Origin of the sequence: Streptomyces sp. NPDC093097 (genome assembly GCF_044754325.1) — a bacterium.
GTDB lineage: Bacteria > Actinomycetota > Actinomycetes > Streptomycetales > Streptomycetaceae > Streptomyces.
On record NZ_JBIVOW010000016.1, the window covers coordinates 1 to 56,800 of the forward strand.

Sequence of the window (56,800 nt, forward strand, 5' to 3'; positions counted from 1 at the left end):
GCGAGTACTTTCTGGGGGCGGCCATGGTCAAAGGTCCTCTCATGAGTCCCATCTGACCCTCTGTCAACATCCTCCGCATCTCGGGGGAACCTCAGCTTACCAGGCCGGAATCGCGTTGCCTGGACTCCATCGGGGTTGTCACGTTCCGCATGAGAGAGGTGCAACCGGGTTGGGTGCCCCCTGTGTCCCGGGGACGGTGGTGCACTCCCGACCGGTCAAATCTCTCCGGTCGGCGCCTGCCGCTTTCCAACGGCGAGTCCCCATCACCCGCTGAAACGACCCATCTGCGGGAGTGCTCATGACGAGACATCATCGAGGGTTCACTTGCGTTCACCCGTCCGGCTTTTCCCAGCCTGTAACCCTCGGATGGAACGAGGGTCCTTGGGCACTTCCTCAGGCTTCGCACCCCGCGATTACTCGCAACGCACGCTGAGGCGGGAACGAGCCCTGTGCACTGGCTCGGGTCTTACACCTTCGACATAAGTCGATCCTCCTTCGGTGATTCCCGCTCTCTCAAGCGGCTTTCGTGTCGCACGACCTGGTTGATCCAGGAGAAGCCGGTCGGGGTGAAGTGCAGCTGGAACCGGGGGTGTTTGGCCAGCCACGCTCTCACAGCACTGCCGCAGCCCTTCGCCTGTGGCTTCGCGTACGACCCGCAAGACGGAACCAGAACCCGGCCAGGATCTCCACCGAATGCAGGTGGCTGCTGTCAGGGGGTGATCCGTAGGGAGGACTTCACTCGGTCGTAGACCTTGCGGTTGCGCTCATCGGCGCCGGGGTTGCGGGCGCCCATTCCCAGCAGGATCGTGGCATCGGGCGTGATCACCGCGAGCGACCGTCTTTGGAAGGACTGGTCCTCGGCAGTCGGCGGATTGACTGTGTAGCTCATCTCCGCGGCGGGGTACCCCGCGATCGTCAACCGGCTCTCGTACTGGTCGTGGTAGTACTCGCCGTAGTTGCTCATGCCGTAGCCATCGTAGTCAAGGAGAGCCTTGCTCGGATCGGCGCTCGCTTTGCCCTTGTCGTAGACCTTGACCCAAAGACCCATCTGCGTCTTCCCAGCGCCCCACTCAAGATCGCAGGAGGCGTACCGGGTCGACCGCTCCGGGTCGACTACGTTCCCGTCCTCCGACTTCCTCCACTGCGTCGGAATCTCGAAGGTCACCGGCAATTCGCACGCCGAACGTGCACCGCCTACTGACGCGACGCGCTCTCCCTCGTTCCGAGAACAACCCAGGGCTGCCCCGACCAACAACACGGCACCCAACACCCCCACGGACCACCGTCGTATGCGGCTCGACACCAGGATCCCCCTCCTTTTGAATCGACGGCGGACACCATACTGGGCTCCTAAGAAGCCGTATCTCAACCGATCATGGAACGTGCGAGTCGAACAGGTTTCTCGCTGGGGTGATCTTCTGGCGGTCGGCGCATGGGGGCAGGGCCCCTTGGTGGCTCGGAGGTGCGAACCGAACCGAGCAGTACCAGGAGGCCCTGTTGTCGCAGTTGTAGGCGCTCACGCCCGCTGTCCTCAACTCGGGCTCTCGATCGTGTGATTGCCTCGCGCACGTGTACGGGAACGCGGCCGATCATGCCGATCGGGTGCGGCGGTATCCGTCGGACATGACGGACGCGGAGTGGGCGGCCATCCGGCCGTTGCTGCCGGTGCCGGCCTGGCTCCATGGGCGGGGCGGGCAGCCGGAGGGCTACTGCCACCGCCAGATGCTGGACGCGATCCGGTATCTGGTCGCGGGCGGGATCTCCTGGCGGGCGATGCCCGCGGACTTCCCCGACTGGGGCCGGGTCTACGCTTTCTTCCGCCGCTGGCGCGAGCACGGGCTGATCACAGAGTTCCACGACCGGCTGCGCGGGCGAGTGAGGGAGCGCGAGGGCCGTGAGGCCGAGCCCACGGCGGGGATCATCGACGCGCAGTCGGTGCGGGCCGCGGCGTCGGTGCCGGCCGCCTCACGCGGCTACGACGGCGGGAAGAAGGTGCCTGGCCGCAAGCGGCACATCGTGACCGACACGCTCGGCCTGCTGCTGGTCGTTGCGGTCACCGCCGCGAACATCGGCGACCGGGACGCCGCCGTGGGCCTACTGCAGCGGCTGCGCCGCCTGCACCGCGACATCACCCTCGTCCGGGCCGACGGCGGCTACACCGGCGACCTGGTCGACCGGTGCCGCAACAAACCCGCCCTCACCCTGCAGACGTCAAGCGCACCGACGACATGACAGGGTTCGTGGTGCTCCCCAGACGCTGGGTGGCCGAGCGCACATTCGCATGGCTGATGAACTCCCGCCGTCTGGCGAGGGATTACGAAACCCTGCCCGCCACCAGCGAGGCGATGATCCGGTGGTCGATGATCACGCGGACGAGCCGGCGTCTGGCACGGCCACGGGCCCCCGGCCGGCGCCGAACGTCCCCGCCGACTCCTGCACCAGCCAGCCGCGCTCCGCCAGGCGCCTGGCCTTCGAACGCAGCCCCTCGACCTTCGCCGGCGTCCTCTCCAACCCCAGTTCCACCGCGATCTCCCTGGCCTTCAGCGGCCCCCTGCCCGCTGCTCGCCCCTCCTCCAGCACACCCAGGATCCGCTGGTAGTCCGGCGCCGGCGCGGTCACCGGCAACCCGTCCCGCCACGGCGGCACCGTCGAGCCCGGCACCGGCACGGGTGGGGCGCAGTTTCCTGCTCCGCCTCGGCCTCGGTCACCGCAGTGGACTCGGCCGCGGAGACGGCCAGGGCCTCGACCAGCTCCTCCCTCGCGATCACCCGCCGGTCCAGCTCGATCTCCGCGGCCTCCAACACCCCGGCCAGCCGCGCGACTTCCTCCCGCAGACCCTCCACCCGCACCCGGGCAGCCCACTCGCGCTCCTCCAGCATTCCCAGCACCGACGCCACCGCGCACCCCTCAACCATCAAGCGGACACAAGACGCCGCATTCCTCCCTCACCCCGAGCGACACCATGCCTGACCAGCAGGAATCACACGATCAAGTTCGGTTGAAATACGGCTTCTTAAGCTTTTGAACCGGTCGCGGTGGCGGGCGATGCATTCGGCTGCTCGAAAACCTCAGCGACAATGCGAACCCGAACCCGGTTCCGGCCCACCGTGGCCGTGAGGTGGGCGCACCCGGGTGGCGTCCGGCCGGCGGATAGCCCGGGCCGATCAGCAAAGATCGCGGAAGGGCGGAGCGCATGGCAGACATCGTGGAGACGGCGGCGCGGAAGGTCTTCGAGCGCTCCGACGTCGACGGGGACGGCCAGGTCACCGCGGAGGAATACCGGCAGGTCGTTGCGGAGTTGGAAGGCGCGGAGATCACCGGGTCGCAGGCTCAGGAGCTGATCGATTCCCTCGACACCGACGGCGACCGCAAGATGTCCTTCGAGGAATTCTGGGCGGCCATGAATCGCTGACACGGCCGGGTCCGTCACGTGAACGTGCGAGGCCCGGTTCGCTGTCCCGCCGGGCCTTCCTCCGTTGGATTGCCCCACGCGTCGTGCTCGGCGAGCAGGCGACGTTGCATGTCCAGCGGGTGCCAGTGGACCCGGGGTTGGCCTTGGGGCGCGCACGCAGGCATCTACGTCCGGGCCGAGACGTACACCGACGTACACCGGGGCCCGGAGCAGCCCCTCGGGCAGCCGGGCTCCTCTCTCCCCCCGCTCGGGCAGTCGTGACGGGGCGCGGGACCGTCGGCGGGCCGACGACAGGCCGACGACGGGCCGACGACGGGCGGACGGGTCGTCACCTCCCTCTCGCGCCGAGCGCGGCCTCGTTGATCGGTCCGGGCGCCGATCCGGGTCCTGGTCATGCCACGTGACGAGAAACGCTCCAACTCTGCAACGGATGGCGGGAAGTGAAACCGCCACCCCAACTCGCCCATCCGGCCGCGGCTTTCAACCGTCGGAAACCGTACTGACCTGGAAATACGGTGGTTTCGGGCGGGCCGGACGGGCCGTGGGGGGCCTCGGGTCCGCTCAAGGTGGTCGTTCGGTCGCTGTTGTCACCGTTCCGCAACAGGCGTGAACCGCCGCGGCGGGCGCCCCGTACAGCCCGGTGTGCGCAGCTCTGAAGCGGCTGCGCGAAACGCATCGAGAGAAGGAAGCGACATGGCCGGCGGCAACATCAAGATCAGCCCGGACGAGATGCGGGAGGCGTCGACCTGGCTGCAGAACCAGAAGGAACTGATGCAGCAGAGCCTCCACGAGGCCAACACCAAGATGGAGGAGATGGTCGAGGCCGCCTACGCCACCCCCGGCTCCGAGAGCAAGTTCCGGCCGTACTGGGAGGAGTACAAGAACGGCACGGAGAAGGCGATCGAGGGCCTTCAGGGCGTCAGCGAGTTCATCAAGCAGGTCGCCGACGCGTTCGTCGACACCGACGACCAGACGGCCGGCTCCATCGGCTGACGTGCCCCGCACCGTCCGGCCCCGCCCTCCCCGTGAGGGCGGGGCCGGACGGCTGGAGCAGGAGGGGAGACATCCATGGGTCGCATCAGCGTTCCCGTGCAGGACCTGAAGGACACGGTCACGGAGCTCCAGAACATCGCTGATCTGCTCGGGGACTCGGCGACGCTCTACCACGCCGCGGGCGACCGGAAGGACTTCAAGAGCATCGCCGGCGACCGCAAACTCGCGCACGCCCTCGACGAGTTCGACAAGGCGTGGCAGGCGGGGCACGAGCGGGTTCACGACAACGTGAAGACGTTCTCCAAGAACGTGGACACGATCGCCGAGAACTTCACGCAGACGGACGAGGACAGCGAAAAAGCGCTGGAGAAGAAGGACGCGTGACAGAGAAACGTCACGCGGAAGGGAAAGGCGTCATGACACAACCGGTCACGGAGCGACCCGAGGCCGCGCCCGCGGGCTACACGCTGCGGTTCCCCGACTCCTGGTGGCAGCTCGACCTCGACCCCAACACTCGGGACGCGGCGATCCGCCGCCGCGTCGAGGACCAGGTGAAGAAGGCCCCGCAGCTCTCCCGCGAGCAGGTGGACGAGCTGATCCGCAGCGCCCGGCACACCGCGCGCGAGGCGCACGCGCAGGGCGCGCTGCGGGCGTCGGGAATGCTCAGGATCCTCCGCGCGGGCAGCGGCCCCCTGGTGCTCAGCGCCACGACGGTCGTGCTCCGGATCTCCGTTCCCGAGGACCAGTCGGAGGACCTGGCGGACCTCGTCGTCGCGGCCGCCATGCAGCTCGGCAGCGAGGCAGAAGGCAGCGGACTCCCGCCCGGCGAGGTGGAGTTGGTGGAACTGCCCGAGGTCGGCGGGGCCGGGCGGATCACCAGGATCGAAGAGGTGGACTACCAGGGGACGCGGGTGCCCACCGCGATGCGGCACACCCTGATCCCGGTGCCGAACACCCGGGACTACCTGGTGCTCGCCAGCTCCACCCCCAACGTGGATCTGGCGGACCAGTTCTACGAGGTCTTCGACGCGATCGCGGAGTCGCTCCGCTTCGAGGACCCGGCCGGCACGTCCGGCGCAGCGGATCCGGCGGCGGAAGCGGCCGGCGGACGCCCCATGGGCGAAGCAGACAAGGGAAAGTGAGGTCACGGCCATGGCGCGTCCAGCGGTGTCCGAGTGGGAATCGGTCTTCGGGTTCGAGGACGACCCGACTCCGGGTGATGCGGAGGTGCTCGCAGAACTCGCGCGCAGCTATCGTGCGGTAGCCGACAACGCGGGCGACGCCCTGCCCCTCGTCTCCGGACTGGAGAACAAGCAGGTGGGCGAGGGCAAGTCCATGGACAAGCTCCGGGACAAGCTGGGCGACCTGGCCAAGCAGGTGCGCAAGCTGCACAGTTCCTACGACCAGGCGGCCGGCGCCCTGGACACGTATGTGCATACGCTGCGTGATCAGCAGCGGAACGCCGACAACGCCCTGGAGAAGGGGCGCGAGGCCAAGGACCGGCTGGCGTCGGCCACCGAGGTGGTGCGTGCGGCCGGTGCGGACATCGGCCGGCTGGACTCGGTCACCCACCCTCCGGATGACGACGAGGCGCGGGCGAGCACCCGGCGCGCGCTGGACGAGGCGCGCAGCAAACAGTCCACGGCGCAGACGCAGGCCGATGATGCGCAGGCGGATCTCGATGCGGCCCGCCTGCTGGCGGAGGACGCCCGGCAGGTGCGTGAGGAGGACGCCGCCGTCGCGGCGCAGAAGCTGGATGACGCGCGGGAGGAGTCGGTAGCGGGCTACAGCCTCTGGGACAAGATCAAGAAGGCGCTGAGTACGGCCTTCGGCATCATCAGCGCGGTGCTGGGCGTGCTGGCGATGTTCGTACCCGGCCTCCAGGGCCTGGGAATCGCCCTGACGATCGGCAGCATCGTGGCCAGCGCGGTGTCGTTGGGGATCAACCTGGCGACGATGGCGGAGTCGGGCGAGTGGAACGTGTTAGACATTGTGCTCGGCGTCGTGGGCCTGGTGGGGGGCGGGGCCGCGGCCCTCAAGGGCCTCGGGGGGATCGGCTCGGTCCTCAAGGGGGTCAAGGGGGTCAAGCCCACCTCGATCAAGCCGGTCAACGTCCGCGTCAACAGCCGGGATCTGAACAGCCGCACCTGCAAGACCGACCCGGTCGATGTCGCCAGCGGTGAAATGCTGCTGACGCAGACCGATCTGTCGCTGCCGGGTGTGCTGCCGCTGGATCTGACGCGTACGCATCTGTCGACGTACCGGTACGGGCAGTTCTTCGGCCCCTCCTGGGCCTCCACCCTGGACGAGCGACTCGAAGTGGACGACCGGGGACGGGTGTTGTGGGCCCGCGAGGACGGCTCGATCCTCACCTACCCGGGCCTTCCCGCCGCCGACTCCGACCAGACGGCGTGGCCCGAGGAAGGCCCTCGCCTCCCGCTGGCCTGCGCGGGAACCGGCACCACGGGCGAGGTCACCTACCACATATCCGACCCGCACACGGGCCTCGTCCGCACCTTCGCGGACCACCCCGACGACGACAACGGCCTGTACTGGCTGGCCCGTTGGCACGACCGCAACGGCAATGAGGTCAGCGTCTCCCGTCTGGAGGACGGCACCCCGACCACGCTGGTCCACTCCGGCGGCTACCACGTCGACGTCGACTGCATCGCCGGCCTGCTGACCGGCCTGTCGGTCGCCACGCCGCAGGGCCCGGTCGAGGCCATGTCCTACCAACATGACGCGGACGGGAACCTCACGCACGTGGTGAACTCGTCGGGCCAGGCGCTGGTGTTCGGCTACGACGACCGCTCCCGCATCACCTCCTGGACGGACCGCAACGACTCCACCTACCGCTACGTCTACGACGACGCCAACCGCGTCACGGAGACCATCGGCCCCGACGGCTGCCTCTCCTCCCGCTGGACCTACGACCCCGACCAGCGGCAGACCCACTACACCGACGCCTGCGGCGCCACGACCGCCTACCAGCTCAACGCGCTGTACCAAGTCATCGGCGAGACCGACCCGTTGGGCCACACGACCACCTCCGAGTGGGACCGCTACGACCACCTTCTGGCGGAGACGGACGCCCTCGGCCACACGATCCGGTACGAGTACGACACAGCCCACAACCCCACCGTCATCCAGCTCCCGGACGGCAGCCGCTCCACGGCGACGTACAACGCGCTGAACCTCCCCACCACGTTGACGGGCCATAACGGGGCGGCTTGGTGGCAGGAGTTCGACGAGCGAGGCAACCTGACGACCGTCACCGCACCGGACGGCAGCACAAACCGATTCACCCATCACCCCAACGGCGCGGTCGCCTCGGCCACGGACCCGACCGGCGCGGAAGCCGCGTACGAGGTCGACGGCGCGGGCCTCCCCCTGGCCATCGGCAACCCGGCCGGGCACCGGGCGACGATCGAACGCGACGCGTTCGGCCGGCCCACCACCGTCACCGATCCGGCGGGCGCGATCACCCGCGCGGTATGGACCATCGAGGGCCGCCTGTTGGAGCGCATCGCGCCCGACGGCCGGAGCGAGCGACTGACCTGGGACGGCGAGGGCAACTGCCTCACCAGTACCGATGCCACAGGCGCCACCAGCACCTTCGAGTACACCCACTTCGATCAGTTGGCGGCTCAGACCACGCCCGACGGTGCCCGCTACACCTTCGCCTATGACGCCGAGCTCCGCCGCACCCAGGTCGTTAACCCGCAGGGTCTGACCTGGGACTACACCTATGACAGCGCAGGAAACGTCATAGCGGAGACCGACTTCGACGAGCGCGAGGTCGCCTATCAGCTGGACGCGTTGGGCCGGATCGTCTCCCACACCACTCCGCTGGGCCAAGAGATCACCTTCCGGTACAACTCCGTTGGCGAACTGGTGGAGAAGAACGCGGCCGGGGCGATCACGTCGTACACCTACGACTCGGGCGGAGCACTCGTCCGGGCCGCCTCCCCCACCTCGACGGTGGAGTTCGAACGGGACGTCCTCGGCCAGATCGTGGCCGAGACCGTCGATGGACGCACCACCCGCTTCACCTACGACGTGCTCGGCCGCCGCACCTCCCGCACCACCCCGACCGGCGCCGTCACCGAGCTGAGCTACGACGGGAGCGGGAACCGCGACGCCCTCACCTCCGACGGACACCGGCTGGACTTCACCCATGACGTCCTCGGGCAAGAGCTGGCCCGCGTATGGGGCACGGCGACCTCCCGGGTGAGCGCGACGACTGCTTGGGACCTGGCCGGGCGTTCGGTCTCGCACGCCCTCGTCACGCCGGTGCGCACCCTGCGCGAACGGTCCTACACCTACCGGGCCGACAACCACCTGGTCGGCATCGTGGACCGTACGACGGGCAGGCGCCGGGACATCGAACTCGACCCGGTCGGCCGCCCGTTGTCGGTCACCGGCGACGGCTGGACCGAGTCCTACGCCTACGACCGGGCCGGCAACCAGACCGAGGCCAACTGGCCCGAGAAGGCACCCCGGGCCGAGGCCCGCGGCTCCCGCACCTACACCGGCACCCGCATCCAGGGAGCGGGAGCGGTGCGCTACGCGTACGACGACGCGGGCCGCATGGTGCTTCGCCAGAAGCGCCGGCTGTCGAAGAAGCCCGACACCTGGCGCTACGAATGGGACGTGGAGGACCGCCTCACCGCCTGCACGACCCCCGACGGCACCCGCTGGCACTACGCGTACGACCCGATGGGGCGTCGCACAGCGAAGTACCGCATGGCAGAGGACGGCCGGACCGCCGTCGAGGGCGTCCACTTCACCTGGGACGACTCCACCCTCGCCGAACAGACCGACACCGCCTCCGGCGTCACCCTCACCTGGGAGCACGACGGCCACCGCCCCCTCACCCAGCTCGAACGCAAGCCGCGGGGCCAAGGCACGTACGACTCCCGCTTCTTCGCCATCGTCACCGACCTGGTCGGCACCCCCACCGAACTCGTCGACGAGCACGGCGACATCGCCTGGCGCTCCCGCACCACGATGTGGGGCGCCACCGCCCATCATCGCGACGCCACCGCCCTGACACCCTTCCGTTTCCCAGGGCAGTACGAGGACCGCGAAACCGGCCTCTACTACAACTACTTCCGTCATTACGACCCGGAGAGCGGCCGGTACACGGCACCGGACCCCCTGGGGCTGGCGCCCGCCCCCAACCCGGTGGCGTACGTCGACAATCCGCAGGCTTTCAGCGACCCGCTGGGGCTGGCCCCCTGCAATGAAAGCGACATCAGTTGGAACGGGAAGGTCAGCTACAAGGCGCTCGACCGGCAGAAGCGCCCGCGGGGAGTATCCGCCAAACTCGACCAATCCATGACGGGCGGCAAGACCAAGCCCCGCCCCCCGTCCGAGCCACCGGGCTGGCAGTCGGGAAAGAATCTCAATCGTGGCCATCTGCTCGGCGCCCAGATCGGCGGCTCGAACAAGAGCGTGCTGAACTTCGTCACCTTGCACCGCAATGCGAACGCGCCGGTCCATGTGCACTATGAAAACGCGATTCGCAAGGCTGTTGACGCCGGAGAAAAGATCGAATACAAGGTGACACCCATCTACAAGGGGAACAACCCTGTCCCGTCGAATATGAAGCTGGACGTCCGCGGGAACAACGGCTTCCAGTTCACCCATCACAAGACCGGGGCTTTCGTGAACAGTGTGATTTTCCCCAACAAACCCTAATAGCCCAAAAGGCAAGAGGACTCCTGCCCCGGCCGTGGCCGGGGCAGGAGTCCTCTGTCGTGAAACCGGTGAAACTCGCGAGCCTCAGCTCTCGGCTGCCGGTAGTACCGTCTCCGGGACCTGGACCGTGCGCAGCACGCCGTCGCCCAGGTGCAGGATCGCCCGGCCCGGGCGGGTCGCGCCCAGGCGGCTGCGGGGGACCTTGACGCCGATCAGTTCGCCGTCGCTCATGTTCTGCGGCTTGAGCAGCAGTCCGCAGCGGTTGCGGCGGGCCTCGGTGTGCCAGCCGGAGAAGCCGGAGGAGAGCCGGTCGGTCTGTCCGGCGATCACCAGGCCCCGGCCGGTCTCGGCACCGGACTTGGCGATCGGCGTGAGGACGGACTCGGCCTTCGACTTCAGCAGCAGATCGGCGTCGTCCAGGATCACCACGGCCCCCTTCGGCGCGGACGCCAGCGCCTGCTCCAGCGCCGCGGGCTCGATGTCGGAGTCGTCGAACACCGCGAGGACCCCGGGCCGTCCGCTGAGTCGACGCAAGGGCGACCTGGCGGGCGCGCCGACGACGACGGGCATCCCGACCGACAGCAGCGACAGAGCCAGCGTCGCCAGGACGGTGCTGCGTCCCGAGCGGGCCGGGCCCGCGACGAGGAAGGTCGGCGTGACGGCGAAGTCCGGCCCGTACGCGGCGAGTTCGTCACCCCCGACGCCGGACAGGGCCCAGTGCGCGGACGGCAGCGGCCGCGGCACGTACCGGGCCGCCTCCTCAAAGGTGAGCCGGTCCGGCAGGGTGTCGACGCGGAACGGCCGGGTGGCGGCCGGCAGATGGGCCGCCCGCTCACGGCAGTACTCGGCGATCTGCTGGAGCGCCACGGCCTGCGCCTGGCCTTCCGGGTTGTCCGTGAGGAGCGCGATCTGCACCTCCGCCTTGTCGGCGGCACGGAACGCGCGGCCCGGCGGGATCTGGTCGGGCACGTTGCGCTGGGTGATGCCGATCATCCCGTACTCGGACTTCTCGTTCAGCTTCAGCACGAGCTTGTCCTCGGTGGAGCCGTTGACCCGGCTGGAGAACAGCGCCCGGTCACCGGTCATCACCAGGTGGATGCCGACGCTGGCGCCGTCCCGGAGCAGGGTCAGCACGGAGCTGAGCAGGTTCCCGGCGTCGTACTCGCCCAGTTGCTTGTCGAAGACCTCCCACCGGTCGATGAACAGCACGAGGTGCGGCGGCCGTTCGGCCTCCGGCAGGGCGCGGCGCAGCTCCGGCAGATCGGCGCTGCCGCGGGCGGCGAGCATCTCCTGGCGGCGGCCCAGCTCTTCGGTCAACCGGGCGAGCAGCCGGGCCACCCGGTCGGGTTGGGTGCGCTGGGTGATGGCCCCGCAGTGCGGCAACCCCTCGATGGGCAGCAGCGCGCCGTTGCCGCAGTCGATGCCGTACATGTGCAGCTGGGCCGGGGAGTGGGCGAAGCCCATGGTGCCGGCGATGGTGCGCAGCGTCTGCGACCTGCCCTGCCGGGGCGAGCCGATGATGTGCAGGTGTCCGAGCGTCGCCGGGTCGATCACCAGGGGCCTGCGGGCCTGTTGCGCGGGCAGGTCCACCACGCCGTACGCGACGGGCTTGAGGTCGTAGTCCGAGGGCGGGGGCGGGGGCAGTTCGCCGGTGACCAGGACCTCGGACAGCGGCGGCAGCCAGGGGCTGTGCTGGGCGGGGATGCCCAACTCCCGGTCCGCCTCGCGGATCGCCGTGACGAGCCCGGCGAGGTCGGTCTCCACCTCGGCGGGGGCCGCCGCGGCGCGCGGCCGCGCCGGCAGCGGCTCGCCGAGCCGCTCCCAGCCGACCGCCACCGCCCAGGGCGCCGGCAGTGAGGCCACCGCCGCGCCGGGCCTGCGGCCGCCGACCCGTCCGGACTGGAACGGCACGAGGGAGTTCTGGCCCAGGCGCACATAGGCGCGGCCGGGGGTGCCCTGCGAGATCCCGGCGGCCTCCGGGGAGTTGAGGACGTCCGTGCTCTCGCCGGCGTCCGTCACCCGGAGCGCGATGCGCAGGTTGGTGTTGGCGCGGATCTCCGAGGAGACGACGCCGCTGGGGCGCTGCGTCGCCAGGATCAGATGGATGCCGAGGCTGCGGCCCCGCTGGGCGATGTTGACCAGGCCCTTCACAAAGTCCGGCAGGTCGCGCACCATCGAGGCGAACTCGTCGATGACGATGAGGAGTCGGGGCATCGGCTCGCGGCCCGCCGGGTTGCGCTCCAGCAGGTCGATGTAGTCCTCGATGTCCTTGGCGCCGGCCGCGGCGAGGATGTGCTCGCGCCGGGTGAGTTCCGCCGTGAGCGACACCAGGGCGCGTTCGACGAGGTGGGCGTCGAGGTCGGTGACCATGCCGACGGTGTGCGGCAGGTCCACGCAGTCCTTGAACGCGGAGCCGCCCTTGTAGTCGACGAGGACGAACGTCATCGCGTCCGGACGGTTCGCCACCGCGAGGGAGGCGACCAGGGTCTGGAGGAGTTCGGACTTGCCGGATCCGGTGGTGCCGGCGACCAGCCCGTGCGGGCCGTCCCGCTTGAGGTCCAGGAAGAACGGGCCGTCCAGAGAGACGCCGACGGCCGCCCGGGTCGAGCGGCCCCCGGCCTGCCAGCGCGCCCGGATGCCGGCGGCCTGCGGCGGGTCGAGGGCGAGGACATCGAGCAGCCGCGCGGAACCGGGGAGCACCGCGGCCTCCTCGTCGGCGCCGCCCGAATCGCGCATCGGGCCCATCGCGCGGGCCAGCGAACGGCACCAGTCCAGGGAGACCTCGTCGGGCCGGACGCCCCCGACGGTGCCCCGCCCGGAGCGTCCCACCCGCACCGTTCCGCCGGGCTCCTCGACGACGACGGCCTGGCACTCCTCGGGCAGCAGCCGCTCCTCGGCGTCCAGGCACACCGCGCGGATGCCGACGGCCGGCCCGTCGCGCAGGATCTGCGCCACGCCGGGCAGCGAACGCAGCCTGCGGGCCCCGTCGAGGACGACGAGCACATCGGGCCCGGGAGCCCGATCGCGCCGGTCCTCCCGTCCGGCGCGCTCGACGATCAGCGCGGTCAGTTCGGCCACCCGCCGGGCGCAGGTCTCCGTGCCGTAGCCGATACTGGCCGGGATGTCGCCGGACTTCTTGCGCACGTGCGGCAGCCAGCGCAGCCAGGCCCAGCCGTCCCGGCCCGGACCGCCGGTCGTCAGCAGGTGGATCTGGAGGTCGCGGGGGCTGTGCAGGACGGCGGCCTGGGCGACCGCCCAGCGCGCCACGGCGCGCGCGGCCGGGCCCTCGCCGGCGATGCCCAGCACGTCGTGCTCCCGCAGCGGAACGGTCACCGGGACGTCGTAGGCGGTCCACGGGTCCTGGCGGCGGTGCTCGTCCTTCGTCGGGTCGTGGAGGACCACGTCGGAGGGCAGGTCGGCGGTGCCGATGCGCAGTTCCAGGAAGTCGGCGTCCGAGGTGCGGCGCTCCCACAGGCGGCGCCGGGGGCCGACGGCGGTCAGGACGACCTCGGCCGGATCGGGGAAACCGCGGCGCCGGGCGGTGCGTTCGGCCGCCAGGGCCTGCTCCGCGTCGCCCTCGATGCGTGCCTTCTTCTCCTCGTACTCGGCGACGCTGCTGGAGTGGGACTGGCGTCCGGAGCGCCGGCTCATCAGGAAGTTGCCGACGACCACGACCGGGGAGAGCAGCCCGAACAGCAGCATCGACATGCGGCCGAAGGCCAGCGCACCGGCCACCGCCATCACCACCGGCGCGGCCGCGGTGATCCACGGGAGCGGCCGGGCGGCCGGCGGCGCGGGCGGGGTGGGCAGGGTGAAGCGGGTGGCGGTCCCGGCCGGCCGCAGCCGCGGCGGCCGGTTGTAGTCCCAACCGGTGCCGTCCTCCGACGGCTGCACGGCCGCGTCCGGCCGCTGGGGGAGGGCGAGTTCGAGCAGGCAGTCACCGACGAGGAGCTGCGCGCCGGCCGGCCAGGCGGTCGCCTCGGCGAGGTCCGCGCGGTCCAGTTGCAGGGTGCCGCCGCCCGGTGCGGACGCGTCCGGCGCGATGCGGCAGCGCCCTCCGGGGCCCACGGACAGGACGGCGAGCGGATGCTCCGGTACGGCGCGCAGCACCTGGGCGGTCCCGTCGTGGGCCAGCCCGATCCGGTACTCGCCCATGTCGAGCCGGTGCACGACGCCGGCGCCGGACCCGCCGACCGTACGGACCTCCACCAGCCCGTCCGGTTCGGCCGACGCGGTGCCGGCCGGGCGGCCCAGGCCCACGATGGCCGCGTGGCGCAGCGGCGCGTCCCGCAGCCGCAGGTCGGCGGGCAGCAGCCGGTCACCGGCGTACAGGCCGAGGCCCTCCGGCGGCCGGGGGACGCCGCCCGCCGCGGCCAGCGCCTCCGCGACGGCGCTCACGGGCGTGTCGGGGTCGGCGTCGAGGTGGACGTCGAACGAGTCCCCGCCCCCCTCGACCACGGTCAACATCAACGACACGAAAACGTCCTCCAGCCGGCGTGAATGGGGGGCCTCGGCAGCCGCGTTCGGCGGCTCCCGTGCCACTGACGGGACGTACGGACCGCGCCCCCGGATGGTTCACCCACGTTCCCGTGAACCATCCGCGGGCCGGCTCCGTAGTGGCCTTCGGGTGCACGGCGCCGCGACTCCGCCGCGGGGCCGCCCCCGCTTTCGACCGTCCCGGTACCGCCGCCGGGGCGTCCCGACAAGGAGTCAGAAGATGATCTGGTACGTCCTGGCCGTGGTGCTGGGGCTGGCGCTGATCGCGGCGGTGGCCGCGCTGGTCGTCACGGAGCGGCGGCCCCGCCCGCCGAAGCCCGCCGTCGCCACGGCCGCCGTCATGGGGCGCGAGGCGCTGGACGTGGTCGACGCGGGCCTGCGCCGGCTGACGGGCGAGTGCCTGCGCTCGGGCCGGTCGCTGCCCGACCTGTTCGCCGTCGTCTACTCCGAGGAGCGGCTCGGACTGCTGCTGGCCGGAGCGGAGGCGACTGCCCCCGCGCCCTGGATCGCCGAGGCGGACGGCGAGCGCTGGACGATCTCGCCCGACGACCTGCACCGCCCCGGCCCGGAGGGCGAACCGGCCCTGCCGTACGCGCTGACGGTGACGGTGGGGCTGGACGGCGCCGACCGGGTGCTGGTCGATCTCTCCCGTGCGGCGGGGCCCGTGTCCGTGGTGGGCCCGGACGAGGAGGTGCGCGGCCTGGCGCGGGCCGTCATCACCGAGGCCCTCTCCAGCCCGGTGGGGGCCCTCGCCGAGGTCACCCTGGTGGGGTCCCTGGCCGGCGACGGGCTCGTCGACGGCGGCATGCCGCGGACCTCCCGGCTGCACACCGCGGCCAGCCTGGAGGACGCGTTCGCCAGGGCGGCCTCGGCGAGCACGGGAGCGCCGGAGCCCGGATCGTCGGAGGTCACCCAGATCTTCCGGCTGATCGAGGGCAGCAGCCGGATCGCCGTCCAGGGCGAGGCGCCGCACCTGTTCGTCGTGGCCTCGTCCCAACTCCCGCGGCGTCAGGGCGCGTTGGACGGCCTGCGGCGCGGAGACGCGCTGCTGGTGCTCGGCGACGCGCCCACGGGGTGGCGCTGGCGGGCCGACGCTGACGGCTCACTCGACACGGGCGCGCTCGGCCTGGAGATCACCCGGCACGCGGGGCGTCTGGCATGAGTCTCATCCGGCCTCCCGGTCGCGGTCGTACGCGTACAGTCCGCGGCTGTGCAGCGCCGCCCGCAGGGCGCGGGCGGCGTAGTACGTCCGGGACTTGACGGTGCCCGGCGGGACGCCGAGGACCTTGGCCGTCTGGTTGACGCTGCGCCCCAAGTAGTGCACGTGCAACAGGACTTCGCGCTGGGCCGGCCGCAGGTCCCGCAGCGCTTCGGTGAGCACCTGGGAGGTGAGGATGTGGTCCACGCCGTCGGCCACCGGCAGGTGGGCGAGTTCCGGGTCGCCGGTCTCCGGTGGTCTGGCCTGACGGGCGCGATGCCCGTCGATGACGAGGTTGCGCAGCACGGTGAACAGCCAGGGCCGCACCGTGTCGGCGGTCGGATCGAGCTCCCCGGCGTGGTGCCAGGCGCGGATCGCGACCTCCTGGAGGGCGTCCTCGGCGCGGTGCCAGTCGCCCTCCAGCCGCCGGGCCGCGAACTGGAGCAACGCGCTGCCGTGGAGCTGGTAGAGGGCCCTGAGGAACTCGTCGGGACGGAGTTCCGCGGCGCGGGGGCTGGGTATGCACTCTTCGGTCGAAGCACTCGCCGTCAAAGGCCTTTTCCTCTCCGGTCGTCTGTGGGGAAGACGTGTTCAGCCGGCTGCGGGAGAGTCGGCAGGCGCCGCCGCAAGCGGTCGTCGTACGTTCCGCGTCGCGCATCAGCCGACGCGCGACGACGGTGAACGCACCCCGGTACCACCGCCGTTCGGCTGCCGCCGCGACGCGTCGTCGGGGTGCGTTCAAGGAGAGCACCGGGGCCCGGTCGGGCCGTGCCCCGGTGCCCGTCCGGGCCCACCGGATGTCCGGCCCGCCGCCGGTGGCCGGCCCCCGTCGTGACCGGCGCCGGCGCCCGTCGTCAGTTCGGTTCGTGGGAGGAGAGCGAGCCGACCTCGTCAGGCGTCAGCACCCGGTCGTAGATGTGCACGTCGGAGACGTCCCCGTTCCAGAAGTCGGCCGCCTTCCCGTTGAACTTGGCGCGTCCGATCACCACGGAGCCGGTGGGCGCCACCTTGGTGGAGGCCACCCTGCTCGCCGCGGGCTTGCCGTCGACGTAGAGCCGCATCTGGTGGTCCTTCTGACGGTATGTGCCGGTGAGGTGGTACCAACGGCCGGGCTGCGGCTGCTCGGTCCCCTCCGCGACGGTACGGGCACCGGAGAAGCTGAACGCGAAGTTCTGGTCCGGCTCGGAGTACTGGAGGAAGAACGTGCTGATCCGGTCGCCGTCCTGGGACAGGACGGTGTGCATGCCCTTCATGTCCTGGGGAGTGAGCCGCACCCGTGCGGCGACCGAGTAGTCCTTGCCGACGGTGTCGATCTGGGAGCCGGTGTCCGCGTATCCGCTGGTGCCGTCCAGCCGCAGGGCGCCGCCCTGGGGGCCGTCGGTCCACTGCGTCCCGCCGTGGACGACGGCGTCGTGTTCCCCCGCCTTCGCGGTACCGGACTGGTGCAAGGGCCACCAGCCGACGCCCCGTAGCGATGCGGCCTTGTCACCCGGGCTCGACGCGGCCGGTGTGGCCCCTTCCTGCCTCCCCGACCCCCCGGAGCCCTCACCAAGCACCAGCCGGGTGACGACTAAGGCCAGCGCGACGGCCAATACGGCGATGGCGGTGATGAGCGACCATCTGCGCGTCATGAATCTCCCCGATACGTGCTGCATGAACGTGTCATCTAGTGATCACGCATCCGATGCGGAATTGGTTCTGCGCGAACCAACATTGTGGCAGGCCGTGAGGCAGTGGGCACCAGTTCATCCCGCCGTCTTGCCGCGCGCCGAACATGCGGCGGCGCCTCCAATGGGGCAGTCACACAAGGGCCGTTGGAAGGCCCGGACGGCAAGCCCACGACGTCCGACGCCCGTTCCCGGCCGTGCACGCCCCGCGCGCTGCCCTCCCGACGAGCGCGGCGGTGGCGTTCGTTCGGCCTCGTCGCGGCGGCCGGAGTCGTGGTTCTCGAAGTCCTGGATCCGCGCGGCGAGTTGCCCGATGCGCTCGGCCGGCAGGCACAGGGTGCTGCCGATGGCCTGCACCACCGGGCCCGTCCCCGCACGCAGGAGATCAGAACTGCACGGTCGAAACGGTGTAAACGACCGGGTGCCCGGGTTCGTCGAAGCTGACCACGATGCGCTGGGTGGGCAGCGGCGCCGGCTTGTTGATCACGGTGCCCTGCCAGGGCCAGTCGACGTGGAAGTCCCAGCCGACCTTGGCGGCCTGCGCGGGCGCGATGGTGATCTCGCCCTTCTTCAGGGCGGCGGTGTTGGTGCCGACCGCCTTGAGGTAGGTCGCCAGCCCGTTGTCGTTGGTCCGGAACTGCGCGAACAGCGAGCTGGTCTTCCAGGAGTTGGTCTCGTAGTAGTAGACCGGGGTGGAGCCGATCGGCACCGGGATGTTGTAGACCCGCTGCTGGAGCCGGGAGGGGAAGGCGTTGGTCAGCCCGGTGGAGGCGGCCTCGGTCTCCTTGTCCTCGCCGCCCTCGCGGCTCTGCTGGGCGGAGATGACGAAGTAGCCGGCCGGGATCGTGATCAGCAGGAAGACGACCAGCGCCAGCAGGAAGGGCCGGCGGGTCTGGTCGTGCGGCGCGGGGCCCACGTGGTGGTGGTCGTCGTGCACGGGGTGCTGGTCCAGGTCGGTCATCGGCGGCCCGCCCGTTCGTAGCGCTCGTAGCGCTCGACGCGGCGGCGGTTGGCGCGGCGGAAGCGCCGGGCCACCAGGCGGGCGAGGTCGGCGGCGCCGACCATCCCGGCCTCGGGGCCCAGCTGGGCCTTGGTGAGGGTGGCCTCGGGGCGGTAGCCGCGGCCGGTGAGATGGCGCCGGAAGGCGTCCCGAGCCGGGCCGATCAGCAGGTCGTCGGCGGCGCTGACACCGCCTCCGATGACGAAGCAGGACGGGTCGAGGGCGGCGGCGAGGTTGGCGATGCCGACGCCGAGCCACTGGCCGATGTCCTGGAGGAGTTCGACGCACATCGCGTCGCCCTCCCGGGCCAGCTCGGTGATCAGCGGACCGGTGATGTCGCCGACCCGGCCGCCGACCCGCTCGATGATGTTGTACGCCACCGGGGAGTCGGCGGCGGCCAGCTCGCGGGCCTCGCGGACCAGCGCGTTGCCGGAGCTGTACTGCTCCCAGCAGCCGCGGTTGCCGCACGGGCAGCGGTGGCCACCGGGGACCACCTGCATATGGCCGAACTCGCCGGCCACCCCGTACTTGCCGCGCTTTATGGCCCCGTCCTCCAGGATGGCGCCGCCGATGCCGGTACCGAGCGTGATCATGACGAGGTGGTCCTGGCCGCGGCCGGCGCCGAACCGCCACTCCGCCCAGGCGGCGGTGTTGGCGTCGTTGTCGACCATGACCGGGACCGCGAGCCGTTCGGCGAGGCGGTCGCGCAGCGGCTCGTTGCGCCAGTTCAGATGCGGGGCGAAGAGCACCCGGGAGCGGTCGGCGTCGACCCAGCCGGCCGCGCCGATGCCCACGGCGTGCACGTCGTGCCGGTCGGAGAGGTCCAGCACCAGCTCGGTGATGGTGTCCTCGACGACCTTGGGGCTCTTGGACTTGTCCGGCGTCTCGGTGCGGACCTTCTCCAGGATGGTGCCGTCGGCGTCGACCACGCCCGCCATGACCTTGGTGCCGCCGATGTCGATGCCGACGGTGGGCACCCGGGGGGCGGTCAGGTGCGAACGGCGCTCGCGGGCGCCGACGGTCCGCAGGACGGTGGCGCGGTGCGCGCGGTCCCGGTACATGTTCATCGGGTCACCCCTCGGACCTCGTCGCGGGTACGGCTGCCGGGGCGGCGGCCGGGACAGCCGTGGCGGCTGCCGTTACGGTCTCGACGGCTGCGTGCGCGCAAGAGTCGTCTCGTCCCTGCGGGTCTCGGGGAGGCCGGGGCCTCGGTGGATGGTCCGGAGCGATTGTGCATCACCCGCGCCGTCGCGCGCACCGCGGAGCCCCGCCGCACGCCCCGCACCGGCCAGGAGGCGGCGCGGGGCGCGGACGGGTTCACTCGGGCCGGTGACCCCCGGGGAACTCCGCGGGAGCGCTCCGGGAGAGCTCGTGGCTGAGCTGTTCCAGCTCGCTGCCCCCGGCCATTTGCCGGGTCAGCTCCTCCAGCTCGATCTCCGACTTCAGGTGGCTGCCGGCCATCGTGCCGCGCTTGAGGAGCACGAAGCGGTCGCCGACCAGGTAGGCGTGATGCGGATTGTGGGTGATCAACACCACGCCGAGTCCGGCGTCGCGGGCGGCCGCGACGTACTTGAGCACCACCCCGGACTGCTTGACGCCGAGCGCCGCGGTCGGCTCGTCCAGGACGAGGACCTTGGCGCCGAAGTAGACGGCGCGGGCGATGGCGACGCACTGCCGCTCGCCGCCCGAGAGGGTGCCGATGGGCTGGTCGACGTCGCGCAGGTCGATGCCCATCCGCAGCAGCTCGGTGCGGGTGGTCTCGCGCATGGTGCGCGCGTCGAGCCGCTTGAACGGGCCGACGCCGGTGGTCGGCTCGGAGCCGAGGAAGAAGTTCCGCCACACCGGCATCAGCGGCACCACCGCCAGGTCCTGGTAGACGGTGGCGATCCCGCGGTCCAGGGCCTCGCGCGGGGAGCCCAGCCGGGCCTCCTCGCCCTCGATCCGGAAGGCGCCGGCGTCGTGCTGGTGCAGCCCCGCGATGATCTTGATGAGGGTGGACTTGCCGGCGCCGTTGTCGCCGAGGACGCAGGTGATCTCGCCCGCGTGCACCTCCAGCGACACCCCGGTCAGCGCCTTGACGCTGCCGTAGAACTTGCTGACGTCGTCGAGCTCGACCAGGGCCGTCATGACGTGGCCTCCGCCCGCCTGCGGACCCAGGCGTTCAGCAGCGTGGCCAGCAGCAGCATCGCGCCGAGGAAGAACTTGTACCAGTCCGCGTTCCACTGCGCGTAGACGATGCCCTTGCTCGCCATGCCGAAGATGAAGGCGCCGACCGCGGCGCCGATCGCCGAGCCGAAGCCGCCGGTCATCAGACAGCCGCCGACCGCCGCCGCGATGATGTAGAGGAACTCGTTGCCGACGCCGTCACCGGACTGGATCGCGTCGTAGGAGAACAGCAGGTGCTGGCCGGAGATCCAGGCGGCGAACGCGACGCCCATGTAGAGGCCGATCTTGGTGCGGGTGACCGGGACGCCGACCGCCCGGGCCGCGTCCGCGTTGCCGCCCACCGCGAAGATCCAGTTGCCGGCCCGGGTCCGCAGCAGGATCCAGGTGGCGAGCGCGACCAGCGCCAGCCACCACACGATGGTGATCTGGATGTCCACGCTGCCGATCGTCAGGTGCGAGGCGAAGACCTTGCGGGCGGAGTCGAAGCCCTCCATGTCGGCGATGGACTTCGTCGAGACGGTGCCGCCGATGAGTTTGGTGAAGCCCAGGTTGAGCCCGGTGAGCATGAAGAAGGTGCCCAGCGTGATCACGAAGCTGGGCAACCTCGTCCGGGTCAGCAGCACCCCGTTGAGGGCGCCGATGGCGAGCGTGACCAGCAGCGACACCCCGACGCCGACCCAGCTGTCGGCCGTCATCTGGTAGCTGAACATCGACGAGACCAGCGCCGAGCTGATCACCATCACACCGGCCGACAGATCGAACTCGCCGCCGATCATCAGCAGCGCCACAGGGACGGCCATGATGCCGATCGTCGAGGACGCGTACAGGATCGTGGAGAGGCTGGCGGGCCGCAGGAACGGTTCGGCGACCAGCGAGAAGAAGACGAAGACGGCGATGGCCCCGACCACCGAGCCCAGCTCGGGACGGCTCATCAGTCGGCGGGCCAGGGAACGGTGCAGCAGCCGCTCGTCGCCCGCGCCGCCGGACGGCGCGGGTTTCAGGGCCGGTGCGTCGGCGGCGCTCATCGGGTGCCCCGCTTCGCGTACTCCTGGAGCGCGGCGGCATCCTGCTTGGTGATCACCTGGGGTCCGGTGAGGACCGGCTTGCCGCCGCCGAGGACATCGGCGTTGTACTTGTACAGCCACAGCAGGTCGACCGCCTGGTAGCCCTGGAGGTAGGGCTGCTGATCGACCGCGAAGCCCAGGGAGCCGTCCTTCAGACCGCTCGCGACCTGCGCGTTCAGGTCGAAGGTGTCGATCTCGGCCTTGCTCTCCGCCTGCTCCTTGGCCTTGACGGCGGTGGGCGCGAAGGGCGCACCGAGGGTGACCACGGCGTCGATGGACGGGTCGGCCTGGAGCTTGGACTCGATGGACGCCTGCACATCGGGCATGTTGGTGCCGTCCACGTAGAGCTTCTGCATCGTGCCCTTGAAGGTCTTCGCCGCGCCGTCGCAGCGCTGCTCATGGCCGACGTTGCCCTGCTCGTGCAGGACGCACAGGGCGTTCTTCCGGCCGCGCTTGGTCAGCTCCTCGCCGACCGCCTCGCCGGCCACCGTCTCGTCCTGGCCGATGTGGCTGAGCGCGCCGAACGCCTTGGACTCCTCGGCGCCGGAGTTCACCGTGATCACCGGTATCCCGGCCTTCTCGGCCTTCTTCACCACAGCCTTCATCGCGTCCGGCTTGGCCAGCGAGACGATCAGCCCGTCGACCTTCTGGTCGATGTAGGACTGCACGAGCTGGCTCTGCCGCTGCGCCTCCTCGTCGTGTGCGTAGACGAAGTTGATGTTGTCCTTGACCGCCGCCTGCTTGGCGCCGTTCTGCACGATGTCCCAGAACGTGTCGCCGTCTCCCGAGTGGGTGACCATCGCGATCGTCCACCGGGGGGTGTGCACGGCCGCCTTGCCGCCGGCGGTCTGTGCGGCGCGCTCCTGCTCCGCGCGCAGACCACCGGTGCTGCTGCAACCCGCCAGGGAGACGCCGAGCACCGCTGCCAGCACGGCGCCCACGACGCGTCCTCTTCTTCCAACCCTTGCCACGAGGAAACGCCTCTCCCGTTCTTGTCGCCGTCCGGGGTCTCTCTGCTGTCGCCGCGGCGCCGGGCGGCTGAACCGGGCAACCGACCAAGTATCCGTTACCGGCGGTCTGTGCCGTTTCATGGGGTCCCGGCCCCGGTGGATCCGGGCCGGGTGATAAGGGACCGCAGGGGCGCGGTCCGGCCGCCTCCGGGCCGGGTCGTGCAGACGCAGAGCATGGTGGGCCGCCTTCGCTACCGGCCGCCGGTCGGCGACCGGAGGAGATCTAACGGGGCGCACCGAGCCGCGTCAATGGTTTGTCCGAACATTCAACGGCCGCGGGGTGCCCCGGGCCGCCCCTCACCGTACGGCCTGACGCCTCACGGCCGGACCAGCAGCTGGAACTCGAAGGCGTACCGGGACGCGCGGTAGACGTGCGAGCCGAACTCCACCGGGCGGCCGGTGTCGTCGAAGGTGGTGCGCTCCATCGTGAGCAGCGGCGCGCCCTCGGACTCATCGAGCCGGGCGGCCTCCTCGGCGGTCGCCGCGCGGGCGCCGACGGCCTGGCGGGCGCTGTGCAGGGTGATGCCGGCGGCCCGCATCAGGCGGTACAGGCCGGTCTCCTCCAGGTCGGCGGTCGCCAGCCGCAGCAGTCCGACGGGGAGGTGGTTGCGCAGGTGGGCGACGGGCTCGCCGTGGGTCAGCCGCAGCCGCTCGACCAGGGCGACCTCGGTGCCCTCGGCGATCCCCAGGGCGGCGGCGACCTCGGCGTCCGCCTCGGTGGTGGTGTTCAGCAGGACGCGGGTGGCCGGCTTCTGCCCGGCCGCCTCCAGGTCGTCGTAGAGGCTGCTGAGCTCCAGCGGGCGCTTGACCTGGCTGTGCACGACCTGGGTGCCGATACCGCGGCGGCGGACCAGCAGGCCCTTGTCCACCAGCGACTGGATCGCCTGGCGCACCGTGGGCCGGGACAGGCCGAGCCGGCCGGCCAGCTCGATCTCGTTGCCGAGCAGGCTCCCGGGGGCCAGCAGGCCCTTCTCGATCGCCGCCTCCAGTTGCTGCGAGAGCTGGAAATACAACGGGACCGGGCTGTTCCGGTCCACGCTGAACTGGACGGGGCCCTCGGCTCCCGCGGCGTGTGCATCACGTTTCCCCACGTTCGCGAGCGTATCCGCCCGCACAGATGACGGGAAGTCCGGAGGTCACATTGTCCGGACAAGGGCGGTCCGGGTGTCCGGAAGGACGGAAACGCCCCGCTGCGCCGGCCCCGAACGGCCGTGCCGACCGGCGCGGCTACCAGGGCAGCGGGCGGCCGTCGCGGAAGAACCCGCCGGTCGGTCCCTCGTCGGGCAGCGTCGCCGCGTACAGGACGCTGGCCGCACCCTCCTGGACCGGGCGGCCGCCGGCGCCGCCCATGTCGGTGGCCACCCAGCCCGGGCAGACCGCGTTGACCAGGACGCCGTCCGCGCGCAGTTCGGCGGCGAGCATCCGGGTCAGCGCGTTGAGCGCGGCCTTGGAGGCGGAGTAGGCGGGGGTGCCGCTGCCCATGTTCGTCAGCGACGCGGCCTCGCTGGAGACGTTGACCAGCCGGGGGTGCGCCGAGGCGCGCAGCAGCGGCGCGAAGGCGATGGCCATCCGCCAGGGCCCGTAGAGGTTGGTCTCGGCCGCCTCGCGGACCAGGTCCAGATCGGCGGTGACGGCCCGCTGCCAGGTGTCGTAGAGGATCCCCGCGTTGTTGACCAGCACGTCCAGCCGGCCGAAGGCGTCGGCGACCTCGGCGGCGGCGCGCGCCACGCTGCGCCGGTCGGTGACGTCCAGGGCGAGCGGGCGGATGTCGACGGTGCCGGGGCGGGCCTCGGCGCGCAGTTCCTCGGCCGTCCGCCGGGCGGCCTCCGGGTCGCGGCCGGTGAGCAGCACGGTGTGGCCGCGCGCGGCCAGCTGGCGGCTCACCTCGCGGCCGATGCCGCGGGTGGCGCCGGTGACCAGGGAGACGGGGGCGGAGGGTGCGGCCGGGGTGGCGGGGGTGGTGGACGGCATGGGGTGCTCCGGTGAGGGTCGCGGGCGGGTGGGGCAGGGGCGGTGCGGAATACCTGGCCGGTCGTGGGCGGGCGGTCACCGGTCCTGGGGCTCGTCCGCCCGGATGGCCGCCATGGGCTCGGACGCGCCCGCGGCCGGGCGGCGCGCCGCGTCCTTGGCCAGCGCCCGGATCCCGACGGTCAGCAGCAGCGCGCCCAGCAGCGGACCGACCGCGGCGATGCCGACCGTCGCCGGGATGCCGAGGTGGGCGGAGAGCGCGCCGAACGACAGCGGTCCGACGGCGGCGCCGGCGAACAGCCCGCCCTGCATCGCCGCCCCGGCCCGGGCGCTCTCCCCGGGCAGCAGCCGCATGGTGGCGGCGAGCAGCAGCCCGGTCCAGCCCCAGCCGCCGGCCACCGCGAGCAGCGCGCCGATCAGGAACGAGACCGGGGTGCCGGCGACGATCGTGGCGAGCCCGGCGGTGCCGGTGAGCATCATCAGGGCGACGGTCCACGGGATCCGGTGCGGCGCCCGGTCGGCCAGGACGCCCGCGCCGAGGCGGACCGCGATGCCCAGGACGCTGGCCAGCATCTGGAGCGTGCCGGCGGTGCCGGCGACGAACCCGGAGGAGGTGCCGATCTGGATGAAGTACGCCGCACCGACGTTGGTGCCGACGCTGCCCAGGGCCGCGGCGGCGGTCCAGGCGGACACGACCCGGCCGACGGTGCGCGGCGAGGGGGCGTCGGCCCGTCCGGTCGGAGCGGCGGGGGTCCGCCGCGTCTCCGGGGCGGCCGCCCCGGACCGGGCCGGGCGGGCCAGCGCCGCCACGATCAGCGTGAGCAGGGCCAGTCCGGCCGCGGTCCACAGGGCCGGCCGCCAGCCGTACGGGGCCGCGATCAGCGCCACCAGCAGCCCGGGGAGGAACGGTCCGGCGCCGAGCGAGGCGCCGAAGAGGCCGCCGGCGAAGGAGTGCCGCCGCGGCGCGATGTCGGCGGCGATCACCCGGGCCGCGACCGGCTGGGTGAAGGCGTTGCCGAGCCCGGCGACGGCCAGCAGCAGGCAGAGCTGCCACAGCTGCCCGGCCATCGCCAGCCCGGCCAGGACCGCGGCCGCCACCAGGGCGCCGGCGCCGAGCACGGCCCGGACCGGCACCCGCGGCACGATCCGGCGGGCCGCCGAGGAGCCCACCGCGGTGAAGGCGAAGAAGCAGGTGACGGCGGCGCCGAAGGCGGTGCCGGAGAGGTGCAGCGAGCGCTGGACGGGCGCTGCCAGGGCGGGTGCCATCAGGCCGGGGGTGACGGCCGCGATGGTCACCACGACGGTGGCGATCAGACGGCCCCAACGGCTGCGGGAGGCGGCCCCGGACGCGGGCGCGGACGCCGAGCGGCCGGCCAAGACGGGGCCGGTGGAGGGGAGTTGGTGCTGCGACGAGGAGGTCATGAAGTGATCCTGCGGCCGCGTTCCGGCCCCCGTCCAAGACACTTTCTGATAGCCAGAGGTTATGGACGCCCATCTCCGCGATCTCCGCTACTTCCTCGCCACCGCCGAGGAGTTGAACTTCACCCGCGCCGCCGAGCGGCTCTTCATCTCGCAGCCGGCGCTCAGCAAGCAGATCCGCCAGCTGGAGACGGGCCTGCGGGTCCGGCTCTTCCAGCGCGACCGGCGCACGGTGACGCTCACCGAGGCCGGCGCCGCGCTGCTGCCCCGGGCGCGGGAGGTCCTCGGCCTCTGGGACGAGACCCAGCGGGCGGTGAGCGACGCGGCCGCCGCCGAGGCCGCCGTGCTGACCCTGGGGGTCTCCACCAGTGTGGGCCGCGGTCTTCTCCCCGCCATCCGGGCGCGGTTCGCCGAGCGCCGCCCCAACTGGCGCATACGGGTACGGCAGATCGCCTGGGACGACGGCACCGCCGGGCTCGCCGACGGCACCGCCGACCTGGCGCTGCTGTGGCTGCCGTTCCCGGAGCAGGAGGCGTTCGCCGTCGAGGTGGTGGCCACCGAGCCGCGGTGGGTGGCGCTGCCGGCCGGGCACCGGCTCGCGGACGCCGCCGAGGTCCCGTTCGCCGCGCTGCTGGACGAGCCGTTCCTCGCGCTTCCGGAGAGCGCGGGCGCCCTGCGCGACCACTGGCTCGCGGTCTCCGAGCGCGACGGCCGGCCGGTGCGGATCGGCGCCGTGGTCTCCGGTGCGGACGAGACGTTCGAGGCGGTGGAGGAGGGGCTGGGGGTGGTTCTCCTGGCCGCCGGGAACGCCGCGATCTACCAGCGTCCCGGCGTGGTCGCCCGGCCCGTCGGCGGTCTGCCCCCCAGCCGACTGGCGCTGGCCTGGCGTGCGGACGACCACCGCACCGCGCTGCGCGACGCGGTCGAGGCGGTCCGGCAGGCCGGGCCACCGCCCGCGTGACCGCCCGTCAGCCGGCCGGCCCGGCCCGCCGCCCGGCCGCTACTTCATCCAGGCGTCCTCGTACTTCCGGTACGTCCCGTCGTGCGTGGCCAGGTGCACCCACTGGTTCACGTACGCCGTGAACTGCTCGTCGCCGCGGGGCAGTGCGTAGGCCTTCTCGGAGAAGGTGAACGGCTGGTCCGGGTGGACCGCGCACAGTTCGGGGTGGATCTTCGCCTGGTAGCGCGTCTCGCTGGCGTCGGTCATCATCACGTCGGCGCGGCCGGCGATGATCTCGTCGAAGATCGTGGTGTTGTCCGGGTGGACGGTGAGGGTGGCCCGCTTCAGGTGGGCGCGGGCGAACTGCTCGTTGGTGCCGCCGGGGTTGACCACGACGCGGGTGCCGGGCCGGTCGATCTGGTCCAGGGTCCGGTACTTTTCCTGGTCGGCGCAGCGGACGATGGGGGTCTTGCCGTCGGTGCGGGTCGGCTCGCTGAAGGCGACGGACCGGGCGCGGGCCAGGGTGATCGAGACGCCTCCCATGCCGATGTCGCAGCGGCCGGACGCCAGGTCGCCGACCAGCCCGGACCAGGTCGTGGGGACGTAACGGGGCGTGGCGTCAAGGCTCTTGGCGAGGTCCCGGGCCATGTCGATGTCCACGCCGTCGTAGCGGCCGGTGGCGGGGTCGCGGTGGGTGAAGGGGCGGTAGTCGCCGGTGGTGCACACCCGCAGCACCCCGCGGCGCGGGACGGTGTCCAGGAGCGTGGCGGGCCGCTTGGCGCGCTGGGCGGCGGCCGCGGTGGCGGTGCCCGCGGCCGGGGCGGAGGCGTAGGAGACCGCCGGGGCGGCGGCGGTGACGGCGAGCAGGCAGGCGAGGGCGGGGAGGGTCGCGGCGCGCTTCATCGTGGCTGACTCCTGATCAGGTGGCCGAAGCGCTCAGGGTGGCAGAGCGCGGCGGCCGGGTGAAGCCCCCGCCCGGTCCGTGGGACGGCCGCCGGCGCGCGCGGGCCGCCGCCTCCCCGTCAGGCGCCGTACGGATCCGCCGCGGTGGACTCGCCGGGCTGCTCGGGCACCGCGTCGGCGAGCCGGGCCAGGAGGTCGGCGGCGCGCTTGGCCACCGTCTCGCGGTCGCCCTCCGAGAGGGCCGCGCCCATGCCCACCGCGACCGCGCCGGCGGCTATCCACTCCGGGGCGGTCTCGGTCGTCACCCCGCCCGTGGGCACCAGCGGCGCCTGCGGGAGGGCGGCGCGGACGTCGCTGATCCAGGAGGGGTGGTGGTCGGCGGCCGGGAACAGCTTGAGGGCGTCCGCGCCCAGCTCCAGGCCGCGCACGATCTCGGTGGGCGTGGAGACACCGGCGAAGACCGGGACGCCGTAGCGGTGGCCGGTGCGGATCACCGAGGCGTCCAGGCTGGGGGCGACCAGATAGCGGGCGCCGGCGTCCACCGCCATCCGGGCCGATGCGGCGTCAAGGACCGTGCCGGCGCCGATGACCGCGTCGTCGCCCAGCTCGCGGCTGAGGGTGGTGACCGCCTCCAGCGCGAAGGGTGTGGTGAGGGATATCTCCAGGCTCGTGATGCCGGCCGACAGCAGGGTGTCGGCGGTGGCGCTCGCCTCGTCGTACGTCCTGCCGCGGACGATGGCGAAGACGCGCTGCGCCAGTGCGGCCCGGGTGATCTCCCAGCGATACACGGCAGTTCGCCGTCCTTCCTCGTCTTTCGACGCCCTCGCCGCGGTGACGCGGCCCACGACAGACCCAGCACTTCCTCGGGGCGTGCCGCGCCGGCTGACCGCTCATGGCCCGTATGCCGCCGATGCCCGCCCACTCCTCGTTTCTACCGAAACGCTACCGGCAACCACTGACAATCCTCTCGCGGGGTGCGCCCCCTGTGCGCCCCTTCTGCCGAGAATGGACGGAGGAGTGGGAGAAGTGGCAGGTGGGACCGCGGACACCGGGGAGCACGACGGCGGCCGGGGTGCGTGGGCACCCCGGCCGCCATGCGCACCGCTCGCGCGGCGCCCCGCCCCTCAGCGTCAGCAGCTGAAGTCGACGAGGTTGAAGGTCGCGTAGTGGTCGGACGTGTAGTAGTCCTCCTGCTCCTCCTGACCGGCGACGATGCGCCGGGCACCGCGGTCCGGCGAGCCCGGCGTGACCACGGTGTACTCGTGGTAGTAGCCGCGGCTCTGGGACGGCAGCACGCCCTCGCGGTTGTCGAAGACCGTGCCGTCCTTCGGGTACGGGTAGGGGCCACCCTTGGCGATCAGGTCGAGGGTGTCGTGCGCCTGGGACGGCAGCTTGGAATAACAGACGTTGCCGACCGAGTTGATGTGGACGGCCGCGGCGTGGACCGCGGCGTGGTGCGTCGGGGCGGCGGGCGTCGCGGCGACCGCCGTACCGCCGAGGAGGAGGGCCGAGGCGAGGGCGCCCGCGGCGCCGATCCGGGTGATCCGTGGGGGGATTCTCATGTGCACCAGAATGACGCGCGTAGACGTGCCCCTGTCAACGCCAAGGAGCGGAAGTTTCCCGGGAGTTCACAGGGACCCCGCACCGTCACCGCAAGACGCCCTCTTTGTCCCCCGCCCGTCGCCCGCACGCCACCCGCCCCACCCGTCGACAACCCCACAGGAGGAACTCCCCATGCGCGTCAAGGACTTCGACCACCTGGTGCTCACGGTGCAGGACATCGAGCGCTCCCTGGACTTCTACTGCGGGCCGCTCGGCCTGGAGCCGGTCCGGGTGGACGAGTGGCGGGCCGGCCAGGCCCCGTTCCCGTCGGTGCGGGTGAGCCCGGGCACCATCATCGACCTGATCACCGGCGACCGCGCCGGCACCAACGTGGACCACATCTGCCTGGTCGTCGACCCGCTGGACTGGCAGGAGGTCATCGACTCCGGCGCCTTCACCGTGCTGGAGGGCCCGGTCGGCCGGTACGGCGCCCGGGGCGACGCACAGTCGATCTACGTCGCCGACCCGGACGGCAACACCGTCGAGCTGCGCTGGTACCCCCAGGACGCACAGTGACCGCGGACTGACCCTCCGCTCTTTGCCTCTCAGGCAAAACTTTTGCCTGAGAGGCGAAAGCTGGCTATACCGGAAGCATGACCGAGCTCCCCGACCAGCCCGCCGGCCTCACCCCGGAAGAGCTGTCCACCGTCGCCCCGCGCCTGCGCGACCTGCGGCGGCGCAACGGGCTCACGCTGGAGACCGCGGCCCGACGGGTGGGCCTGTCCCCCGCCCACCTGTCACGGCTGGAGACCGGTCAGCGGCAACCATCGCTGCCGATGCTGCTGGCGCTGGCACGGACGTACCAGACAACGGTATCCGACCTGCTCGGCGAGACCGCCCCGGAGCGGGACCCGATCCTGCGGGCCGACCGCGCCGAGCCCTCCGAGGCCGGCGGCTGGACGTACTGGACCATGGGCGACGCCGGACGCGCCATGCAGGCACTGCGGGTCCACGTGCCGCAGCGGGCGCAGGGCGACCTGGTCCGGGTGCACCCCGGCGAGGAGTGGCTCTACGTCCTCAAGGGACGCCTGCGGCTCTCCCTCGGCGAGGCGGTGCACCTGCTGGACCCGGGCGACGCCGCGCACTTCGACTCACTCACCCCGCACCGACTCGCGGCCGCCGCGCCCGGCGGGGTGGAGCTGCTGTTCGTCCACACCCTGCTGCAGAGCGGCGCCGCCGCGCTGTGCCTGGGCGACAGCGCGCGGCACCCCCGCGGCGGCTGACCCCGCACCGCCCTCCGCCACCCACCGCCTACTCCACCGTTCCGGAAGGGAAGGTCGATCCGCCGTGCCCGACCCCACCACCCCCGCCTCGTCCGCCTCCCCGGCCACCGGGCCCGCAGCCGACGCCCCCGACTCCCGTCGCTACGTCGAGAACAAGCCACCGCGCGGTGTCTACGTACGGGTCTTCATCTACGTCGTCGCCACCCACGTCCTGCTGGCCTTCATGAGCCTGCTGGTGTACGCCGCCAAGACCCGCTAGAGCCCGTCCGCACACCGGCGGCGGCCCCCTGTACTGGGCATACGGGAGGGCCGCCGCCCGCTGCGCCGCGCATGCGGACCAAGCCTCGGACGGCAGACGGGAGTTCGACGGGCGGGCCGGTCCCCGCCCGTCCCGCCCCGCGATCGGGTGAACCCCGGTGCCGCGCCTCGCCCCGCGCCATTCCCCCGGCGCGCCGCACACAGCACACTCCTCCGTGAAGCCCGTCACACCGAGGAGGTCCGAAGGATGCACCGTACGCGCACCGCGGCCGCCACCACCCTCGCCGTGGCCCTCGCCGTGGTCCCCCTGGCGGGGGCGGCGGGACCGCCCCGTACCGCGCCGGCCCCAGGGTCCGGCGGGGCCCGGACCGGCCCCGCGACCGCCGCCCTCTCCCCCGTCCCGCGATCCGTCCACGACCGCTCCGACCACCTCACCATCACCCCGACCGTGGCCCTGGTCGCCCGCCCGGGAGCCGACGCCCCGACGCTGGCACTGGTCACCAAGTCCCTACGGGCCGCCGGCGCCCAGCACGTCCTCCGGGTCGGTCGGGCCGCCCCCAAAGGCGGGCGGCTGACCGTCTACGTGGACGGGCCCGACGCCGCCCGCGCCCTGCGGGAGCTGGGGGCGTCCGGCACCGCCGGGCTTCCCGCGGAGGGCTACGCACTGGCCGCGGGCAGCGGCCGGATCGCGCTGGCCGGCAAGGACGCCGCCGGTACCTACCACGCCGCCCAGACCCTGAGTCAGCTGCTGCCGCACCGCGCCCGCCCGGGCGCCCAGATCCGCGGCACCGCCGTACGGGACTGGCCGGCGACCCCGCTCCGCGGTGTCGTCGAGGGCTTCTACGGCACCCCGTGGTCCCACGCCGCCCGCCTGGACCAGCTCGACTTCGCCGCCCGGCACAAGATGAACCTCTACGTCTACACCCCCAAGGACGACGCCTACCTACGGGAGAAGTGGCGCGACCCCTACCCCGCACAGCAACTGGACCAGATCAAGGAGTTGGTGGACCGGGCCCGGGCCCGGCATGTGGAGTTCACCTACGCGCTCTCCCCCGGCCTGTCCGTCTGCTACTCCTCGGACGCCGACGTCAAGGCGCTGACCGCCAAGTTCGGGACCCTGTGGGACATCGGGGTGCGGACCTTCGCGGTGCCGCTGGACGACATCAGCTACACCACGTGGAACTGCGCGGCGGACAAGGAGAAGTTCGGGACCGGCGGCGGGGCGGCCGGCACCGCCCAGGCCCAGCTGCTCAACCGCGTCAACCAGGAGTTCATCGCCCGCCATCCGGGGGCCCGGCCGCTCCAGATGGTGCCGACCGAGTACCACGACCTCAAGGCGACGCCGTACAAGGCCGCACTCGCCGCCAAACTGGACCGGAACGTCGTGGTGGAGTGGACGGGCGTGGCCGTGCTCGCGCCCGCCATCACCGCCGCACAGGCCAAGCAGGCCCGGCAGGTCTTCGGGCACCCGATCCTGATCTGGGACAACTACCCGGTCAACGACTACGTCACCAAGCGGCTGATGCTCGGCCCGTTCAACCAGCGCGGCCCCGGGCTGCCCGCCCAGCTCGCCGGGATCACCGCCAACCCGATGATCCAGCCCGCCGCGTCCAAGCTCGCCCTGGCCACCTTCGCGGACTACGCCTGGAACGACGGGGCGTACCGCGCGCGGGCCTCCTGGAACACGGCCCTGGCGGAGCTGGCCGGCGGCGACGCCCGTACCGCCCGCGCACTGCGGGCCTTCGCGGACGTCAACTACACCTCCGCCATCAACCCGCAGCAGGCACCCGAACTGGCCGCCGCCCTCGACCGGTTCTGGAAGGACGGCGGCGCGCGGCGACTGGACGCGGTGCTGCGCGCCCTGGGGGACGCGCCGGGCGTGCTGCGCGCCCGCCTCGCCGACCGCGGCTTCGTCCGCGACAGCGCGCCGTGGCTGGACGCCACCCGGGCCTGGGCGGTGGCGGCGCGCGACGCCCTGCGGCTGGTCCAGGCGACCCGGGCGGGCGATGCGGCGACGGCCCGGCAACTGCGGGCACGCATCCCGGGGTTGGTGCAGAAGGCCACGTCGTACGTCTATGTGGACATGAAGGGGAAGCGGATCCCGGTGGTGGTCGGCGACGGGGTGCTGGACTCCTTCGTCGCCCGCGCGCTGGCGGAGCGGCACGCGCGATGAGGTGATCCGGCACCGTCGGAGGCGGGCCGCCTCCCTCCCGCGGCGGTGGCCGGGGCCTACCCTGAGGCCCCGGCCACCGCCGCGCTCCCCACGGAGGACACCGCCATGGCCCACACTCCCCTCGGCGCCCCGCGTCCCAGCGCCGTCGCCGTCCTCGACGAGGCGGTCCGCGTGCTCGCCCCGAAGGACGGCGCCAACCCGCTCGTCCAACGGATCGGCGCGGGAGTGGCGCCGCGCTCGGTGTTCGCCACCCTGGCCCTGGAGCAGCACCAGGTCATCGCCTCCGACCGGCTCAGCTTCCAGCACCTGGCGCGCCGTGCGGACGGCGATCCGCCGGTGGCGGACTTCTTCGACCTGCTCGTCGAGGGGGAGACCCTGGCGCTGGCGCGGCTGGCCGCCCTGGCGGACGCCTGCGGACTCACCGACCGGGAGATCGCCGAGTACCGGCCGCGCCCCGGCTGCCAGGCGTTCCCGTCCTACACCGCCCGGCTGGCGCTGGCCGCCGAGCCCGCCGACGCGGTGATCGCTCTCACCGCCAACTTCGCGGCCTGGAGCGGCTACTGCGCCGTCGTCCGTACCGCGCTGCGGGAGCACTACGGCTTCCCCGAGGCGGCCGGCGGGTTCTTCGCGCTGTTCGCCGAGCCGGCGCCGGAGCTGGCGGCCGGGGCGCGGGCGGCGGTGCAGCAGGGCCTCGACACCGGGCAGGCTCGGCCCGAGGTGGCGCACCGCTACGGGCGACTCCTTCAGGCATACGAGGCGATGTTCTGGAACTCGCTGGCGGAGTGATCCGTTTCCCGCATGGCGGGACGGATCAGGGCGAGGAGGGGCAGCGGTGGGGGCACGGATGACGGACCGGGAGGCGCTGGCGTTCGCGGTGCGGCTGGCGTCGCGGGCGGGCCGGCGGATCGCCGCGGAGCACCGGGCGGCGGCGCGGGCGCCGGGCGTGGACGGCGAGGCGGGCGGCGCGCTGGCGGTGCCGGAGTTCCTGCGGACGGAGCTGGCGGCCGCGTTCCCGGACGTCGCGGTGTGCGGCGGGGCGGGCATGCTGCGCCCGGGGCCGGCCGGTCCGCGCTGGGTCATCGGCCCGCCGCCCGGCGCCGAGGAGGCCGGCGGGCCGCTCTGTCTGGCGTATGAGGACGCCTCCGGGCCGGTGGTCGGCGTGGTCCATCTCCCGCTGGCGGGGCGGACGGTGGCGGCCGGGCGGGGACTGGGCTGCCGGCTGTCGGTCGGGGACGCCGCGGAGGGTGCGGACGGCCGTCCGGTGCGGACGAGCGGGCGCGCGGAGCTGACGGGCGCCCGGACGCTGACGGACGGCCCGGCGGGCTGGCCGGAGGCGCTGCTGACGGCGGTGCACCGGAAGGTGGCACTGGTGGCCTCCGGGGGCGGAGTGCCGGACGTGGCCACCGGCCGGGCGGACGCCTGGCTGAGCACCGGGCCGGTGGAGTACGGGGAGCGTGCCGCGCTGTCGGTGGTCGTGGCGGAGGCGGGCGGCCGGGTGACGGATCTGGGCGGCGCGCCGGTGCTGACCGGCGACGGTTCGGTGCTGGTCACCAACGGGCCGCTGCACGAGGGGTTCGTGGCGCTGGTGGCGGAGGCGGGCGCCCATGAGCCGAAGCCGGTGGTGGCCGATCCCGATCCCGGCTGGGCGGACGAGGGGGTGGCGCTGGCGGAGGGGATGCGGGCGCTGCTGGGGCCGTTGGCGCTGCGAGCGGAGCACATCGGGAGCACCTCGGTGCCGGGGATGGCCGCCAAGCCGGTCTTCGACCTCCAGGTGAGCGTGGCGGATCTGGCGGAGGCGGCGCGGGCCTTCGGCGGGCCGCTGGCCGGGGCGGGGTTCGTCGCGGCCCCGTATCTGCGCGATCACGTCCCGGCGGGCCGGACGGACGATCCAAAGCGGTGGGCGAAGCGGTTCTGGTCGCGGCGCGGCGGGCCGGGGCCCGATGCCAACCTCCATGTGCGGCGGACGGGTTCGCCCAACGAGCGGCTGGCGCTGCTCTTCCGCGACTGGTTCCGGGCGCATCCGGAGACGGTGCCGGCGTACGCCCGGTTCAAGCGGGAGCTGGCGCACCGGGTCCCCGAAATCGGCGCGTACGCCGACGTCAAGGACCCGGTGGTGGACCTGGTGATCGAGGTCGCCGAGCCATGGGCGGCGGCGACGGGCTGGCGGCCCGGACAGCGCTGACGGACTGGAGAGGAGGGTGGGCCGCCCGGCCGCCCGTGGCGGGCGGTCAACCGGTTCACCCCTCTCGTCCCGCGGGTGCCGTGCGGGTCAACTGGGGTCATGCACCCGGGCGTTGGAGGAGTTGGCCGCCGGGCTCGGCGAGCGTGCCGCCGTCGTTGATCATCCGGCCGCGCAGCCAGGTGGAGCGGACCACGCCGTGGAAGGTCCTGCCGGCGTAGGCGGTGATCTTGTTGCGGTGCTGGAGTGCGGCCGGGTCGACGGTGAAGGTCTCCTCCGGTGCCAGCACCGCGAAGTCGGCGTCCCTGCCAAGTGCGATGGCGCCCTTGGCGTCGAGGCCGACCAGGCGCGCCGGGGCCGCGGCCATCCAGCGGACCACGTCGTCCAGGGTGTGGCCGCGCTCGCGGGCGGCGGTCCAGATGGCGGGCAGGCCGAGCTGGAGGGAGGAGATGCCGCCCCAGGCCGTGCCGAAGTCGGGGGTCTTGAGGTCGGCGGTGGAGGGCGAGTGGTCGGAGACGATGCAGTCGATGGTGCCGTCGGCCAGGCCCTGCCAGAGTGCGTCCTGGTTGCCGGCCTCGCGGATCGGCGGGCAGCACTTGAACTCCGTTGCGCCGTCGGGGACTTCCTCGGCGGTGAGGGTGAGGAAGTGCGGGCAGGTCTCGACGGTGATCCGTACGCCCTCGGCGCGGGCGGCGGCGACCATCGGCAGCGCGTCGCCGGAGGAGAGGTGCAGCACATGCACCCGCGCGTCCAGCTTCCGGGCCAGGTCGATCAGGCCGGCGACGGCATCGTTCTCGGAGGCCCGGGGGCGGGAGGCGAGGAAGTCGGCGTACCTGGGGCCGCGCGCCTCGGGGGCGGCGTCCAGGTGGCCGGGGTCCTCGGCGTGCACGATCAGCAGTCCGCCGAAGCCGGCGATCTCGCCGAGCGCGGCCGCCAGTTGGCCCTGGTCGAGCTGCGGGAACTCGTCGACGCCGGAGGGCGACAGGAAGCACTTGAAGCCGAAGACGCCGGACTCGTGCAGCGGGCGCAGGTCCTTGACGTTGCCGGGGACGGCGCCGCCCCAGAAGCCGACGTCGATGTGCGCCTTGGCGCGGGCCACCTCCCGCTTGGTCTCCAGGTGGGCGACGGTGGTGGTGGGCGGGAGGCTGTTGAGCGGCATGTCCACGAGTGTGGTGATCCCGCCGGCCGCGGCGGCGCGGGTGGCCGTCCAGAAGCCCTCCCAGTGGGTGCGGCCGGGGTCGTTGACGTGTACGTGGGTGTCCACCAGGCCGGGCAGCAGGGCGTCGTCGCCGAGGTCCACCACCCGGGCCCCGGCCGGGGCCTCGGCGTCGTGCGGCAGGACGGCCACGATCTTCCCGTCCGTGACGGCGACGGACGCGGCGCGTGTCCCCTCGGGGGTGACGACGCGCGTGGAGCGCAGCACCAGCTCTGATTCGGACACCCAGTACCTCCCCTATCGTTGCTTCGCGAATGCGGGCCGGCGCGTGCGGGGCACGACGGCTGCCGCGGGCCGCGCCGCCCCCGGCACGGAATCCGGGGCGACGGAACGGACCGCCGCGCCTGCGGAATTCACGAGTCCGATTCAACAGACTGTTGAGCGAGTCTTCACTTCGGACACCGGCCCGTCAAGACCCCTCGGCGGCGGCCGAGCCAAGATGCGCACGACTCCCCGAGAACGCCGGGATTTCCGTAAAATGGACAGCGGATTCCACGCAGCAGAACACGACGGGAGTCGCCCGCACCGCCGAGAGAGCCCCCCGAGGCCGTGACACCCCGCGACGCACGTTCGCTGACCGGCGGGAACGGGTGTGCGATACGCGGTGTACCCGCGCGGTGCGACCGGTAGGCTGCTCCGGTCGGGCCCGGCGCCCGTAAGGCGTAGAGCTTCACGCCGATCCGACCCGCCCCGAAAGGAACGCGACGTGCCGCCGTCCAGCGCCCGCACCTCCGCCACCGATGCCAAGCCAGCAGGCGCCAGCGGCGGGGTCCAGTCCCTTGAGCGCGCCTTCGACCTGCTGGAGCGGATGGCCGATGCCGGCGGCGAGGTCGGTCTGAGCGAGCTCTCCGGCAGCAGCGGCCTCCCGCTGCCCACCATCCACCGCCTGATGCGCACGCTGGTCGCCTGCGGCTACGTCCGCCAGCAGCCCAACCGCCGGTACGCGCTCGGCCCGCGCCTGATCCGCCTCGGCGAGAGCGCCTCGCGCCTGCTGGGCACCTGGGCCCGGCCCTTCCTGGCCCGCCTGGTGGAGGAGACCGGCGAGACCGCCAACATGGCGCTGCTGGACGGCGACGAGATCGTCTACGTCGCACAGGTGCCCTCCCGGCACGCGGTGCGGATGTTCACCGAGGTCGGCCGCCGCGTCCTGCCGCACTCCACCGGCGTCGGCAAGGCCCTGCTGGCCGACCACCCGCCGGAGGAGGTCCGCGCCCTGCTCGGCCGCACGGGCATGCCCGCCGCGACGGAGAAGACCATCACCGACCCGGACCGCTTCCTCGACGCCCTCGCCGAGGTCCGCCGCCTCGGCTACGCCGTGGACGACAACGAACAGGAGATCGGCGTCCGCTGCCTGGCGGTCCCGGTGCCCAACTCCCCCACCTCCGCGGCGATCTCCATCTCCGGCCCGACCGGGCGGGTGACGGAGGCCGCGACGGAGAAGATCGTCCCGGTGCTCCAGGACGTCGCGGCCAAGCTGTCGGTGGCGCTGGCCAACCAGACGCCGGCGTGACGCCCGGGTGGGGCGGCCCTCCGGAGCCGCCTCATCCCCTCGGCAACCGGCCGAAGCAGTCGATCCGTTCACGGACCTCGGACAGCGCCGACGACAGCGCGCTCACCGATCCCACCGCACCGGCGATCAGCAGCAGCGAGCGGCGCATCCTGGCCACCTCGGGCCGGCCGTGGCTCATCATGGCGTCCAGCGCGGCCAGCTCCTCGTCGGCGGCCGGCCGGTCCGGCAACTCCCCGGGGAGCACCGCCAGTTGGCGGCGCAGCCGGGCCACCGCCGTGCGCAGCTCGCACACCCGCTGATCGCCGGTGCCCCCGGCCGGTCGACTGTCCCTCTCCAGCTGTTCCACAACGACGGCGCCCTCCAAGGCGATTGCCCGTTCCGGGATTCGGGACAGTTAACGCCACTCTGCGCCACCCGCGCCATACGGAGAGCCAAAATCCGTATCGCCGGCCGGTCCGGCGCGAACCGCCCGGCGGCGACTTCCGCGCGGCACGGAAGCGCACTTCCCACCAGACCCGCAGGTCGCAGGCGGCACACGGCGCCCCGTCCACCCCCTGGCCGGTTTTCGCCCTCCACCCTCCGATTCCCTGACCCCGCGGCCGGTTTCACCCCGCCCCCTGGGGCCCCGCCCGCCTCTCGCGCACGCCCCGCACGGCGTACGCGTCCCGCGCGCGAATACCCGGACACCGGCCGACCATGTATCAGCACGTGCGTTCCCCTGGCCGCCCGTTGGCGTGGGCGTATCCCGTACAAGGGATATGGCGCGACGCGATGGAGCATTCTCACTTCCGGGGAAATATCCGGCATATCACTGGATCGCACCTCACCGGATCACAGGAGCGGAGAAGACCATGGAGCCCAACCCAGGCCCCCACCCAGGCCCGAACCCCGACCCCCGGCGCATCAGCGTCATCCAGCTCATCTGCCGGGCGTACGGCCTGACCGACGCATCCGAGATCACCGAGGAGCACATACACCGTTACGTCAGCGAACGCCGGCATGCGGACGAGCGGACGGAACAGCTCCGGGACCGGCTGCGACCGCGGATCCCGCGTCAGCGGTCGGCGGGGGACGCGGCCTGAGTCCGGGCCGCACGGGGCGCCGCGCGCCGCCATGAGGTAAGCAGTTCCCATGGCACATCCAGGGGAGAGCGCAGGCGCCGGGGGGCGAACGGGGGCCGCACGGCCCGAGGGGACGGTGGCCGGGCTGGTGCTCGCCGCGGGCGGCGGGCGGCGGCTGGGGGGCCGGCCGAAGGCACTGCTCGACTATCGGGGACGCCCCTTGGTCGAGCATGCCGCCCGCGTCCTGCGGGACGGCGGCTGCGGGCCGGTGCACATCGTCTTGGGCGCGGCCGCGGAGACCGTCCTGGCCCGCGCCGAACTGGCGGGCTACGACGTGGCGGTGAACCCCGACTGGGCGGCGGGCATGGGCGGTTCGCTGCGGGTGGGGCTGGCCGCGCTGGCCGGTTCGGGGGCGGACGCGGTGGTGGTGTCCCTGGTCGACCAGCCGGGCATCGGCGCCGACGCGGTGGCCAGGGTGGCGGCCGCGGCCGCGAGCGCGGGGCGGGGGGCGCTGGCGGCCGCGGCGTACGGGGGCGAGCGGGGGCATCCGGTACTGTTCGGCGCCGACCGGTGGGCGGACGTCGCGGCGAGCGCGGCGGGGGATCGCGGGGCGCGGGCCTATCTCCGGTGCCACGCCGAGGCGTTGACGCTCGTCGAGTGCGGCGATGTGGCCGAGGCGTACGACATCGACACGCCGGAGGATCTGAAGCGGCTGGAGTGACGGGCGGGGCGAGCGGTGCGGCGGCGCGGCGGCGCGGCGCCCCGACAGGCCGCACCGGCGAGGTCCACAGAGGACCAACACGCCTTATCCGGCCGTAAGTTGACGGGATTCAGCCGCCGCGGAGTGGAAGGCATGGAGAGCGGCCGCCGTGGCACCGGGAGCCATTCGATCACCACCTGTGTCGACCCGGAGAATCTCGACGTCAACAAACCATTGAAGTTCCGCGATAAGGAAACTAGTCTCCACTGGTCAGAAGCGCCCTACGACCCGTACGGCGCTCGCGACCGTATCTCGGAACCCGCGGCACCCCGTGCCGCCCAGGTGCCCCGGCGGCCGCCAGGCACCGCCGCTGAATGGAGTGACAGCTCATGTCCGCACCAGCGCCGTCCCCGCTGGCCATCGTCGACGTCGACCCCGCGCGCTCCCCGGAACGCCAGGGCGAAGTCCTCACCGATGCCGCACTCGCCTTCGTCGCCGAGCTGCACCGGCGGTTCACGCCCCGCCGTGACGAGCTGCTCGCCCGCCGCGCCGAGCGCCGCGCCGAGATCGCCCGGACCAGCACGCTGGACTTCCTGCCCGAGACCGCGCAGATCCGCGCGGACGACAGCTGGAAGGTGGCCGGGGCGCCCGCCGCGCTCACCGACCGCCGGGTCGAGATCACCGGTCCCACCGACCGCAAGATGACCATCAACGCGCTCAACTCCGGCGCCAAGGTGTGGCTCGCCGACTTCGAGGACGCCTCCGCTCCCACCTGGGAGAACGTCGTGGGCGGCCAGCTCAACCTGATCGACGCCTACGAGCGGCGGATCGACTTCACCGACGCCCGCACCGGCAAGTCCTACGCTCTGAAGCCGGCCGAGGAGCTGGCCACCGTGGTGATGCGGCCGCGCGGCTGGCACCTGGAGGAGCGCCACCTGGTCGTCGAGGGCCGCCCGGTCCCCGGCGCCCTGGTCGACTTCGGCCTCTACTTCTTCCACAACGCCCAGCGCCTGCTGGACCTCAGCAAGGGCCCGTACTTCTACCTCCCGAAGACCGAGTCGCACCTGGAGGCCCGCCTCTGGAACGAGATCTTCGTCTTCGCCCAGGACTACGTCGGCGTCCCGCAGGGCACCATCCGCGCCACGGTCCTCATCGAGACCATCACCGCCGCGTACGAGATGGAGGAGATCCTCTACGAGCTGCGCGACCACGCCTCGGGCCTGAACGCCGGCCGCTGGGACTACCTCTTCTCCATCGTCAAGAACTTCCGTGACGGCGGCGCCAAGTTCGTCCTCCCGGACCGCAACGCGGTCACCATGACCGCCCCGTTCATGCGCGCCTACACCGAACTGCTGGTCCGCACCTGCCACAAGCGCGGGGCGCACGCCATCGGCGGCATGGCGGCCTTCATCCCCAACCGCAAGGACCCCGAGGCCAACGAGAGGGCCCTGGCCAAGGTCAAGAACGACAAGGACCGGGAGGCCGGCGACGGCTTCGACGGCTCCTGGGTCGCCCACCCCGACCTGGTCCCGGTCGCCCGCGCCTGCTTCGACGCCGTCCTCGGCGACCGGCCCCACCAGAAGCACCGCCTGCGCGAGGACGTCGACGTCAAGGCCGCCGACCTCATCGCCGTCGACTCCCTGGCCGCCAGGCCGACTTACCAGGGCCTGGTGGACGCCGTCCAGGTCGGCACCCGCTACATCGAGGCGTGGCTGCGCGGCCTCGGCGCGGTCGCCATCTTCGGCCTGATGGAGGACGCCGCCACGGCCGAGATCTCCCGCTCCCAGATCTGGCAGTGGGTCGACGCCGGCGTCGTCTTCCAGGACGGCGCACACGCCGGCACCACGGCCACCGCCGACCTCGTCCGCAAGATCGCAGCCGCCGAACTGGCCGCGATCCGCACCGAGTTGGGCGAGGACACCTTCGCCGCCGGCAAGTGGCAGCAGGCCCACGACCTTCTCCTGAAGGTCTCCCTGGACGCCGACTACGCCGACTTCCTGACCCTCCCGGCCTACGAACTGCTGGACTGACCCGGGGCACCAGGACACCGAAGGGCCCGCGCACACCCCTGACTTGGGGTCCGCGCGGGCCCTTCGCGCTAGGGCGTGTCGTCGAACTGGCGTCTGCCGTGCGACGCCTGGCACGCGCCCTCGCCGCGTTGTCGGACTGCCCCGATACGCCCGGTATCGGGGCAGCCCTCCGCCTTGCGATCGCACGCACCAGACGCCGCACGGCCCGGCCTCCGGCCGAACACCGCCAGTTTGACGACACGCCCTAGCCGACCACCGCCCCCAGCGCCACGAATGCGCAGATCAGGCAGAAGAGGAGGGCGAGGTAGGGGGCGGCGAAGCGGAGGTAGGTGTCGTAGCCGACCTTGGCGAGGGAGACGCCGCCCATGACGACGGCGGTGGTGGGGACCCAGAGGTTCATCCAGCCGCTGGCGGCCTGCCATGCGGTGGCGACGACGGGGCGGGTGACGCCGGCGAAGTCGGCGAGCGGGGCGAGGATGGGCATGGCGAGGGTGGCGTGGCCGGAGGTGGAGGGGATCAGGAAGGCCAGCGGGAGGTTGACGACGAAGACGATGACGCCGAAGAGGGCCGCGGGGGTGCCCGCGACGACGCCCTCGATGGAGTGCAGCACGGTGTCGGTGACCTTGGCGTTGTTCATGATGACGGTGACGCCGCGGGCCAGGACGATGACCAGGGCGGGTGAGATGAAGTCGGCGGCGCCCTGGACGAAGGTGGCGGTCAGTCGCTGTTCGCCCATCCGGGCCAGCAGGCCGACCAGTACCGATCCGACGAGGAACATCGCCGCCAACTCCGGGAAGGACCAGTCCAGTTCCCAGGCGTAGGGGCGTGCGTCGGCGCGGCCGGTGAGGGCGCCGGACCACGGGATCACCGAGAAGACCATGAAGGCGAAGAGCAGGGTGACGGTGAGCAGGACCGCCTTGTGGAGGGCGGTCAGCGGCGGGGGTTCGGCGGCGTCCGGGGCGGTCTGGGCGTGCTCGCGGTCGCCGGGGCGGAAGCCGCACAGGGAGCGGTCGGGGTCGGCGCGCACCCGGCGGGCGTAGCGGATGACGTAGGCGAGGGTGGCGGCGGTCAGCACCAGCCACATGGCGACGCGCAGGGTGATGCCGTCACCGAGGGAGATCTCGGCGGCGGCGGAGGCGACGCCGGTGGCGAACGGGTTGACGGTGGAGCACAGGACGCCGATACCGGCGCCGAGGATGATCGCGCCGGTGGCCACCAGCCGGTCGAAGCCGAGGGCCAGCATCAGGGGGACGAGCAGGCCGTAGAAGCCCAGGGTCTCCTCGGCGAAGCCCTCGACGGTGCCGAGGAGGGAGAAGACCCCCATCACCCCGGCGATGAGGAGGGCGCCGCGGTCGCGGAGGCGGTGGGCGAGGCGGCCGATGCCGCGGTCCAGGGCGCCGGTGGCGAAGACGACGGTGATGAAGGCGCCGATGGCCAGGACGAAGAGAAAGACGCCGGCGCTGCCGAACAGTTCGCCGCTGAGGTCCGGCCCCACCAGGCCGGTCCGGGCGTCCTTGACTCCGTAGAGGCCGTTGACGGGCGAGAGGAAGAGGTCGCCGAGCCGCTCGGGGAACGTCCGGCCGGAGGGCGCGGGGTGGTAGGTGCCCTGGAGGGGGCGGCCGGCGGCGGTGCGGGTGTAGCTGCCGGAGGGGAGGACGAAGGCCAGGGCCCAGACGGCGACGGTGACCAGGACCAGGACGGTCAGGGCGCTGGGGAAGGTGAAGTGCCCTCCGGGGCCCGGGTCCTGGCCTTCCTCGTCGTCGGCGGTGGGCGGCGTCGGGGCGCCGTCGTCGGGCGCCCCGGGGGTCATGCCGTTCCTCCCGGCCGGTGCCCGGCGGCGTACTCGGCGAAGAAGGCGGCCTCGGCCAGGACCGCGGCGCGGAGTTCGCGGAGCAGGACCCGTTCGTTGGGGCCGTGCAGGTTGCAGAGGTTGTCCTCGGCGCCGAAGAGCAGGACCTCGGCCTGCGGCGCCGCCGCGGCCAGGCCGTTGACCAGCGGGACGGAACCGCCGGTCGCCGCGAGGAAGGGGTCGCTGCCCCAGGCGCGGCGGAGCGCGGTGCGGGCGGCGCGGTAGGCGGGGCCGTCGGTGGCGGCCTCGTAGCCGGGGCCGGTTTCGCCGGGGGTGACGGTGAGCGGGATGCCGAAGGGGCGCAGGCGTCGCAGGTGACGGACGAGGGCGTCCTGGGCCTCCTTGGGGTCCTGCCGGGGGTGGACACGGAGGTTGAGCTTGGCGCGGGCGTGCGGGACGACGGCGGAGGCGCCGCGCTCGACGGAGGGCGCGTCCAGGCCGACGACGGTGAGTGCCGGGCCGCTCCACAGGCGTTCGCCGAGCCCGCCGGTGCCGAACAGCGGCAGGTCCGCGCGGACCCCGGCCAGCTCGCGGAACTCGGCCTCGTCGAGCGCGTTCCCGGGCCACGGTTCGCGGCGCAGGCCCGCCACGGCGACGTCGCCGTGGAGGTCGTGGAGGGTGCCGAGCGCCTTGAGGAGGACGAGCAGCGCGTCCGGGGCGGCGCCGCCGTACGAGCCGCTGTGGACGGCGGCGTCGAGGGTGCGGACCTCGACGAGGACCTCGACGGTGCCGCGGAGGGCGGTGACGAGGGTGGGGGTGCCGGGGCGGAGGTTGCCGGTGTCGGCGATGACCATCGCGTCGCAGGCGAAGGCGGCGGGGTCGGTCGGCGGGTAGTCGTCGAAGGCGCTGCCGTACTCCTCCTGTCCCTCGAAGACGAGGGTGAGGCCCACCGGCGGGCGGCCGCCGAACGCCCGGAGGGCGCCGAGGTGCACCATCACGTTGGCCTTGTCGTCGGCGATGCCGCGAGCCCGGATGCCGCCGTCGACGTCGGTCGGTGCGAACGGCGGGGAGTCCCAGAGGTGTTCGTCGCCCGGTGGCTGTACGTCGTAGTGCGCGTAGAGGAGGACGGTGGGGGCGTTCGGGGTGGGCGGGGGGACGTGGGCGGTGATCACCGGGGCGGTGCGGGGGAGGTTCAGCTCGCCGATCTCGGTCACGCCGGCCTCGCGGAGGAGTGCGACGAGGAGGTCGCGGGCCTGGAGGACCGGTTCGGGCGAGAAGCCGGGGAAGGCGATGGACGGGATGGCGGCGAGGCGTTTGAGGTCGGTGCAGAGGTCGTCCATCAGGCCGTCGACGACGGCTTCCAGCGACGGTGCCGGGTCCGGGGTGGTGTGGTGGGGCACCGCGGGCCCCCTCTCTGTGGCGCCCGGCGGGCACACACGTTGACTAAGTGTGAGTTTTTTGGCCGAACAGCACCATATCGGGCGCCTTGCGTGCGAGGGGGTCGCCACGTTGCCGGACGCGGTCGGCGGCCCTCGTGCGGCGCCGGCCTGCGCGCCGCGGGGCTCGGCGGAATCGCACTACTATGGGCGTAGTAGCGGAGTTGTAAGAGCGGGTGGGTGGAACGGGTGGCGCGGCGGCGGGAGCAGGTGCTGGACGCGGCGGTCGAGGTGTTGGGCGACCAGGGGACGCGACGGCTGACGTACCAGGCCGTGGATCGGGCCGCGGGCGTGCCGACGGGGACCACCTCCAACTACTTCCGCAACCGGGCGGCGCTGATCGACGGCATCGCCGGGCATCTGCCGGCGCTGGAGCGGCGGGAGTGGGAGGCGCTGGCCTCGGGGCCGGCGCCGGTCGGGCCCGGTGAACTGGCCGACGCGCTGGCCGCGTTCGCCCGGTACGCCGCGGGCCCGGGGCGGTCCCGTACGGCCGCGCGGTGGGCGCTGCTCCTGGAGTCGTCGGCGCGGCCGGAGCTGCGGGCGCCGCTCGGCCGGGGCCGGCAGGCGGTGCTGCGGCACAGCACGGAGTGGGTGCGCCGACTGGGCTCCGGGGCGCCGGAGCGGCACGGCCGGATTCTGGTGGACCACCTGGAGGGCGTGGTCCTGCGTCAACTGGCCTTTCCGGACGGCGCGTTCGACCCCGTCGAGGAGATGCGGGCGCTGGTGGGCGGGTTGTTGGGCGTCCAGGTCGGCTGACGGACGCCGGCGCGCGCTCCGGGGCGGACACCCCGCGGTGGCAGCGGACCGCGCATCAACTTCCCGCCAGGCGCGCCAAGTTGGGCGCACGGGACGCCTGTACGGCGCCTGCGGAGTCTGATAGGAAAGCTTCCTAACGATTGGGGAATCCCCCACGGCCCACTCCACATAGGAGGACTCCATGCGTTCCCGATCGATGGCCAAACCCGTCACCCGCGTCGCGCTCGGCCTGGCGCTGCTCGCCATCCCCACGACCGCGGTCGCCGCCACCGCGGGGCCGGCCGCTCCGGCTGCCGCCACCGCCCAGGCCGCACCGCACACCGCGAAGGCCGCCACCGGGCTGGACGACCCGGCGAAGAAGGAAATCGCCATGCAGCTGGTGTCCAGCGCGGAGAACTCCTCGCTGGACTGGAAGGACCAGTACAAGTACATCGACGACATCGGTGACGGCCGCGGCTACACCGGCGGCATCATCGGCTTCACCTCCGGCACCCACGACATGCTGGAGCTGGTCGAGCTCTACACCAAGCGGAAGCCGGACAACATCCTGGCCAAGTACCTGCCGGCGCTGCGCAAGGTCGACGGCAGCGACTCGCACGAGGGCCTGGACCCCAACTACAAGAAGGACTGGCGCAAGGCCGCCCAGGACACGGCCTTCCAGAAGGCGCAGAACGACGAGCGGGACCGGGTGTACTTCAACCCCGCGGTCAAGCAGGGCAAGGCCGACGGGATCGGCGTCCTGGGCCAGTTCGCGTACTACGACGCGATCGTGATGCACGGCGACGGGGACGACAAGACCAGCTTCTCCAACATCCGCAAGCGCGCGCTGGCCAAGGCCAAGCCGCCGGCCCAGGGCGGCGACGAGAAGGCCTATCTGTCCGCCTTCCTCGACGCCCGGGTCTGGGCGATGAAGCAGGAGGAGGCGCACAGCGACACCAGCCGGGTGGACACCGCGCAGCGGGTGTTCCTCAAGGCCGGCAACCTGGACCTGCACACGCCGCTGAACTGGAAGGTGTACGGGGACAGCTACCACATCGGCTGACCCGCAAGGGAGCCCGACGGCCCGTAGGGAGGCGGCGGTTGCCGCTCCCCTGCGGGCCGTTGCCGGTGGGACGGGCCGGGTCAGTGGGCGGGCGAGGCGGCGGCCTCGTCGTCGCCCAGACGGCCGCGGGCGGACTGCCGGGGTATCTCGGGGGCGGCCTCGGCGGGGTCCCCGTCCGCCTCGGGGCCGTCGGCGGCGCCCTTCTTCCCGAGGTGGTTGAAGGCGAGGTTGAGGACGATGGCGACCAGGCAGCCGGTGCTGATCCCGGAGTCCAGGACGACCAGCAGGTCCTTGGGGAAGGCGTGGTAGAACTCCGGGGCCGCGATGGGGATCAGGCCGACGCCGACCGCGGCGGCGACGATCAGCGCGTTGTCGCCCTTCTCCATGGCGGCACCGGCCAGCGTCTGGACGCCGCTGGCGGCGACCGAGCCGAACAGGACGATGCCGGCGCCGCCCAGCACGGGCAGCGGGACCAGGGAGATGACCGAGGCCGCCACCGGACACAGACCGAGCACGATCAGGATCACGCCGCTGGTGGCCACCACGAAGCGGCTGCGGACCCTGGTCATCGCGACCAGGCCGATGTTCTGCGCGAAGGCGCTGTTGGCGAAGCCGTTGAAGAGCGGGCTGAGGGCCGAGCCGAGGGTGTCGGCGCGCAGTCCGCCGGCGATGGTGCGCTCGTCGGCCGGGCGGCCCACGATCCGGCCGAGGGCGAGCATGTCGGCGGTGGACTCGGTCATGCAGACCAGCATCACGATGCACATCGAGACGATCGCGGCGACGTCGAACTGCGGGGTGCCGAAGTGGAACGGCGTCGGGAAGCCGATCAGGCCGGCCTTGGTCAGCGCCGAGAAGTCGGTGATGCCGACCGGGATCGCGATCAGCGTGCCGGCGACCAGGCCGAGCAGGATCGCGATCTGCTGGAGGAAGCCGCGCAGTACCCGGCGCAGCACCAGCACGATCAGGAAGGTGGCCGCGGCCATCGCGATGTTCGTCAACGAGCCGTAGTCCGCGGCCTGTTCGTTACCGCCCTGGGACCAGCGGAAGGCGACCGGGAGCAGCGAGACGCCGATCAGGGTGATGACGGTGCCGGTGACCACCGGCGGGAAGAAGCGGACGAGTCTGGAGAAGTAGGGGGCGAGGAGGAAGCCCAGCACTCCGGCGACGAGCACCGCCCCGAAGATCACCGGTAGGGCGTCGCGGGCGCCGTGCTCCTTGGCGATCGCCACCATGGGGGTGACCCCGGCGAAGGAGACGCCGTTGACGAAGGGGAGCTTGGCGCCGACCTTCCAGAAGCCCAGGGTCTGCAGGAGGGTGGCGATGCCCGCGGTGAAGAGGCTGGCACCCATCAGGAACGCGGTCTCGGTGGGGGCGAGCCCGCAGGCGGGCCCCACGATCATCGGCGGGGCCACCACGCCCGCGTAACTGGCGGCCACGTGCTGCAGGCCACTGGTGAACATCTTGAAGGGCGGGAGGGTCGCGTCGACCGGATGCTTCCGGTCCTCCTTCGACGTCTGCCCGGTAATTGCGGCCACTGCGGGCCTCCTTCGATTTCTGCTCGCCGGAAACCGGCGGAGCGAGCCTGTCACGGAGGTCGTGCCATGTGGTGCGGTGATGCCGGACGGCACGCTGGTGAGCGTGTCGGTGGCCGCGCTTGTGGCGCGTCGACGGCGGGTCGGGGCCGGCCGGGGTGCGGCGCTGCCGCGCCCCGACCGGCGCTTGCGGACTCCGCTCGGATCCGCAAGCTCGGCCGGGAGCCGTCCCTCCCGACCGAGTCCTGGGTGTACCGCGTCCGGAGGGATCAGCCCCCGGCCGCGATACGGGCCAGCCGCCGGGCCTCGGACCGCGTGGCGCGGGCGATGGCGTCCTCGTCGACGGTGGTGAGGTGGTCGTCCTCGACCACCGGCCGGCCGTCGACCAGCGACAGCGTGACCGGGGCCGGCGGCCCGAAGACCAGGGCGGTGACCGGGTCGGCGATCGAGGCGTGGCCCAGACCGTCCAGTTTCCACAGGACCAGGTCGGCGAGCTTGCCGGGCTCCAGGGAGCCGATCTCGGCGGCCCGGCCGAGGACTTGGGCGCCGCCGTGGGTGCCCAGCCGCAGCGCCGCGCGGGCGTTCAGGGCGGCCTCCCGGTGGGCGCCGAGGCGGTTGATGAGCAGCGCGTTGCGCAGTTCGGTGCGGAGTTCGCCGGACTCGTTGGAGGCGGTGCCGTCGACGCCCAGACCGACCGGGACGCCGGCCGCGAGCAGGTCCGGGACGCGGGCGATCCCGGCGGCCAGGCGGGCGTTGGAGGACGGGCAGTGCGCCACGCCGGTCCCGGTGCGGGCGAAGGCGGCGATGTCGGAGTCGTTCATGTGGACGCAGTGGGCCATCCACACGTCCTCCCCGAGCCAGCCCGTCGACGCGAGGTAGTCGGTCGGGCCCATGCCGAACAGCTCGTGGCAGAACGCCTCCTCCTCCACCGTCTCCGAGCCGTGGGTGTGCATCCGGACGCCCTTGCGGCGGGCGAGCGCGGCGCCCTCGCGGAGGAGTTCGGTGGAGACCGAGAACGGCGAGCAGGGCGCCACGGCGAGGTGCACCATCGAGCCGAACGACGCGTCGTGGTGCGCGTCGACGGCCGCTTCGGTGGCGATCAGGGCGCCCTCGGTGGTCTCCACGGCGAAGTCCGGCGGCAGGCCGCCGTCCTTCTCGCTGCGGTCCATCGAGCCGCGGGCCAGGGTGATCCGGGCGCCGATGTCGGCGGCCGCGGCCAGCTCGGCGGCCACCAAGTCCCCCGCGCCGCGCGGGAAGACGTAGTGGTGGTCGCAGGCGGTGGTGACACCTCCCTTGACCATCATGCCGAGCGAGCCGTGGGTGGCCGCGGTGAGCATCTGCGCGTCGATCCGGGCCCAGGTCGGGTAGAGCGCGACCAGCCAGTCGAAGAGGTTGTGGTCGGTGGCCAGGCCCCGGGTGAGCCACTGGTAGAAGTGGTGATGGGTGTTGATCAGGCCCGGAGTGGCCAGGTGGCCGGTGCCGTCCACGCGGCGGACGACGTTGGCCAGCCCCTCGGGCGCCTTGCCGGCGCCGACGGACTCGATGGTGTTGCCGGCGATGACGACGTGACCGCCGGCGTACTCGGTGTCGTCGGCGTCGATGGTCGCGATGGCGCAGTTCTCGATGACGATGCGCTGCTGCACCGCGCTGTCAGGGAATGCCGATGCTGCCATGCTGCTTTCCTCGTGCTTTCGTGGCGGTTCGGGCACGGCATGGCCCTACGGGATGTGAGTGCCGGAGCCGGGCGAGGCGGCTGACAGGACCGCCGCCCGTGGGGTGCCCCGGGTGCCGAGGTGGTGGAAGAACAGGTTGAGCAGGACCGCGACGAGCGCTCCGGCGCTGATGCCGGAGCCGAGCACGGTCTGTGCCCAGGCGGGGAATTCGGCGTAGAAGGTCGGTGCGGCCAGCGGGATGATCCCCGCGCCGAGCGAGACGGCCACCAGGATGATGTTGGAGCTGTCGTCGAGCCCGGCTTCGGAGAGCGTGCGGATACCGCTGACCGCGATCGATCCGAACAGCACGATGCCCGCGCCGCCCAGGACCGGCATCGGCACCAGCGAGACCACCGCGCCCAGGACGGGGAAGGCGCCCAGGAGCAGGAGCACCAGGCCGGCCAGCGCGACGACATAGCGGCTACGGACCCGGGTCAGCGAGACGACGCCGACGTTCTGCGCGAAGGCGCTGGTCGGGAAGCCGCCGACGAGCGGGCCGAGGAGGGTGGCGATGCCGTCGGTGCGCAGTCCGCGGGTGATGGTGGCGCCGGTGGTCGTGCGGTCGCAGATCTCGCCGAGGGCGAGCATCCCGGCCGACGACTCCGTCATCAGCACCAGCATCACGATGCACAGCGAGAGGATCGCGGCGGGCTGGAACTCCGGCGGCCCGAAGGCGAACGGGGTGGGCAGCGCGGCGATCGGCGCCGAGCGCAGCCCGTCGAAGCCGGCCATGCCGAACGGGATCGCCGCGAGGGTGCCGACGACCAGGCCGATCAGCAGCGCGACCTGCTTGAGGAAGCCCTTGGCGAAGCGCTGGATGAGCAGCACCACCAGGAGGGTGAAGCCGGCCAGCGCGAGGTTCTTCATCGATCCGAAGTCGGCGGCGTGCTTGTCGCCGCCCTGGGCCCAGCCGACCGGTACGGGCATCAGCGTCACCCCGATGAGGGTGATCACCACGCCGGTGACCAGCGGCGGGAAGAAGCGCAGGAGCCTGCCGAAGAACGGGCCGATCGCCAGGCAGAAGGCGCCGGCACACATCACCGCCCCGTAGATGGCGGGGAGTTGGTGCCCTTTGGCGGTGGTCTCGGCGATGGCGAGCATCGGGGTGATGCCGGCGGAGCTGGCCGCGTTGACGAACGGGAGGCGGTTGCCGACGAAGGTGCCGATGCCGAGCGTCTGCACCAGCGTCGCGAGGCCGGCGATGAGCAGACTGGCGGCGATCAGCCGGGTCCGGCCGGCGGCGTCCAGCTCGACGGCCTGGCCGACGATGAGCGGAGGGGTGACGACGCCGGCGTACATCGCCGCGATGTGCTGGAGGGCGGCGGGGACGAGCCGTCTGACGGTCGGCTTCTCGTCCACCGGGTGGACCGGTGGGGCAGGGTGGTGGGGGGCTTGCTCGTGCTGTGCCATGGGTCGATCCCCTCGGAAATCACGTCCCCTCCCCCTGCGGGGTGGGGAGGGGACGCGAGGCACGGCGTTGCGTCGTAAGCCGCCAGGTCCTTCTTCTCACCCTGCCGCCCGGCAGACGGGAGGGTGCGAAGGAGACCTAGAGGTTCGTCAGATCCATCGGGATCCGGGCTTCGACACCGTCGCGCAGAACAGTGGCTTCGATCAGGCCGTACGGGCGGTCCGCCGCGTAGTAGACGGCCCCCTCGGCGGTATCGTTCTTGAGCCCGAAGGGCTCCAGGTCCACGAGGAAGTGGTGCTTGTTCGGGAGCGAGAAGCGGATCTCGTCCACCTCGGACCGGTTGTTGATGACGCGCGATCCCATCTGGTACAGCGTCTGCTGGAGCGAGAGGCTGTAGGTCTCCGCGAAGGCCTGCAGCATGTGCTTCTTGACCTGCGCGTACGAACGCTCCCAGTGGGGCATCCGCTGCTCGTCGTCGGTCCAGTTGAAGCGCCAGCGGCTGGAGACCTGCGTGGCCAGGATGCGGTCGTACGCCTCCTTCAGGGTCGTGTACTTGTCCTTGATGTAGCCCCAGAACTCCGAGTTGGTGGAGTTCATCACGACCAGGTCCTTCAGACCGGAGATGACCTCCCACTTCTCACCGTCGTAGGTGATCTCGGTCAGCCGGGTCTCCTGGCCCTTGCGGACGAAGGAGTGCTTGACCTCCTCGGCGCCGATGAACTGCGAGTTGGCGTCGGAGGTCTCGATGCGCTCCCAGGCGTAGTCCTCGATCCGGATCCGGGCCCGCTTGATCGGCTCCTGACTGGTGACGAAGTGCCGGGCCAAGTGGATGCCGAACTGCTCCGCCGACTCGATGCCGTACTCCTTGGCGAAGGCGTACACGGTGTTCTTGGTGGTGTCGGTGGGCAGGCAGTGGGCGTTGGAGCCGGAGAGGTGGACGTCTTCCAGGTCGCCGGAGAGCGCGACCGAGACGTTGAGGTCCTTGATGTGGTGGGTGGCGCCGTCGCGGGTGATCTTGACGACGCGGTTTTCCGCCTTGCCGTACTGGTTCTGGCCGAGAATCGTGGGCATGTCGGTGCTAGCTCCCTCGGTATACGGAGTAGCCGAACGGGTTGAGCAGCAGCGGTACGTGATAGTGCTCGCCCGGCTTGACGGCAAAGGTGATTGCCACCTCCGGGAAGAAGGCTCCGCTGTCCCGTGGCGCGGGGGCGTCCTGCTGTTCCTCGGCTTGCTGGTTGACGCTGTGCTGGGGTGAAGCGCTGTGCTGGTCCGAGACGCTGTGCTGTTCGGGAAGGCTGTGCTGTTCGGAAAGGCTGTGCTGTTTGGAAAGGAAGTACGCCTCGGTCGCGAACTCGATGCGTACGTGGGTGGTTCCCTCCGGCAGGGCCGGCAGGTCCTTGCAGCGCCCGTCGGCGTCGGTCCGGCCGGCACCGTGGGCTGTCCAGGCTCCCGCGCTGCCGGAGCGCACCGCGAGCGTGAGGGCGACGCCCTCCGCGGGGCGGCCCACGCTGGTGTCCAGGATGTGCGTGGACACCGACGTCGGTGCGGCCGGCTCGCTGCTCATGCTGGGTCTCCTTCTGCGATGCGGTTCAGGCGGATGCGGTTGATCTTGCCGAGCTCACCGCGGACGATCTCGCGTTCCCTCTCCGGCGTGTTGCCGATCCGGGAGCGGACCGCCTCGCGCATCTGCTCGCCGGTGCGTCCGGAGGCGCAGATCAAGAAGACGTGCCCGAACTTCTCCTGGTAGGCCAGGTTGAGTTCGAGCATCTCCGCCTTGAGTGCGTCGGAGGCGCCGGCCATCCCGCTCTGCTCGCGGCTGGAGGTGGGGTCGCCCGGCTTGGGTCTGCCTATGGGCGGGTGCCCCGCCATCGCCTCGGCCAGGTCCTGGGCGGTCAGCTCGGCCACGGCGGCGTCGCTGGCGGCGAACAGGGCGTCGGCGGTGGGGTAGGGGCGCTGGGCGAGGACCTTGTTCCCCCATGCGCGGCTGGCGCACACCTCGTGCAGGGCGGCCTGAGCCTCGCCGGCATCGACGGCGTTGAACCGGGTAAGCCCCTCGGGCGTACTCGAAGACACGGGAAGCCTCCGTGGCCTGGTGCTGGACAGCTCTGGTTGGCTGGAAACAGCTAAGACCTCCGGCAACATCACGTCAACACTTTGTTGAAAAGTCGGCAACACAAAAGCCGCCGCCCGGAGTTGACGGACGGCGACTTCGGCCATTGCAGGGGGAGTTGCACCCCCTTCGCCTCACTCGGCGCTCTTCGCGGCGCTTTCGCGGTTGAGGTAGTTGTAGACGGTGAACCGGCTCACGCCGAGGGCGGCCGCGACGGTCTCCACGCCGTGCCGGACGGAGAAGGCGCCCCGGCTCTCCAAGATGCGCACCACCGACTGCTTGGTCTTGCGGTCGAGTTCAGACAGCGGCATACCGTGCCGGCGCTGGAGCTCGGCGAGGATGTGGTCGAGCGAGTCCGACAGGTGCGGGAGCCGGACGGCCATCCGGTCCTCGCCCTCCCAGGACAGCACCACATCGTCGCCGCCGGCCTGGTCCGGCGCGATCATCTGGGCACCCATCGCGTCCACCAGCGGCTTGACCGCGCGGACGAAGGGGTGGTCGACGGGCTCCGTCACGTCGCCTCCCCCACACGTCCGGCCGCGCCGCCCGCCTGCCGCCCGCCGCCGTCCCGGGCGGAGACGCCCGGCGCCGCCGCGCCGCCACCGCCGTCCGCGATCACATTGACCTGGAGGGATACCCGGGTGGCACCCGCCTCCAGGGACCGCCGCAGCAGGGAGTCGACCGCGCCCAGCACCCGGTCGACGTCCCCCTCCGCGGTGTTGCCGAAGGGACCGACGTCGACGGCGTCCAACTGGGCGCCGGTGACGATCTCCCGCGCCACCACGGCATGGGCCGGCGCCTCGTCCAGATCGAACGGCTCCGTCGTGAACTCAACTCTCAATCGCACGCCGTTCAACCTACGCGCGGTGGGGCCCGTCGACCAGAAATTGCCCACAAGCCCTCTTGACAGCCTCTCCGACGCCCGGCAGTGTTCCGTTACGCAGAAAGTGAATTCCGCAATTCGGAAGGAGCCCTGGGCCTCATGGGTTTCGCGGACACCCGCTTCAACGTCAATCTGTCGATCCTGTTCACCGAGCTCCCGCTGCTGGAGCGGCCGGCCGCCGCCCGGGCGGCGGGCTTCACGGCGGTGGAGCTGTGGTGGCCGTGGGTGGACGCCCCGACCCCGGAGCGCTCCGAACTGGCCGCGCTGCGCGACGCCCTGCGCGATGCGGGCACGCAGCTGACCGGGCTGAACTTCTACGCCGGGCGGCTGCCGGGGCCGGACCGCGGCGCGCTGTCGGTGCCGGGAGAGGAGTCGGCGCGGTTCCGGGCGAACGTGCCGGTGGCGATCGAGTTCGCCTCCTCGCTGGGCTGCACCGCCTTCAACGCCCTGTACGGCAACCGCGTCGAGGGCGCCACCGCGGCCGAACAGGACGCGCTGGCGCTTGCGAACCTCGCCTTCGCCGCCCGGGCGGTGGCCGAGGTGGAGGGCACCCTGCTGATCGAGGCGCTGAACGCGCCGGAGTCGCCGGCCTGCCCGATCGTCTCGGCGCCGAAGGCGATCGAGGTGGTCGACGCGGTCAACGCCGCCACCGGGCTGGACAACGCGCGGTTCCTGATGGACCTCTACCACCTGTCGATGAACGGCGAGGACCTCGACGACGTCATCGACCGCCACACCGCCAAGACCGCGCATGTGCAGATCGCCGACAACCCCGGCCGCGGCGCCCCGGGCACCGGCTCGCTGGACTTCCCCGCACTGCTGGACCGGCTGCGCAAGAACGGCTACGACGGCTACGTCGGCCTGGAGTACAAGCCGGGCGACGGCCCCAGCGCCGGCTCCTTCGCCTGGCTGCCCGCTCCGCTGCGCGCCGCCCACTAGGGCGTGCCCCGGCCCCAACCTCCTTCCGTCCCCCTGGTTCTGAGTGCGAAAGAGGCTTTTCGATGAGCAACCTGGCCGACTCCTCCCGCCCGTCGATCGCATGGATCGGGCTGGGCATCATGGGCGCGCCCATGGCCGAGAACCTGCTCAAGGCCGGCTATGCGGTGACCGGTCACACCCTGGAGGCCGACAAGCTCCGGCGGCTGACCGAGGCCGGCGGGACCGCGGCCGCGTCGATCGCCGAGGCCGTCCGGGACGCGGACGTCATCATCACCATGGTCCCCGCCTCCCCGCAGGTCGAGGCCATCGCCTACGGCCCGGACGGGATCCTGGCGAACGCCAGGTCCGGGGCGCTGCTGATCGACATGTCCTCGATCACCCCGCAGACCTCCATGGACCTGGCGAAGAAGGCCGCCGAGAAGGGCGTCCGGGTGCTGGACGCCCCGGTCTCCGGTGGCGAGGCGGGGGCCGTCGAGGCGGTGCTGTCCATCATGGTGGGCGGTGAGCAGGCCGACTTCGACGAGGCCAGGCCCGTCTTCGAGGCGCTGGGCAAGACCATCGTGCGGTGCGGTCCGCACGGCTCCGGTCAGACCGTCAAGGCCGCCAACCAGCTCATCGTCGCCGTCAACATCCAGGCCTGCGCCGAGGCCGTGGTCTTCCTGGAGAAGTCCGGCGTCGACCTCGGTGCCGCGCTCGACGTCCTGGGCGGCGGACTGGCCGGTTCCACCGTCCTGGCCCGCAAGAAGGACAACTTCAAGAAGCGGGACTTCGCGCCCGGCTTCCGCATCGACCTGCACCACAAGGACATGGGCATCGTCACCGACGCCGCCCGTACCGTCGGCGCCCCGCTGCCCGTCGGCTGCGTCGTCGCCTCCCTGGTGGCCGCCCTGCGCGCCCAGGGCGACGGCGGACTGGACCACTCCGCCCTCCTCCGCGGCGTCGAGCGCCTCGCCGGGTACGACCTCAAGGACTGAGCGCGCTCCCCTCGGGGTAGCGGTCAAGTCCCGTACCCCAGGCGACCGTTGGGGTCGCGTGAGGACTCTCCGGGCCAGCGGAGAACAGACTTCCGGGCGGCGGTCGCGTTGACACCTGTCCTGTCGCGCCCAGGCGCGGCCGCCGCCCGGAACACCCACTCAGGATTGTTTCAACAAACTGTTGACGTCTGGTCGGAGCACTTCCTACGCTCCGACACGCGGAAGCCAACTTCCGCAGTCTCGTACGGAAGGTCACCATGTCGAAGCCCACGCTGACGGCGCGCACTCTCACTACGGAGGCTGGCGCCCCGATCGCCGACAACCAGA

The 56,800-nt window shown here is 72.1% G+C and carries 51 protein-coding genes and 2 pseudogenes (1 of these 53 cut by a window edge); 24 read left to right on the forward strand and 29 right to left on the reverse strand.

All coding sequences use genetic code 11. From position 1 onward, the window contains the following. Positions 1-709: 709 nt before the first annotated feature. Positions 710-1,303, reverse strand: a complete 594-nt coding sequence (locus ACIQE0_RS25050) for a lipoprotein (protein WP_402336129.1) — start codon at positions 1,301-1,303, stop codon at positions 710-712. Between the two features lie 320 nt (positions 1,304-1,623). Between ACIQE0_RS25050 and ACIQE0_RS25055 the strand changes: the two genes are divergently transcribed. Both ACIQE0_RS25055 and ACIQE0_RS25060 read left to right on the forward strand, forming a co-directional pair. After that, positions 1,624-2,232 carry an IS5 family transposase gene (locus ACIQE0_RS25055; RefSeq protein ID WP_402336132.1) on the forward strand — a complete coding sequence of 203 codons (609 nt, stop codon included), beginning with the start codon at positions 1,624-1,626 and terminating at the stop codon, positions 2,230-2,232. Then, positions 2,229-2,297 (forward strand): annotated as a pseudogene (locus ACIQE0_RS25060) (hypothetical protein); the annotation flags it as partial. The gene ACIQE0_RS25055 and the pseudogene ACIQE0_RS25060, both read left to right, overlap by 4 nt. A gap of 67 nt (positions 2,298-2,364) precedes the next feature. On the opposite strand, the gene ACIQE0_RS25065 reads toward ACIQE0_RS25060, so the two are convergent. After that, positions 2,365-2,619, reverse strand: coding sequence for a hypothetical protein (locus ACIQE0_RS25065; protein ID WP_402336541.1), 255 nt, complete (start codon positions 2,617-2,619; stop codon positions 2,365-2,367). Then, entirely contained in the window at positions 2,616-2,915 is a 300-nt protein-coding gene (locus tag ACIQE0_RS25070; protein ID WP_402336544.1) for a hypothetical protein, read from the reverse strand. Before ACIQE0_RS25070 ends, ACIQE0_RS25065 begins: the two co-directional genes overlap by 4 nt. Positions 2,916-3,193: 278 nt before the next feature. Between ACIQE0_RS25070 and ACIQE0_RS25075 the strand changes: the two genes are divergently transcribed. From ACIQE0_RS25075 to ACIQE0_RS25095, 5 genes are all read left to right on the forward strand, one after another. Further along, the gene (locus ACIQE0_RS25075) at positions 3,194-3,412 is read left to right on the forward strand and encodes an EF-hand domain-containing protein (RefSeq protein ID WP_402336135.1); all 219 of its coding nucleotides are present in this window, start codon (positions 3,194-3,196) and stop codon (positions 3,410-3,412) included. Positions 3,413-4,105: 693 nt separating this feature from the next. Further along, a complete protein-coding gene (locus ACIQE0_RS25080) occupies positions 4,106-4,405 on the forward strand; it encodes a WXG100 family type VII secretion target (RefSeq protein WP_366331572.1) in 300 nt (99 codons plus the stop codon). 75 nt (positions 4,406-4,480) lie between these two features. Further along, on the forward strand, positions 4,481-4,789 hold the full coding sequence (locus ACIQE0_RS25085) for a hypothetical protein (protein WP_366331571.1): 309 nt from the start codon (positions 4,481-4,483) through the stop codon (positions 4,787-4,789). A 32-nt stretch (positions 4,790-4,821) separates the two neighbouring features. Next, positions 4,822-5,547 (forward strand): hypothetical protein, encoded by a 726-nt coding sequence (locus ACIQE0_RS25090; protein WP_402336139.1) that lies wholly within the window; start codon positions 4,822-4,824, stop codon positions 5,545-5,547. Positions 5,548-5,557: 10 nt separating this feature from the next. After that, positions 5,558-10,108 carry a DUF6531 domain-containing protein gene (locus ACIQE0_RS25095; protein WP_402336142.1) on the forward strand — a complete coding sequence of 1,517 codons (4,551 nt, stop codon included), beginning with the start codon at positions 5,558-5,560 and terminating at the stop codon, positions 10,106-10,108. Positions 10,109-10,192: 84 nt separating this feature from the next. Here ACIQE0_RS25095 and ACIQE0_RS25100 read toward each other — a convergent pair whose 3' ends face one another. After that, the gene (locus tag ACIQE0_RS25100; protein WP_402336513.1) at positions 10,193-14,575 is read right to left on the reverse strand and encodes an FtsK/SpoIIIE domain-containing protein; all 4,383 of its coding nucleotides are present in this window, start codon (positions 14,573-14,575) and stop codon (positions 10,193-10,195) included. A gap of 250 nt (positions 14,576-14,825) precedes the next feature. Here ACIQE0_RS25100 and ACIQE0_RS25105 point away from each other — a divergent pair, with 250 nt between their 5' ends. Further along, complete coding sequence (locus ACIQE0_RS25105) at positions 14,826-15,767, forward strand: hypothetical protein (protein ID WP_402336145.1); 942 nt, start codon at positions 14,826-14,828, stop codon at positions 15,765-15,767. Positions 15,768-15,770: 3 nt separating this feature from the next. On the opposite strand, the gene ACIQE0_RS25110 is transcribed toward ACIQE0_RS25105, so the two are convergent. The 10 genes from ACIQE0_RS25110 to ACIQE0_RS25155 form a co-directional block, all read right to left on the reverse strand. Then, complete coding sequence (locus tag ACIQE0_RS25110) at positions 15,771-16,355, reverse strand: sigma-70 family RNA polymerase sigma factor (protein ID WP_402336148.1); 585 nt, start codon at positions 16,353-16,355, stop codon at positions 15,771-15,773. Between the two features lie 302 nt (positions 16,356-16,657). Continuing rightward, positions 16,658-17,434 carry a LamG domain-containing protein gene (locus ACIQE0_RS25115; RefSeq protein WP_366331565.1) on the reverse strand — a complete coding sequence of 259 codons (777 nt, stop codon included), beginning with the start codon at positions 17,432-17,434 and terminating at the stop codon, positions 16,658-16,660. A gap of 421 nt (positions 17,435-17,855) precedes the next feature. Beyond that, positions 17,856-18,431 carry a hypothetical protein gene (locus ACIQE0_RS25120; protein ID WP_402336151.1) on the reverse strand — a complete coding sequence of 192 codons (576 nt, stop codon included), beginning with the start codon at positions 18,429-18,431 and terminating at the stop codon, positions 17,856-17,858. Continuing rightward, complete coding sequence (locus ACIQE0_RS25125; RefSeq protein WP_366331563.1) at positions 18,428-19,537, reverse strand: ROK family glucokinase; 1,110 nt, start codon at positions 19,535-19,537, stop codon at positions 18,428-18,430. The genes ACIQE0_RS25120 and ACIQE0_RS25125 overlap by 4 nt, the downstream gene beginning before the upstream one ends. 250 nt (positions 19,538-19,787) lie before the next feature. Next, positions 19,788-20,597, reverse strand: coding sequence for an ATP-binding cassette domain-containing protein (locus ACIQE0_RS25130; protein WP_366331562.1), 810 nt, complete (start codon positions 20,595-20,597; stop codon positions 19,788-19,790). Beyond that, a complete protein-coding gene (locus tag ACIQE0_RS25135) occupies positions 20,594-21,661 on the reverse strand; it encodes an ABC transporter permease (protein WP_402336156.1) in 1,068 nt (355 codons plus the stop codon). The genes ACIQE0_RS25130 and ACIQE0_RS25135 overlap by 4 nt, the downstream gene beginning before the upstream one ends. Beyond that, on the reverse strand, positions 21,658-22,641 hold the full coding sequence (locus tag ACIQE0_RS25140) for a sugar ABC transporter substrate-binding protein (protein WP_366331560.1): 984 nt from the start codon (positions 22,639-22,641) through the stop codon (positions 21,658-21,660). Before ACIQE0_RS25140 ends, ACIQE0_RS25135 begins: the two co-directional genes overlap by 4 nt. A gap of 386 nt (positions 22,642-23,027) precedes the next feature. Beyond that, the gene (locus ACIQE0_RS25145; RefSeq protein ID WP_366331559.1) at positions 23,028-23,801 is read right to left on the reverse strand and encodes a GntR family transcriptional regulator; all 774 of its coding nucleotides are present in this window, start codon (positions 23,799-23,801) and stop codon (positions 23,028-23,030) included. Positions 23,802-23,937: 136 nt separating this feature from the next. Beyond that, entirely contained in the window at positions 23,938-24,681 is a 744-nt protein-coding gene (locus ACIQE0_RS25150; RefSeq protein WP_402336160.1) for an SDR family oxidoreductase, read from the reverse strand. A 75-nt stretch (positions 24,682-24,756) separates the two neighbouring features. Continuing rightward, complete coding sequence (locus ACIQE0_RS25155) at positions 24,757-26,100, reverse strand: CynX/NimT family MFS transporter (RefSeq protein WP_402336162.1); 1,344 nt, start codon at positions 26,098-26,100, stop codon at positions 24,757-24,759. 61 nt (positions 26,101-26,161) lie between these two features. Between ACIQE0_RS25155 and ACIQE0_RS25160 the strand changes: the two genes are divergently transcribed. After that, positions 26,162-27,058: a LysR family transcriptional regulator gene (locus ACIQE0_RS25160; protein ID WP_402336164.1), complete on the forward strand. Its 897-nt coding sequence runs from the start codon at positions 26,162-26,164 to the stop codon at positions 27,056-27,058. Between the two features lie 39 nt (positions 27,059-27,097). Here the strand turns inward: ACIQE0_RS25160 and ACIQE0_RS25165 are convergent, their stop codons facing one another. The 3 genes from ACIQE0_RS25165 to ACIQE0_RS25175 form a co-directional block, all read right to left on the reverse strand. After that, positions 27,098-27,940: a transporter substrate-binding domain-containing protein gene (locus tag ACIQE0_RS25165; protein WP_402336166.1), complete on the reverse strand. Its 843-nt coding sequence runs from the start codon at positions 27,938-27,940 to the stop codon at positions 27,098-27,100. Between the two features lie 119 nt (positions 27,941-28,059). After that, positions 28,060-28,728 (reverse strand): 2-dehydro-3-deoxyphosphogluconate aldolase, encoded by a 669-nt coding sequence (locus tag ACIQE0_RS25170; RefSeq protein WP_366331554.1) that lies wholly within the window; start codon positions 28,726-28,728, stop codon positions 28,060-28,062. Between the two features lie 342 nt (positions 28,729-29,070). Next, positions 29,071-29,502, reverse strand: coding sequence for a ribonuclease (locus tag ACIQE0_RS25175; protein WP_402336170.1), 432 nt, complete (start codon positions 29,500-29,502; stop codon positions 29,071-29,073). A 172-nt stretch (positions 29,503-29,674) separates the two neighbouring features. On the opposite strand from ACIQE0_RS25175, the gene ACIQE0_RS25180 reads away from it, so the two are divergent. From ACIQE0_RS25180 to ACIQE0_RS25205, 6 genes are all read left to right on the forward strand, one after another. Further along, positions 29,675-30,058, forward strand: coding sequence for a VOC family protein (locus ACIQE0_RS25180; RefSeq protein ID WP_366331552.1), 384 nt, complete (start codon positions 29,675-29,677; stop codon positions 30,056-30,058). A gap of 77 nt (positions 30,059-30,135) precedes the next feature. Continuing rightward, a complete protein-coding gene (locus tag ACIQE0_RS25185) occupies positions 30,136-30,765 on the forward strand; it encodes an XRE family transcriptional regulator (protein WP_366331551.1) in 630 nt (209 codons plus the stop codon). A gap of 64 nt (positions 30,766-30,829) precedes the next feature. Further along, the gene (locus ACIQE0_RS25190) at positions 30,830-31,024 is read left to right on the forward strand and encodes a DUF6126 family protein (RefSeq protein WP_402336174.1); all 195 of its coding nucleotides are present in this window, start codon (positions 30,830-30,832) and stop codon (positions 31,022-31,024) included. Positions 31,025-31,270: 246 nt separating this feature from the next. Beyond that, positions 31,271-33,196, forward strand: a complete 1,926-nt coding sequence (locus ACIQE0_RS25195) for a beta-N-acetylglucosaminidase domain-containing protein (RefSeq protein ID WP_402336177.1) — start codon at positions 31,271-31,273, stop codon at positions 33,194-33,196. Positions 33,197-33,301: 105 nt separating this feature from the next. After that, positions 33,302-33,982 (forward strand): transcriptional regulator, encoded by a 681-nt coding sequence (locus ACIQE0_RS25200; RefSeq protein ID WP_402336180.1) that lies wholly within the window; start codon positions 33,302-33,304, stop codon positions 33,980-33,982. 46 nt (positions 33,983-34,028) lie between these two features. After that, positions 34,029-35,378, forward strand: coding sequence for an inositol monophosphatase family protein (locus ACIQE0_RS25205; protein WP_402336183.1), 1,350 nt, complete (start codon positions 34,029-34,031; stop codon positions 35,376-35,378). A 97-nt stretch (positions 35,379-35,475) separates the two neighbouring features. On the opposite strand, the gene allB is transcribed toward ACIQE0_RS25205, so the two are convergent. Continuing rightward, on the reverse strand, positions 35,476-36,816 hold the full coding sequence (allB, locus tag ACIQE0_RS25210) for an allantoinase AllB (protein ID WP_402336186.1): 1,341 nt from the start codon (positions 36,814-36,816) through the stop codon (positions 35,476-35,478). A gap of 481 nt (positions 36,817-37,297) precedes the next feature. On the opposite strand from allB, the gene ACIQE0_RS25215 reads away from it, so the two are divergent. After that, a complete protein-coding gene (locus ACIQE0_RS25215; RefSeq protein WP_366331545.1) occupies positions 37,298-38,101 on the forward strand; it encodes an IclR family transcriptional regulator in 804 nt (267 codons plus the stop codon). Between the two features lie 31 nt (positions 38,102-38,132). Here ACIQE0_RS25215 and ACIQE0_RS25220 read toward each other — a convergent pair whose 3' ends face one another. Next, positions 38,133-38,447, reverse strand: a complete 315-nt coding sequence (locus ACIQE0_RS25220) for a DUF5955 family protein (RefSeq protein WP_402336190.1) — start codon at positions 38,445-38,447, stop codon at positions 38,133-38,135. Positions 38,448-38,952: 505 nt separating this feature from the next. Here ACIQE0_RS25220 and ACIQE0_RS25225 point away from each other — a divergent pair. From ACIQE0_RS25225 to aceB, 3 genes are all read left to right on the forward strand, one after another. Further along, on the forward strand, positions 38,953-39,183 hold the full coding sequence (locus ACIQE0_RS25225; RefSeq protein ID WP_366331544.1) for a hypothetical protein: 231 nt from the start codon (positions 38,953-38,955) through the stop codon (positions 39,181-39,183). 115 nt (positions 39,184-39,298) lie between these two features. Further along, on the forward strand, positions 39,299-39,883 hold the full coding sequence (locus ACIQE0_RS25230) for an NTP transferase domain-containing protein (RefSeq protein ID WP_366331584.1): 585 nt from the start codon (positions 39,299-39,301) through the stop codon (positions 39,881-39,883). Positions 39,884-40,251: 368 nt separating this feature from the next. Then, positions 40,252-41,892, forward strand: a complete 1,641-nt coding sequence (aceB, locus tag ACIQE0_RS25235; RefSeq protein ID WP_402336192.1) for a malate synthase A — start codon at positions 40,252-40,254, stop codon at positions 41,890-41,892. 244 nt (positions 41,893-42,136) lie between these two features. Here aceB and ACIQE0_RS25240 read toward each other — a convergent pair whose 3' ends face one another. Together ACIQE0_RS25240 and ACIQE0_RS25245 are read right to left on the reverse strand one after the other, a co-directional pair. Continuing rightward, positions 42,137-43,702 (reverse strand): YfcC family protein, encoded by a 1,566-nt coding sequence (locus ACIQE0_RS25240; protein WP_402336195.1) that lies wholly within the window; start codon positions 43,700-43,702, stop codon positions 42,137-42,139. Then, on the reverse strand, positions 43,699-45,081 hold the full coding sequence (locus tag ACIQE0_RS25245) for a M20/M25/M40 family metallo-hydrolase (protein WP_402336198.1): 1,383 nt from the start codon (positions 45,079-45,081) through the stop codon (positions 43,699-43,701). Before ACIQE0_RS25245 ends, ACIQE0_RS25240 begins: the two co-directional genes overlap by 4 nt. Before the next feature lie 216 nt (positions 45,082-45,297). Here ACIQE0_RS25245 and ACIQE0_RS25250 point away from each other — a divergent pair, with 216 nt between their 5' ends. Further along, positions 45,298-45,873, forward strand: a complete 576-nt coding sequence (locus ACIQE0_RS25250) for a TetR/AcrR family transcriptional regulator (protein ID WP_402336202.1) — start codon at positions 45,298-45,300, stop codon at positions 45,871-45,873. Between the two features lie 181 nt (positions 45,874-46,054). Then, positions 46,055-46,915, forward strand: coding sequence for a chitosanase (locus tag ACIQE0_RS25255; RefSeq protein ID WP_366331539.1), 861 nt, complete (start codon positions 46,055-46,057; stop codon positions 46,913-46,915). Positions 46,916-46,995: 80 nt separating this feature from the next. Here the strand turns inward: ACIQE0_RS25255 and ACIQE0_RS25260 are convergent, their stop codons facing one another. The 8 genes and pseudogenes from ACIQE0_RS25260 to ACIQE0_RS25295 form a co-directional block, all read right to left on the reverse strand. After that, positions 46,996-48,450 (reverse strand): nucleobase:cation symporter-2 family protein, encoded by a 1,455-nt coding sequence (locus ACIQE0_RS25260; protein ID WP_402336205.1) that lies wholly within the window; start codon positions 48,448-48,450, stop codon positions 46,996-46,998. Between the two features lie 266 nt (positions 48,451-48,716). After that, entirely contained in the window at positions 48,717-50,120 is a 1,404-nt protein-coding gene (locus ACIQE0_RS25265; RefSeq protein ID WP_402336208.1) for an 8-oxoguanine deaminase, read from the reverse strand. A 45-nt stretch (positions 50,121-50,165) separates the two neighbouring features. Next, positions 50,166-51,569, reverse strand: a complete 1,404-nt coding sequence (locus ACIQE0_RS25270) for a nucleobase:cation symporter-2 family protein (protein ID WP_402336211.1) — start codon at positions 51,567-51,569, stop codon at positions 50,166-50,168. Between the two features lie 136 nt (positions 51,570-51,705). Beyond that, the gene (gene pucL / locus ACIQE0_RS25275; RefSeq protein WP_402336214.1) at positions 51,706-52,638 is read right to left on the reverse strand and encodes a factor-independent urate hydroxylase; all 933 of its coding nucleotides are present in this window, start codon (positions 52,636-52,638) and stop codon (positions 51,706-51,708) included. 7 nt (positions 52,639-52,645) lie between these two features. Further along, complete coding sequence (locus ACIQE0_RS25280; RefSeq protein ID WP_402336216.1) at positions 52,646-53,131, reverse strand: hydroxyisourate hydrolase; 486 nt, start codon at positions 53,129-53,131, stop codon at positions 52,646-52,648. Then, positions 53,128-53,640: a 2-oxo-4-hydroxy-4-carboxy-5-ureidoimidazoline decarboxylase gene (uraD, locus tag ACIQE0_RS25285; RefSeq protein WP_402336219.1), complete on the reverse strand. Its 513-nt coding sequence runs from the start codon at positions 53,638-53,640 to the stop codon at positions 53,128-53,130. Before uraD ends, ACIQE0_RS25280 begins: the two co-directional genes overlap by 4 nt. A 171-nt stretch (positions 53,641-53,811) precedes the next feature. After that, complete coding sequence (locus ACIQE0_RS25290) at positions 53,812-54,192, reverse strand: helix-turn-helix domain-containing protein (RefSeq protein WP_402336222.1); 381 nt, start codon at positions 54,190-54,192, stop codon at positions 53,812-53,814. Positions 54,193-54,278: 86 nt separating this feature from the next. After that, positions 54,279-54,524: pseudogene (locus ACIQE0_RS25295) on the reverse strand (hypothetical protein); the annotation flags it as partial. A gap of 135 nt (positions 54,525-54,659) precedes the next feature. On the opposite strand from ACIQE0_RS25295, the gene ACIQE0_RS25300 reads away from it, so the two are divergent. The 3 genes from ACIQE0_RS25300 to ACIQE0_RS25310 form a co-directional block, all read left to right on the forward strand. Then, on the forward strand, positions 54,660-55,499 hold the full coding sequence (locus tag ACIQE0_RS25300; protein WP_402336225.1) for a TIM barrel protein: 840 nt from the start codon (positions 54,660-54,662) through the stop codon (positions 55,497-55,499). A gap of 62 nt (positions 55,500-55,561) precedes the next feature. Next, the gene (locus ACIQE0_RS25305; protein WP_402336228.1) at positions 55,562-56,473 is read left to right on the forward strand and encodes a 2-hydroxy-3-oxopropionate reductase; all 912 of its coding nucleotides are present in this window, start codon (positions 55,562-55,564) and stop codon (positions 56,471-56,473) included. 272 nt (positions 56,474-56,745) lie between these two features. After that, a protein-coding gene (locus tag ACIQE0_RS25310; protein ID WP_402336516.1) for a catalase crosses the window boundary here: on the forward strand, positions 56,746-56,800 show its 5' end (the start). The gene runs 1,403 nt beyond the window's last position; the window shows 55 of its 1,458 coding nt (coding positions 1-55); the start codon lies at positions 56,746-56,748; the stop codon falls past the right edge of the window.

Bases quoted from the DNA above. Each gene is read 5' to 3' on its own strand.
- ACIQE0_RS25175 (WP_402336170.1), bottom strand. From the start codon at position 29,502: ATGAGAATCCCCCCACGGATCACCCGGATCGGCGCCGCGGGCGCCCTC.
- ACIQE0_RS25080 (WP_366331572.1), top strand. From the start codon at position 4,106: ATGGCCGGCGGCAACATCAAGATCAGCCCGGACGAGATGCGGGAGGCG.
- ACIQE0_RS25155 (WP_402336162.1), bottom strand. From the start codon at position 26,100: ATGACCTCCTCGTCGCAGCACCAACTCCCCTCCACCGGCCCCGTCTTG.
- ACIQE0_RS25125 (WP_366331563.1), bottom strand. From the start codon at position 19,537: ATGAACATGTACCGGGACCGCGCGCACCGCGCCACCGTCCTGCGGACC.
- ACIQE0_RS25280 (WP_402336216.1), bottom strand. From the start codon at position 53,131: ATGAGCAGCGAGCCGGCCGCACCGACGTCGGTGTCCACGCACATCCTG.
- ACIQE0_RS25085 (WP_366331571.1), top strand. From the start codon at position 4,481: ATGGGTCGCATCAGCGTTCCCGTGCAGGACCTGAAGGACACGGTCACG.
- ACIQE0_RS25135 (WP_402336156.1), bottom strand. From the start codon at position 21,661: ATGAGCGCCGCCGACGCACCGGCCCTGAAACCCGCGCCGTCCGGCGGC.
- ACIQE0_RS25270 (WP_402336211.1), bottom strand. From the start codon at position 51,569: ATGGCACAGCACGAGCAAGCCCCCCACCACCCTGCCCCACCGGTCCAC.
- ACIQE0_RS25165 (WP_402336166.1), bottom strand. From the start codon at position 27,940: ATGAAGCGCGCCGCGACCCTCCCCGCCCTCGCCTGCCTGCTCGCCGTC.
- pucL (WP_402336214.1), bottom strand. From the start codon at position 52,638: ATGCCCACGATTCTCGGCCAGAACCAGTACGGCAAGGCGGAAAACCGC.
- aceB (WP_402336192.1), top strand. From the start codon at position 40,252: ATGTCCGCACCAGCGCCGTCCCCGCTGGCCATCGTCGACGTCGACCCC.
- ACIQE0_RS25075 (WP_402336135.1), top strand. From the start codon at position 3,194: ATGGCAGACATCGTGGAGACGGCGGCGCGGAAGGTCTTCGAGCGCTCC.
- ACIQE0_RS25200 (WP_402336180.1), top strand. From the start codon at position 33,302: ATGGCCCACACTCCCCTCGGCGCCCCGCGTCCCAGCGCCGTCGCCGTC.
- ACIQE0_RS25090 (WP_402336139.1), top strand. From the start codon at position 4,822: ATGACACAACCGGTCACGGAGCGACCCGAGGCCGCGCCCGCGGGCTAC.
- ACIQE0_RS25195 (WP_402336177.1), top strand. From the start codon at position 31,271: ATGCACCGTACGCGCACCGCGGCCGCCACCACCCTCGCCGTGGCCCTC.
- ACIQE0_RS25105 (WP_402336145.1), top strand. From the start codon at position 14,826: ATGATCTGGTACGTCCTGGCCGTGGTGCTGGGGCTGGCGCTGATCGCG.
- ACIQE0_RS25300 (WP_402336225.1), top strand. From the start codon at position 54,660: ATGGGTTTCGCGGACACCCGCTTCAACGTCAATCTGTCGATCCTGTTC.
- ACIQE0_RS25150 (WP_402336160.1), bottom strand. From the start codon at position 24,681: ATGCCGTCCACCACCCCCGCCACCCCGGCCGCACCCTCCGCCCCCGTC.
- ACIQE0_RS25255 (WP_366331539.1), top strand. From the start codon at position 46,055: ATGCGTTCCCGATCGATGGCCAAACCCGTCACCCGCGTCGCGCTCGGC.
- ACIQE0_RS25100 (WP_402336513.1), bottom strand. From the start codon at position 14,575: ATGTTGACCGTGGTCGAGGGGGGCGGGGACTCGTTCGACGTCCACCTC.
- ACIQE0_RS25115 (WP_366331565.1), bottom strand. From the start codon at position 17,434: ATGACGCGCAGATGGTCGCTCATCACCGCCATCGCCGTATTGGCCGTC.
- ACIQE0_RS25225 (WP_366331544.1), top strand. From the start codon at position 38,953: ATGGAGCCCAACCCAGGCCCCCACCCAGGCCCGAACCCCGACCCCCGG.
- ACIQE0_RS25130 (WP_366331562.1), bottom strand. From the start codon at position 20,597: ATGACGGCCCTGGTCGAGCTCGACGACGTCAGCAAGTTCTACGGCAGC.
- ACIQE0_RS25120 (WP_402336151.1), bottom strand. From the start codon at position 18,431: ATGACCGACCTGGACCAGCACCCCGTGCACGACGACCACCACCACGTG.
- ACIQE0_RS25240 (WP_402336195.1), bottom strand. From the start codon at position 43,702: ATGACCCCCGGGGCGCCCGACGACGGCGCCCCGACGCCGCCCACCGCC.
- ACIQE0_RS25185 (WP_366331551.1), top strand. From the start codon at position 30,136: ATGACCGAGCTCCCCGACCAGCCCGCCGGCCTCACCCCGGAAGAGCTG.
- ACIQE0_RS25095 (WP_402336142.1), top strand. From the start codon at position 5,558: ATGGCGCGTCCAGCGGTGTCCGAGTGGGAATCGGTCTTCGGGTTCGAG.
- ACIQE0_RS25055 (WP_402336132.1), top strand. From the start codon at position 1,624: ATGACGGACGCGGAGTGGGCGGCCATCCGGCCGTTGCTGCCGGTGCCG.
- ACIQE0_RS25180 (WP_366331552.1), top strand. From the start codon at position 29,675: ATGCGCGTCAAGGACTTCGACCACCTGGTGCTCACGGTGCAGGACATC.
- ACIQE0_RS25160 (WP_402336164.1), top strand. From the start codon at position 26,162: ATGGACGCCCATCTCCGCGATCTCCGCTACTTCCTCGCCACCGCCGAG.
- ACIQE0_RS25070 (WP_402336544.1), bottom strand. From the start codon at position 2,915: ATGGTTGAGGGGTGCGCGGTGGCGTCGGTGCTGGGAATGCTGGAGGAG.
- ACIQE0_RS25265 (WP_402336208.1), bottom strand. From the start codon at position 50,120: ATGGCAGCATCGGCATTCCCTGACAGCGCGGTGCAGCAGCGCATCGTC.
- ACIQE0_RS25305 (WP_402336228.1), top strand. From the start codon at position 55,562: ATGAGCAACCTGGCCGACTCCTCCCGCCCGTCGATCGCATGGATCGGG.